48 protein-coding genes (2 of these 48 only partly in view) are annotated in these 57671 nt (G+C 49.1%); 24 read left to right on the top strand and 24 right to left on the bottom strand.

What is annotated here, in order from left to right:
- The 8 genes from FMS18_RS08570 to bioB all read left to right on the top strand — a co-directional run.
- A protein-coding gene (locus FMS18_RS08570; protein WP_163293453.1) for a sigma-54-dependent Fis family transcriptional regulator crosses the window boundary here: on the top strand, positions 1-140 show its 3' end. 877 nt of this gene lie to the left of the window's left edge; only the last 140 of its 1017 coding nucleotides appear in the window; its start codon lies beyond the left edge, outside the window; the stop codon is at positions 138-140.
- A 62-nt stretch (positions 141-202) separates the two neighbouring features.
- Positions 203-3619 (top strand): tetratricopeptide repeat protein, encoded by a 3417-nt coding sequence (locus tag FMS18_RS08565; RefSeq protein WP_368854157.1) that lies wholly within the window; start codon positions 203-205, stop codon positions 3617-3619.
- Positions 3620-3636: 17 nt separating this feature from the next.
- The gene (gene amrB / locus FMS18_RS08560) at positions 3637-4449 is read left to right on the top strand and encodes an AmmeMemoRadiSam system protein B (protein WP_163293451.1); all 813 of its coding nucleotides are present in this window, start codon (positions 3637-3639) and stop codon (positions 4447-4449) included.
- A 152-nt stretch (positions 4450-4601) separates the two neighbouring features.
- A complete protein-coding gene (locus FMS18_RS08555) occupies positions 4602-6251 on the top strand; it encodes a hydantoinase/oxoprolinase N-terminal domain-containing protein (RefSeq protein WP_163293448.1) in 1650 nt (549 codons plus the stop codon).
- A 5-nt stretch (positions 6252-6256) separates the two neighbouring features.
- Positions 6257-6613 carry a hypothetical protein gene (locus tag FMS18_RS08550; RefSeq protein ID WP_163293446.1) on the top strand — a complete coding sequence of 119 codons (357 nt, stop codon included), beginning with the start codon at positions 6257-6259 and terminating at the stop codon, positions 6611-6613.
- 1 nt (position 6614) lies between these two features.
- Positions 6615-7307, top strand: coding sequence for a dethiobiotin synthase (bioD, locus tag FMS18_RS08545; protein WP_163293444.1), 693 nt, complete (start codon positions 6615-6617; stop codon positions 7305-7307).
- Positions 7308-7321: 14 nt separating this feature from the next.
- Positions 7322-8593 (top strand): adenosylmethionine--8-amino-7-oxononanoate transaminase, encoded by a 1272-nt coding sequence (gene bioA, locus FMS18_RS08540; RefSeq protein ID WP_163293442.1) that lies wholly within the window; start codon positions 7322-7324, stop codon positions 8591-8593.
- Positions 8594-8599: 6 nt separating this feature from the next.
- Positions 8600-9583 carry a biotin synthase BioB gene (bioB, locus tag FMS18_RS08535; RefSeq protein WP_163293440.1) on the top strand — a complete coding sequence of 328 codons (984 nt, stop codon included), beginning with the start codon at positions 8600-8602 and terminating at the stop codon, positions 9581-9583.
- Positions 9584-9646: 63 nt separating this feature from the next.
- On the opposite strand, the gene FMS18_RS08530 is transcribed toward bioB, so the two are convergent.
- The 8 genes from FMS18_RS08530 to FMS18_RS08495 all read right to left on the bottom strand — a co-directional run bounded on the left by FMS18_RS08530 (position 9647) and on the right by FMS18_RS08495 (position 17818).
- Complete coding sequence (locus tag FMS18_RS08530; RefSeq protein ID WP_163293438.1) at positions 9647-10300, bottom strand: flagellar brake protein; 654 nt, start codon at positions 10298-10300, stop codon at positions 9647-9649.
- Positions 10297-11022 carry a tetratricopeptide repeat protein gene (locus tag FMS18_RS08525; RefSeq protein ID WP_239060989.1) on the bottom strand — a complete coding sequence of 242 codons (726 nt, stop codon included), beginning with the start codon at positions 11020-11022 and terminating at the stop codon, positions 10297-10299. Before FMS18_RS08525 ends, FMS18_RS08530 begins: the two co-directional genes overlap by 4 nt.
- A 204-nt stretch (positions 11023-11226) precedes the next feature.
- Positions 11227-11982 (bottom strand): tetratricopeptide repeat protein, encoded by a 756-nt coding sequence (locus tag FMS18_RS08520; RefSeq protein WP_163293434.1) that lies wholly within the window; start codon positions 11980-11982, stop codon positions 11227-11229.
- Positions 11983-12106: 124 nt separating this feature from the next.
- Positions 12107-13120 (bottom strand): ABC transporter ATP-binding protein, encoded by a 1014-nt coding sequence (locus FMS18_RS08515; RefSeq protein WP_163293432.1) that lies wholly within the window; start codon positions 13118-13120, stop codon positions 12107-12109.
- A gap of 9 nt (positions 13121-13129) precedes the next feature.
- Entirely contained in the window at positions 13130-14098 is a 969-nt protein-coding gene (locus tag FMS18_RS08510) for an ABC transporter ATP-binding protein (RefSeq protein WP_163293430.1), read from the bottom strand.
- A 3-nt stretch (positions 14099-14101) separates the two neighbouring features.
- Complete coding sequence (locus tag FMS18_RS08505) at positions 14102-15028, bottom strand: ABC transporter permease (RefSeq protein ID WP_163293428.1); 927 nt, start codon at positions 15026-15028, stop codon at positions 14102-14104.
- A complete protein-coding gene (locus FMS18_RS08500; protein WP_163293426.1) occupies positions 15029-16003 on the bottom strand; it encodes an ABC transporter permease in 975 nt (324 codons plus the stop codon).
- 204 nt (positions 16004-16207) lie between these two features.
- Positions 16208-17818, bottom strand: a complete 1611-nt coding sequence (locus FMS18_RS08495; protein ID WP_163293424.1) for an ABC transporter substrate-binding protein — start codon at positions 17816-17818, stop codon at positions 16208-16210.
- A gap of 264 nt (positions 17819-18082) precedes the next feature.
- On the opposite strand from FMS18_RS08495, the gene FMS18_RS08490 reads away from it, so the two are divergent.
- Positions 18083-18526: a hypothetical protein gene (locus FMS18_RS08490; protein WP_163293422.1), complete on the top strand. Its 444-nt coding sequence runs from the start codon at positions 18083-18085 to the stop codon at positions 18524-18526.
- Positions 18527-18775: 249 nt separating this feature from the next.
- Here FMS18_RS08490 and FMS18_RS08485 read toward each other — a convergent pair whose 3' ends face one another.
- From FMS18_RS08485 to acs, 7 genes are all read right to left on the bottom strand, one after another.
- Complete coding sequence (locus FMS18_RS08485) at positions 18776-21289, bottom strand: TIGR03960 family B12-binding radical SAM protein (protein ID WP_163293419.1); 2514 nt, start codon at positions 21287-21289, stop codon at positions 18776-18778.
- Between the two features lie 271 nt (positions 21290-21560).
- Positions 21561-21911 carry a hypothetical protein gene (locus FMS18_RS08480; RefSeq protein WP_163293417.1) on the bottom strand — a complete coding sequence of 117 codons (351 nt, stop codon included), beginning with the start codon at positions 21909-21911 and terminating at the stop codon, positions 21561-21563.
- Between the two features lie 214 nt (positions 21912-22125).
- Complete coding sequence (locus FMS18_RS08475) at positions 22126-22698, bottom strand: DNA-3-methyladenine glycosylase I (protein WP_163293415.1); 573 nt, start codon at positions 22696-22698, stop codon at positions 22126-22128.
- Positions 22699-22909: 211 nt separating this feature from the next.
- Positions 22910-24190, bottom strand: a complete 1281-nt coding sequence (locus tag FMS18_RS08470; RefSeq protein WP_163293413.1) for an OFA family MFS transporter — start codon at positions 24188-24190, stop codon at positions 22910-22912.
- Between the two features lie 197 nt (positions 24191-24387).
- Positions 24388-25236 (bottom strand): pirin family protein, encoded by an 849-nt coding sequence (locus tag FMS18_RS08465; RefSeq protein ID WP_163293411.1) that lies wholly within the window; start codon positions 25234-25236, stop codon positions 24388-24390.
- 149 nt (positions 25237-25385) lie between these two features.
- A complete protein-coding gene (locus FMS18_RS08460) occupies positions 25386-27698 on the bottom strand; it encodes a CehA/McbA family metallohydrolase (protein ID WP_163293409.1) in 2313 nt (770 codons plus the stop codon).
- Positions 27699-28220: 522 nt separating this feature from the next.
- Complete coding sequence (gene acs / locus FMS18_RS08455; protein ID WP_163293407.1) at positions 28221-30206, bottom strand: acetate--CoA ligase; 1986 nt, start codon at positions 30204-30206, stop codon at positions 28221-28223.
- A gap of 358 nt (positions 30207-30564) precedes the next feature.
- Here acs and FMS18_RS08450 point away from each other — a divergent pair, with 358 nt between their 5' ends.
- The 3 genes from FMS18_RS08450 (at position 30565) to FMS18_RS08440 (ending at position 33160) form a co-directional block, all read left to right on the top strand.
- Entirely contained in the window at positions 30565-32112 is a 1548-nt protein-coding gene (locus tag FMS18_RS08450; protein WP_163293405.1) for a glycosyltransferase family 9 protein, read from the top strand.
- 82 nt (positions 32113-32194) lie between these two features.
- On the top strand, positions 32195-32800 hold the full coding sequence (locus FMS18_RS08445; protein WP_163293402.1) for a hypothetical protein: 606 nt from the start codon (positions 32195-32197) through the stop codon (positions 32798-32800).
- A gap of 6 nt (positions 32801-32806) precedes the next feature.
- Positions 32807-33160, top strand: coding sequence for a hypothetical protein (locus tag FMS18_RS08440; protein WP_163293400.1), 354 nt, complete (start codon positions 32807-32809; stop codon positions 33158-33160).
- Positions 33161-33252: 92 nt separating this feature from the next.
- Here FMS18_RS08440 and FMS18_RS08435 read toward each other — a convergent pair whose 3' ends face one another.
- A complete protein-coding gene (locus FMS18_RS08435; RefSeq protein WP_163293398.1) occupies positions 33253-34194 on the bottom strand; it encodes a PilZ domain-containing protein in 942 nt (313 codons plus the stop codon).
- 233 nt (positions 34195-34427) lie between these two features.
- Here FMS18_RS08435 and FMS18_RS08430 point away from each other — a divergent pair, with 233 nt between their 5' ends.
- The 10 genes from FMS18_RS08430 to recJ all read left to right on the top strand — a co-directional run bounded on the left by FMS18_RS08430 (position 34428) and on the right by recJ (position 44611).
- Positions 34428-35285 (top strand): ribonuclease H-like domain-containing protein, encoded by an 858-nt coding sequence (locus tag FMS18_RS08430; protein WP_163293396.1) that lies wholly within the window; start codon positions 34428-34430, stop codon positions 35283-35285.
- A 283-nt stretch (positions 35286-35568) separates the two neighbouring features.
- Positions 35569-36558 (top strand): class I SAM-dependent methyltransferase, encoded by a 990-nt coding sequence (locus tag FMS18_RS08425; RefSeq protein WP_163293394.1) that lies wholly within the window; start codon positions 35569-35571, stop codon positions 36556-36558.
- A gap of 221 nt (positions 36559-36779) precedes the next feature.
- Complete coding sequence (locus FMS18_RS08420; protein ID WP_163293392.1) at positions 36780-38081, top strand: DEAD/DEAH box helicase; 1302 nt, start codon at positions 36780-36782, stop codon at positions 38079-38081.
- 43 nt (positions 38082-38124) lie between these two features.
- Positions 38125-39414, top strand: coding sequence for a tRNA (N(6)-L-threonylcarbamoyladenosine(37)-C(2))-methylthiotransferase MtaB (gene mtaB, locus FMS18_RS08415; protein ID WP_163293390.1), 1290 nt, complete (start codon positions 38125-38127; stop codon positions 39412-39414).
- 124 nt (positions 39415-39538) lie between these two features.
- Positions 39539-40420, top strand: a complete 882-nt coding sequence (locus FMS18_RS08410; protein WP_163293388.1) for a YicC/YloC family endoribonuclease — start codon at positions 39539-39541, stop codon at positions 40418-40420.
- A 9-nt stretch (positions 40421-40429) separates the two neighbouring features.
- Positions 40430-40690 (top strand): DUF370 domain-containing protein, encoded by a 261-nt coding sequence (locus FMS18_RS08405; RefSeq protein WP_163293386.1) that lies wholly within the window; start codon positions 40430-40432, stop codon positions 40688-40690.
- The gene (gene gmk / locus FMS18_RS08400) at positions 40683-41315 is read left to right on the top strand and encodes a guanylate kinase (RefSeq protein ID WP_163293384.1); all 633 of its coding nucleotides are present in this window, start codon (positions 40683-40685) and stop codon (positions 41313-41315) included. The genes FMS18_RS08405 and gmk overlap by 8 nt, the downstream gene beginning before the upstream one ends.
- Positions 41316-41325: 10 nt before the next feature.
- A complete protein-coding gene (gene pyrF / locus FMS18_RS08395; RefSeq protein ID WP_163293382.1) occupies positions 41326-42018 on the top strand; it encodes an orotidine-5'-phosphate decarboxylase in 693 nt (230 codons plus the stop codon).
- Between the two features lie 11 nt (positions 42019-42029).
- Positions 42030-42854 (top strand): lipopolysaccharide assembly protein LapB, encoded by an 825-nt coding sequence (locus FMS18_RS08390; RefSeq protein WP_163293380.1) that lies wholly within the window; start codon positions 42030-42032, stop codon positions 42852-42854.
- Positions 42855-42877: 23 nt separating this feature from the next.
- A complete protein-coding gene (recJ, locus tag FMS18_RS08385; RefSeq protein ID WP_163293378.1) occupies positions 42878-44611 on the top strand; it encodes a single-stranded-DNA-specific exonuclease RecJ in 1734 nt (577 codons plus the stop codon).
- A 97-nt stretch (positions 44612-44708) separates the two neighbouring features.
- On the opposite strand, the gene FMS18_RS08380 is transcribed toward recJ, so the two are convergent.
- The 4 genes from FMS18_RS08380 to FMS18_RS08365 all read right to left on the bottom strand — a co-directional run bounded on the left by FMS18_RS08380 (position 44709) and on the right by FMS18_RS08365 (position 48586).
- Positions 44709-45434: a hypothetical protein gene (locus FMS18_RS08380; protein ID WP_163293376.1), complete on the bottom strand. Its 726-nt coding sequence runs from the start codon at positions 45432-45434 to the stop codon at positions 44709-44711.
- Positions 45435-45510: 76 nt separating this feature from the next.
- Positions 45511-46449 carry an alpha-L-glutamate ligase-like protein gene (locus FMS18_RS08375; protein ID WP_163293374.1) on the bottom strand — a complete coding sequence of 313 codons (939 nt, stop codon included), beginning with the start codon at positions 46447-46449 and terminating at the stop codon, positions 45511-45513.
- A gap of 1 nt (position 46450) precedes the next feature.
- Positions 46451-48016 carry an inactive transglutaminase family protein gene (locus FMS18_RS08370; RefSeq protein WP_163293372.1) on the bottom strand — a complete coding sequence of 522 codons (1566 nt, stop codon included), beginning with the start codon at positions 48014-48016 and terminating at the stop codon, positions 46451-46453.
- Positions 48017-48067: 51 nt separating this feature from the next.
- Positions 48068-48586 carry a RimK/LysX family protein gene (locus tag FMS18_RS08365; RefSeq protein WP_163293370.1) on the bottom strand — a complete coding sequence of 173 codons (519 nt, stop codon included), beginning with the start codon at positions 48584-48586 and terminating at the stop codon, positions 48068-48070.
- Between the two features lie 349 nt (positions 48587-48935).
- On the opposite strand from FMS18_RS08365, the gene FMS18_RS08360 reads away from it, so the two are divergent.
- Positions 48936-49655 carry a DUF4198 domain-containing protein gene (locus FMS18_RS08360; RefSeq protein ID WP_163293368.1) on the top strand — a complete coding sequence of 240 codons (720 nt, stop codon included), beginning with the start codon at positions 48936-48938 and terminating at the stop codon, positions 49653-49655.
- 68 nt (positions 49656-49723) lie between these two features.
- Here FMS18_RS08360 and FMS18_RS08355 read toward each other — a convergent pair whose 3' ends face one another.
- Genes FMS18_RS08355 through FMS18_RS08340 form a run of 4 tightly spaced genes read right to left on the bottom strand, consistent with a single transcriptional unit; the run spans position 49724 to position 55748 of the window.
- A complete protein-coding gene (locus FMS18_RS08355) occupies positions 49724-52453 on the bottom strand; it encodes an ATP-binding protein (RefSeq protein WP_163293366.1) in 2730 nt (909 codons plus the stop codon).
- Between the two features lie 26 nt (positions 52454-52479).
- Positions 52480-53370, bottom strand: coding sequence for a transporter substrate-binding domain-containing protein (locus FMS18_RS08350; RefSeq protein WP_163293364.1), 891 nt, complete (start codon positions 53368-53370; stop codon positions 52480-52482).
- Positions 53371-53419: 49 nt separating this feature from the next.
- A complete protein-coding gene (locus tag FMS18_RS08345; RefSeq protein WP_163293362.1) occupies positions 53420-54547 on the bottom strand; it encodes an HD domain-containing phosphohydrolase in 1128 nt (375 codons plus the stop codon).
- Positions 54534-55748, bottom strand: coding sequence for a response regulator (locus FMS18_RS08340; protein ID WP_163293360.1), 1215 nt, complete (start codon positions 55746-55748; stop codon positions 54534-54536). The genes FMS18_RS08345 and FMS18_RS08340 overlap by 14 nt, the downstream gene beginning before the upstream one ends.
- A gap of 468 nt (positions 55749-56216) precedes the next feature.
- On the opposite strand from FMS18_RS08340, the gene FMS18_RS08335 reads away from it, so the two are divergent.
- Positions 56217-57671, top strand: partial view of a PEP/pyruvate-binding domain-containing protein gene (locus FMS18_RS08335; protein WP_163293358.1) — the 5' portion only. It continues 1125 nt past the right edge of the window; 1455 of the gene's 2580 nt are visible here — the first part of the coding sequence; it begins with the start codon at positions 56217-56219; the stop codon falls past the right edge of the window.

The following is a 57671-nucleotide window of genomic DNA, read 5'->3' as shown; positions in this document are numbered from 1 at the left end:
TTCTGGAGAAGATCGAGGACCGGCTTATGATCGAGGCCCTTGAAAAGGCCGGTGGCGTGAAGAACAAAGCCGCTGAACTTCTCGGAGTCAAGCGGACCACGCTTATTGAAAAGATCAAAAAAAGAAATCTGGAAACTTAGAAATTTTAAAAAAGTGTGAGTTTTGTGAGGGGTAGGCAAGAATATTGCAGTGATAATTGATTGTGACGCTTAGCCGATTTACCGGAGTTTTCCGGACCCTTTTTCTGGCAGCCATTTTTTGGCTGGCCTGCCCTCATCCGGGTTATGCCTTGGAGTATTTTATCGATACCAAGGCTGACATGGATTCCATCCGTCTTGTCTTTGATCAGAAGAACTTATCCGGCAAAGTTACCCGTACCGGTCGGCAGCAGATCACCATTTCTTTTCCCAAAAATGCGTTAAAAGGAGAAAAAGCTCCAACTCCAGCACCGCTTTCTTCTTTGCGTATTGTCAAATCTTTGAAAGTGGGTCCGAGTTCCATCACCATTGGAACCCGGACCAGCGGTTTTGGTTTTATCCGCATGCCGGCGGGTAACGGCCAGATGCAGATTGAATTTTTCCGTGATCCTATCGGGTCCAAATGGCGTTCCCCCAAGGAAAAGGCCAAACGTGAAGCCGAACGTAAAAAAACGGCTCGCCAAAAAGCTGCCCGCAAGAAGGCTGCGGCAAAGGAAGCTGCCCGTAAAAAAGCTGCTGCTGCGAAAAAGGCCGCTGCTAAAAAGGTAGTGAAAAAAGAACCGCAGCCTCCGGTTATTGATGAAGTTGATCTTCCAGAAGATGAAGAATCCCCGCAGATTAAGCAGGAGCTTGAGCAGGCGGAGGAAGAAAAGCAGGTCCAGCAGGTTCCGCCTCAGCCAAAGAAACGTCCATTTTATTCAGTTCCGTATACTTATCGTGCTCCGGTAGCCAATGTAGGTCCCGGTCAGGCTCAGCCCGTGGATACTTCCATTCCTCCCGCCCGTGCAGGGGGTAGTGCCCGGCGTGTTCTGTCCAATGGTGATTCCACTGGATCGCAATCCGGAGGAAGAGCCGGGGGACAGATTTCTGGAAATATTGAGTCGGAAAGTTCCGGCGGTTCGGCTGTTGGATCTATAGCACCTCCCCCTTTAGATGAGTCTCTTGACGAAGCTGTTGACGAAGCAACAGATGAAGTAATGGATGAAGGTGCAGCTGCGCAGGATGCAGCCTACGAAGAAGAATTTCCTGAATCCGGCAGTGCATCAGGGGCGGTTGCTCCCCCGGAGCAGTCCGCTGGCAGCGCGTCTGGCAGTGTCTCCGGCAGTATTGCCCCGCCTCCTTCTCAGGAAGGGGGACAGGCTTCCGGAGGTGTGTCCGGGCAGGTTTCCGGTGAGATAACACCGCCGGAATCTGAGGCTTCCGGTCAGGTTGCTCCCCCGCCGCAGGATGAAGATTCCTTTGAAGCTGCCGATTATCCTGCCCTTGAAGATGAGGGGGGCGTGGAAGACGTTTCTGACGCTGATACTGACGCAGATGTGCGTGATGAAGCAGTGGAGGGAGAGCAGGATGTTTCTGATTCCGATGCCTATCCTGTGGAAGATTCCGAAGATCTTGCTGAAGGCGAAGAAGGAGCTGAGGGCGAGCAGGAAATAAGTCCTGAAGACAGAATTAAGGTTGCCAAGGGGATTCTTCTGGCCGCGGAAGGTGCGCTTGATGAAGGGGAAATAGAGGCAGCAATAGCTGGTTTTACTGAAATTTCCCTGATGAAGGAACTTCCGCAGGATTTGCGTTTGCGCGCTTTGTACGGAAAAGCAGAAGCCCTCACCGAAATGCATCGTGAAGCTCTGGCTGATAATTACGGGGAAATTGCCAGTGCCTGGATGGAAGCCATGAACGCTGACACCAAGTCGCCCAATGTGCCCATGGCTTTGCTTAATCTGGGTTTACTGAACCTTAAGGTAGGTAATATGCCTGAAGCCAAGGCCTATTTTAATTTACTTAAGTCTCAGTATCCCAACGATCCCAATATCCCCTATGTCAGTTATTATTGGGGTGAATATTACCTCGGTATGAAGGAATATGAACAGGCTGCGGACCAGTTTCAGTATCTGGTGCAGATGTATCCTGACAGTAAGATTGTCCGCGATGCCGCGCTTGGTCTGGCTAAGGCCCTTGATGCTCTTGGTTATGATGAGCAGGCCTTTCAGATTATTGATTATATTGATAAACGTTGGCCCCGTTTTTACATAGAAGACCTGCGTTTCCTGTTTATGTCGGCGAATACCCAGAACAGGCTGGGAAAGATTAACGAAGCTCTGGAAAATTACTGGGCCTATTACAACCTGTCACCGGATGCCCCGGAAGCGGATATTGTCCTTGCCCGTATCGGCGATATTTATCTCAAGACCGGGGATAAGTCTGCGGCCAAAGAAATTTACGAAAAAGCAGCCAAGGAATTTCCCGATAAAGAGGGTGGTTTGGTTGCCATGATGCGCCTTGCTGAGGAAGGAATCTACGATGATCCCAGCATGAGCCAGATGGATAAGGTCTTTGACCGGCCCTACAACCTCCGGCCCCAGAAAATTTATACCCATATTCTTGAAAAATTTCCCGATAGTCCGCTGGCACCGTTGGCCCAGCTTAAGCTCGGTATGTGGTATTACTGGAACAAAAAGTACGGGGACTGCTTAGGTGCGGTGCAGGATTTTCTGGATAAGTATCCGCGCAGTGCATTGCGTGACCGGGCCAGTGAGCTGGGTACAAGGGTTTTTGATAAGGCTGTGCCGGAACTGGTCAAGGATGAGAACTATGGACGGGTAGTCAGTTATTGGAATAAATACGCCAAGAAAAATAATGAAGGCAAAGATGTAAATGACGAGACCCGGCTCGGCGTTGCTTTAAGTTTCTGGAAAAAAGAGCAGCCCGCGAAGGCTCTGGAATTGATTGACCGCTATTTGCAGGGCGAGGAAATTCCCAAGTATTCAGCCATGGCTCTTGATATGGCTCTCGGTATCTATGTTGATGAGCAGGCTTGGAGCAAGGTTACCGAGCTGGTCGACCTTGCCAAGGACGGGTGGAAACTTGATCCCAAGCAGAAGGTTCATATAGAATACGCGCAGGCCATGGCCTACGAAAATCTCGGGGAGACCGAACGCAGCACCCCGCTTTGGGCGGGACTGGCTTCTAATCTGCTTCTTCCCCAGTCTTCAAGGGCTTACGCCATGTACTACATGGCCAAGTCTTCTATGAAGAAAAAGGAATTGAAAAAGGTCTTTGTCTATGCTCAGGAAGCACTTTCCATGCTCCTTGAGACCGGTGGTGACCGGGAAAAGATTAAAGATTGCATCCTGATGACCATCTTTGCGGCGGAAAGTTCCGGACGTTATCGTGAGGCTCTCAAATGGGCCGCAGAATATGATAAGTACATTCCTATTACTGATTCAGAATGGGCTTCATCCCGTTTCCGTTTGGCCCAGCTTTATGAAAAGGCCGGGGCTATTGCTGAATGGAAGAAGCTGATGGAAGAAGTGGCAGAGAAAAAGCCGGGTGATTTGTATGGACGTCTGGCAACTTCCGCGCTGGCGACTCATAAAATTGAGAAGGATGCTTCAAAATTCCAGCCGGACCCTGTTTTCCAATAATTTTAAGGCAGGTAGATATGAACAGACAGCCCGTAGTAGCCGGACAGTTTTACCCGGATAATCCCGATCAACTTCGCAAAGAAATTGAAATGTACGTGGGGGCACCGGAAGCCCATACGGACCGTGACGCTGACCGTCTGGTGATGGTTCCCCATGCCGGGTATATGTTTTCCGGTGAGCCATGCGGTAAAACTCTTTCCCAGAGTTCCTTGGCTTCAACTGTTTTTTTGCTTGGTCCCAACCATACCGGATTGGGTTCCCCGCTTTCTGTCTGGGATAAGGGGAGCTGGGAATTTCCCGGCGGCAAGCTGGATGTGCATGAAGAATTGGCCGCAAAACTCATCGAAAGCGGTGCCGGGTTTGTTGCTAATGAAAAAGCCCATTCGCGGGAGCATTCCCTTGAAGTGATCATTCCTTTTCTGCACTACATTAATCCGGAGATGCGCATTGTTCCGGTCTGTGTTTCAGAAGCATCGCCTTCAAATCTGCATAAGGCCGGGGAAGTCATTGCGGAAATTATGGAAGACCGCCCTGAGCCTGTTTCCATAGTAGTCAGTTCCGATATGAGTCATTTTATTTCTGCGGATCAGGCCAAGAAAATGGATTCCATGGCCCTTGAGGCAATCATCCGTATGGACCCGTCTGATCTTTATTCCATTGTTTCATCCAATCAGATCAGCATGTGCGGAGTTTTGCCCATGACCATGGGCATGTTTGCGGCTAAAAAGCTGGGAGCAACTTCCGGCAAGCTTGTCCAGTATACAAATTCAGGACAGGCTACCGGGGATTATGAGCGGGTAGTTGCCTACGCGGGCGTAATTATTTCATAAGCAGCCAGCGGATAAAGTACCGTCTGCTTTATGAAATGAATCCTAGCCCTTGCCAATCGGGAAAAGCGGCATTATTTGTACTGGTCGGGCCTGCGGCGGTGCGGTCTGTTATCGAATAAAAATGCCTCCTGCGGGCGAAGGATATATGTGCAATGAGCTTTGAGAGCGGTTATGCAATCGGTATTGATACTGGCGGAACCTACACTGACACTGTTGTTGTAAAATGCGAAGACTCAAGCGTGGTGGCTACTGCCAAGTCTCCCACCACCCATCATGACCTGAGCCTCGGTCTGGCTTCCTCTCTGGATAAAGCCATGAAGGAAAGCGGGATCAGTCCCGATGAGGTCAAGCTTGTTTCTGTTTCCACAACTCTTGCCACAAATGCCATTGTCGAGAACAAGGGGGCACGGGTAGGTCTGTTCATGATCGGCACCACTAAGGCACTCAAGCTTCCTGTGGTTACCCTGCGTTATGTTAAGGGCGGTCATAAGATTACCGGTATGGAAGAGGATCCATTGGATATTGAATCCATGGTGGACGGTATTCAGGATATGGCCGGACATGTGGATGCTTACGCGGTCTGCTCCGCCATGAGTATCAAGAATCCTGCCCATGAGCTTATTGCTGAAAAAGCCATTTCACTTACTGATTCCAAGCCTGTTTTTTGTTCCCACACCATCAGCACCCGTGCCGGACAGGCCGAGCGTGCAGCCACAGCGGTGCTCAATGCCCGGCTTATGCCGGTAATGAAAGAATTTCTGGCCGGGGTTGGTAAGGCCCTTGATGAACGCGGCCTCGGGTCTTCCGTGGTCGTGGTTCGCGGTAACGCCACCCCCATGAGCATGGAAGAGGCTGTGCAGCGCGCGGCTGATACTTTTGCCAGCGGGCCGGCATCAACCGCTTATTATGGTTCCATTTATTCTCCGGAAAAAGACGCGCTCATCGTTGATGTGGGCGGAACCACCACCGACGTTACTCTGATCCGTAATTCCCAGCCTACCATTCAGGAAAGTGGTTCTTTTATCGGTGATTGGGAAACCCATGTGGAAGCGGTGGAGATGTTTACTGTGGGCGTTGGGGGCGATAGTTTTGCGCGTATCAACAGGTCCGGCAATTTCGAAGTCGGTCCGGGCAGGGTTGTTCCCCTGTGCATGGCCGGGGAAATTCCCGCTCCCGATAAATGGATTGGTAAAGGGCATGAATCCCACCTGCTCAAGATCGGACCTGCGGCGGAAAGCAGTTCCGATGATGTGGTCCTGAAATATCTTTTTGAAAATGGCCCCGCCACTTTCGGTCAGATTATGGCTGGAACCGGGCTTGGCGAGATCGGCCTCGGCGGCAAGGTCCAGAAGCTTGTTCGTGAGCAGCTGGTGGAAGAAGTGGGCTTCACTCCCACTGATGCACTGCATGTTCAGGGGCAGCTTGATATTGGCGACAAGTCCGTTTCCGAAGCAGCGGCAGCCATTCTGGGCAAGGCTTTTGATCTTGATGCAACAGGTTTTGCAACAATGGTCCTTTCCGAGACACGGATCAAAATTGAGAATGCTATGCTTGAGCATATCGTCCGCAAGGAAATCGGCGGCAACATGGCCGGATTTATTTCCGGACGCGCTGCAAGTTCGTTGGTCAGCTTTGACGCCTCGCTTAATCTTCCCATCGTTGGTATTGGTGCTGCGGCACAGAAACTGCTGCCTGAAGTTGCCGAAAAATTACATACTGAAGCTGTTTTTCCCTCCCATCACGAAGTCGGTAACGCACTGGGCGCAATTAAAATGGCCTTGGATACTCTGAAAAAAGGATAGCTGTAATGAGTAGAAATCAACCTTCCGCATACGAATATTGTCTTGAACCTGCCAGTGAGAATAGTGAAGTTGAAGTTGTCCACGGCTGGATTTTCAAAGATGAGAAGTGGATCGCCCATGCGTGGTGTGAATTTGCAGACCGGGTTATCGATTTAGGTCAGTCCACCCATTCCATGGATAAATTTAATTATTACATTACCAATCGAGTCAGCGAGGAACGTTGCCGCCGTTATTCCCGCGTGGAGTTTTTTACTTTGGTGGGTGATGAAGGCCATTTCGGACCTTACGACAAAGAGCTGTTCTTTGCTGAAACAAGTGATCGTGATCCGCTGGAAGTAATTGAATCCGGCGAGGCTGAATAAATTGTCTGCCGGTTTTTTTATTACCGGAACAGGTACGGATGTGGGCAAGACTGTGGTTACCGCAGGGCTTGCCCGTTTCTTCATGAAATCAGGACGTTCTATTGTCCCGGTCAAGCCTGTCCAGTCCGGGGCTGTTGTCCTGCCTGACGGGTCTCTGGATTCCCCGGACGGGGATGTCTACCGGGCTGCCGGGGCGGTCTGGGATATCAATAGACAATGCCCGTATATTTTCGAGCCGCCTACTTCTCCGCATCTGGCCGCAAGGCTGGCCGGGGTGGAACTTGATCCTGCAAAAATCGCAACTAAAGTGCGCGAATGCGAGAAAGACGGCTTTTTGTTGGTGGAAGGGGCCGGGGGGATAATGGTTCCCCTGAACGAAGATGCTTCCATGCTCAATCTCATGAAAGAGCTTGGCTACCCGGTGATCCTGGTTGTCGAAAATAAGCTGGGCTGTATCAATGAAGCCCTGCTGTCCATCGCAGCTCTTCAGCAGTCCGGGCTGGATATTTCCGGGCTGGTTATGACCGCTCCCAATAAACCTGCACCGGAAGAATTCGGCATAGCTGAAGAGAATATACGTTTCATCGAAAAAATTGCTGAAGTAAAAGTAATCGCTTCCATTCCATATATTGAAAATTGGGATTACAATGATCCAAAATGCTGGGAAATTGTAGATAAAGCCTTAGATTCTTAATGCCGGAGCATATCATGTCCATTCTCGAATTTGACAGGGACCATCTTTGGCATCCCTATACTTCCGCTACTAATCCTCTTTCAGTTTTTCCGGTGAAGCGTACCGAAGGCGTTAAGATTATCCTTGAGGACGGTACTGAGCTTATCGACGGCATGTCTTCGTGGTGGTGTGCCATCCACGGTTACAACCATCCGGTTTTGCGTAAGGCTCTATGTGATCAGGCCGAGACCATGCCCCATGTGATGTTCGGCGGTTTGACCCACGAACCTGCGGTGGAACTGGGACGGAAACTTGTGCAGATTTCCCCGGAACCGTTGCAGCATGTCTTTTTGGCTGATTCAGGTTCGGTTGCAGTTGAGGTGGCGATTAAAATGGCCATCCAATACTGGTATGTCATGGAAAAACCGGAAAAGAACCGGCTGATGACTATCCGTAACGGTTATCACGGCGATACCATCGGCTGTATGTCGGTCTGCGATCCGGTCAACGGCATGCATTCCATGTTTACCTCGGTTTTGCCGGAACATGTTTTTGCTGAGGCCCCGCAATGCGGATTTGAGGCTGGATGCACAGATGAAGATTTTGCGGATTTTAAAAACAAAATTGAAGCGCACGCCCATGAACTTGCGGCGGTTATTCTTGAGCCGGTGGTTCAGGGCACCGGGGGCATGCGCTTTTATTCCCCGGAATACCTGAAACGGGTCCGCGAGGCCTGCGATGAGCATAATGTTCTGCTTATCTGCGATGAAATCGCCACCGGATTCGGGCGCGCCGGGACCATGTTCGCCAGTGAAATGGCCGGGATCAGCCCGGATATCATGTGCGTGGGCAAGGCTATCACCGGGGGCATGATGACTCTTGCCGCCACCCTTGCCACCCGCGAGGTTGCTGAAGGAATTTCTTCCAAAGGCGGCGTGTTCATGCACGGCCCGACTTTTATGGGGAACCCGCTGGCCTGTGCTGTAGCTAATGCTTCCATTGATTTGCTTTTGGAAAATGACTGGAAAACGCGTGTTGCGGAAATAACCGACATGCTCTGTTCCGGTCTTGCGCCTTGTGCCAAGTCCAATGCGGTGGCGGATGTGCGCTGCCTCGGAGCCATCGGAGTGGTGGAATTGAAAAAGCCCGTGGATATGGAAGTTATTCAGCAGGAGTTTGTAAAACGTGGCGTCTGGGTCCGGCCCTTCGGGAAACTGGTTTATGTTATGCCGCCTTATGTTATTTCGAATCTTGAACTTGAGGCCCTTACTTCCGCAATCTGCGAAGTTGTAGGCCTTCAGGGGTAATATAAATTGGATAGAAAAGAGAAACAGGCCTTGTGGGACGCTGCTCACGGCGGCGGCTCCATTGATGAGCATATTGCGGTTTCGGTTCTTGGTGCGTCCCACGGGGAGCTGGCTGAAGTTCTTCACGCCGCTCATACTATGACCATGCGCCGTTTCGGTCGCGAAGTCAGTCTTTGTTCCATTGCCAATGTACGTAGTGGAAATTGTTCGGAAGACTGTACTTTCTGTGCCCAATCCAGCCACTTTAAGGGTACCCCGGCTCCTGCTTATCCGCTTATGTCGGTAAACGAGATCAGGGAATGCGCAGAGAAGGCCGGAGAGTCACCCCTTGAATTTTTCAGTTACGTGACCAGCGGACGTGCACTTAAAGGCAAATCCTTTGATCATGTCTGCGAAGCCGTGGACGGTATGCGCGGGAAAAGTTTCAATCATTGCGCCTCGCTGGGGTGTCTTGATTTTGAATCTTTGAAAAAGCTGCATGATGCCGGTGTGGTCCGCTACCATCATAATCTTGAGGCCTCGGAAAGCTATTTTCCTAATGTCTGCACTACTCACAGCTATGCGGAAAGAGTGCGCACTGTGTGTGACGCCAAAAAGGCCGGGCTTGAGGTTTGTTGCGGCGGATTGCTGGGGCTTGGCGAAAGCCATCAGCAGCGTGTGGAGCTGGCATTGGCACTTGCGGAGCTGAAAGTTGATTCCATCCCGCTTAATTTTTTGATCCCCATTCCGGGCACCCCGCTTGAGGATGTGGTCCCCATGCAGCCTTTGGAAATCCTGCTGACTATCGCTATGTTCCGGTTGGTCAATCCCCATGCGGAAGTGCGTATGGCTGCGGGGAGGGCTGCCCTGCGTTCATTGCAGTCATTTATTTTTCATGCCGGGTGCAACGGGCTGATGGTCGGGGATTTCCTGACCGTATCCGGGCAGGGTATAGATCATGACCTGACCATGCTCGAAGATTTGGGACTGACGGTCCGAAATAAAAAGTAATAGTTGATAAAAAAAGAGGCCCGGTTGAGATGATCAATCGGGCCTCTTTTTGTGTGAAATTTTTTAGGAATGGTAGAGAACTGTTGCCACATAATCCTGTATTCTTATGAGGATTTCCGGAGATGGCTTTTCAAAGGTCATGCCCAGTACGGTTTTTCGTGAATCCTTGGTGCAGCGTTGCACTTTGCAGGGAATGAAGGTGTCTCCGTTCGCCGTGAAGTACGGACAGAAAATCTTCATTTCGTCCCCTATTTCCGGGTCTGGATTCTTTTTGTCTTGAATATAGCTGATGCAGCAGCCGCTGGTACTCAGATCTTCCAATATGGCAACAGATCTTTCGTCTCCAAGTTCAATCTGTGCTTCCATGAAGCAGGAAATCCTTTTGTGTCTCCTGAGATTGTAGGACTCGATCCGTTTGGGATATTTAAGGAAAAGAAGACGATCCGGTGAGCTGATCATCCTGATTACTTCGGTTTTGTAACCGGAAGCAATTCCTTCATAAATATAACGGATGGTCGCTTCATTGCCCGGATAGAGATATTCAGCCCACAGGGCACGGTCTGCATGATGAACCATGGGTTCTTTGACGATGAGGGATTTGGTAAAATCACCGCCGACCACAATTGTCGGGGCCTTATCGCTTAATCCTCCAAGTTCAATGGTGATTTTAAGTCCGGGAGTGCAGGCTGCCTTTAATTTTTCCTTTTGGGAGATCATTTTTTTATCCGTTTGATGATGTACTTCTTGAACATGGAGGCTACTTCAAGTGATGGTGCAATTTCAAGTGCTTTATCAAGATGAATTAACGCCATTTCGTTGTTCCCGGCGTCGAAATGGGCTCTGGCAGTGTTGAAATGCAAATTTTCATCATTGGGATTGATTTGGATGGCTTTGTCGTAAAAAGTAATAGCCTCTTCAAAAAGGGATTGTTTGCGCAGGCTGATGGCAAAAAGATTGAATTCCCGCCTCTGGCTTTCCATGAAAACTTCATCCTTGTTCAAAAGCCTGTCTATGATCCCGGATAGCTTCTTGAAATTCTTCTTGGTGCATTGGACAGATCCCATGCCCAGATTCGCTTTGGGGTGTTCCGGGTCTAGAAAAAGAGCTTTTGTAAAGGATTGTTCGGATTCATCCAGATTGCCGTCCAGAAATTCTTTTTCACCTTTTTCGATTTTTGCGTGAAGTGACTTCAGGGCCGGAAGGGTTTTTTTTTCGTAGTAGTCAATCTCAGGGGTGTACTGGGTGATGAATTCTTTTTTGTTTAATGTGACTACTACACCTGAAGGTATATTTCGGTCATTGAGAGGCTGGACTTGAAATTTTTCCACACCGGAACGCGTAACATAATAATACGTTTTGCTTTCGGCTCGTTGCATTGTTGCCCCGGCCCCGGTGTAGTCTTTGATGTTTTTGGAAAAAACACCAAGTACTTGAAACATATCTCCCATCGACCCCTCTCTGAAAATTCATTTATATCAAGTAAGTTGTTGAGTGCTTTCTTTATAATATATTGTTTTGTTTGTGAAATAAATAAAAAGCCCATTCTTTATAAGCAGGCTTTTTTTAAATGTCGATTAGAACATTTTTTACTTGGCATTTACGGACCTGAACCGTTGGTGTCCTTTTTGTCTAGATGCTTGTATTTATTCTGTTTCCGGCTCGATGGTGATGGGTTTAGGTTTGGCTTTCTTTTTCTTTGTTTTAAGCAGGTATTTTTTAAAAAGAATGGCTACTTCCATTAGCGGATTGATTTTAAGGGCCTTCTCTATGTGGACCAGTGCTTCTTCCTTGTTGCCGGTCTCATAGTAGGAACGTGCAATATTGAAATACAGGTTCTCGTCGTCCGGATTGATTTCAAGGGCTTTGATATAGAAAGTCAGGGCTTCGTCGTATTTTTTTCGTTTGCGTAAGGATATGCCGCTGTCGTTGAAGTCCTGTCGCTGTTCTTCCACGAATGTTTCATTTTTAGTGAAAAGAACTTCAATTACTGCGGAAAGTCTTGCGTGTGCTTCTTTATTTGCGGGGAGATTTTTTTCACCGGGATTAAGCAGCAGTACCCGGACAAGTTCCTGTATCTTTCCATCTTCTGCTTCTGGTGAGAAAATTTCAGGTCCCTCCAAAAGAAGTTCTTTCAGGATCTCAAGTTCTTCCAGCGGTGTGTTCTGGTAGTAGCCCATTTCTGGGGAAAATTTGGCTATGAATTCATCGCGTAGTACTTTGGTGAAAAGGCCGGAAGGAATCCGTTCCTGATTAAGCGGCTGGATGTGATAGACATCTGATTGTCCACGCAGGACGTAGTAATAGGTCGTATGCGCAGAGCGTTGCATTGTGGTGCCAGCCCCGGTATACGCCTTTACATTTTTTGAATAAATACCCAGCACCTGAAGTGCGCTGCTCATGATCGACTCCGTGAATACAGAATGTACACTCCATCAGGAAGTATTGCATAAAAAAGAAAGCCCGTTATTTATAAACGGGCTTTCCTGATGTTGTCGATTAGAAATACAGTTTTTTATTACTGAATTACAATCTTCCTTCCTCTACTGCGTGGCATGCGCAGAGGGTTTCATTTTCCAGAGTACGCGCACGGGGAATTTCTTCCCGGCAGCGGTCATTGGCATGAGTACAACGGCCATGGAATACACATCCTGTGGGCAGGTTGATGGGAGTTGGCACGTCACCGGAAAGGTGGATGTGCTTTTTCTTTTCTCCGCCAAGGGTCGGGATGGCCGAGAGCAGTGCCTTTGTATAAGGATGCTGCGGACGGGCAAAGATTTCTTTGGCGGTACCCAGTTCACAAAGACTGCCCAGATACATTACCGCCACACGGGTGGATATATGCTCAACAACGGACAAATCATGACTGATGAACAAATAGGTCAGATTGCGTTCTTGTTGCGCATCCATGAGCAGGTTCAGGATCTGGGCCTGAATGGAAACGTCCAGCGCGGCAATGGGTTCGTCTGCCACGATGAATTCCGGTTCAACAGCCAGAGCGCGGGCAATACTGATGCGCTGCCGTTGTCCGCCGGAGAATTCATGGGGGTAGTTGCCGGCCCATTCCGGGTCCATTCCTACACTGCGCATGACTTCATGCAGTTTATTCTTTGCATCGCCTCTTGAGATACCCTTGTTGTGAAAGTAGATGGGTTCCTCAATGATCTGGCGCACGGTCATGCGCGGGTTCAGTGAGGCGTAGGGGTCCTGAAAGACCATCTGCATCTTTGTGCGGTAGGGAAGCATCTGTCCGTGGGGCAGGTTGTCTATCCGCTCACCACCATAAATAACTTCACCGGAGTTGGGCGGATAAAGGCCCATAACGGTTCTTGCAAGGGTTGATTTACCGCAACCGGATTCGCCGACCACGCTTAATGTTTCACCTTTCCGGATTTCAAAGCTGACGTTGTTGACAGCTTTGACGATGGTGCGCTTGCGTGCGATGCGTCCGTTTTCCATTTGCAGCTGGTCGAGCAACCCGCCGGAAATGTCGAAGTGCTTGACCAGATTTTTTATTTTTACGAGGGAATCGGTTTGCATGACGAATCTCTATACTTTGTCGGCATGATGGCAGGCCACCAGGATACCGGATTTGTTTTTTTTCAGCGCGGGGAGTTCCTGTTTGCAGATGTCCGTACAATGCGAGCATCTGGGGTGGAAGGGACAGCCGCCGGGCATGTGCATGAGTGAAGGCATGGCTCCGGGAATCTGGGTCAAGCGATCACCCGCGCCGCCGGACTGGGGCAGGGCGGCGATGAGTCCCTGAGTATAGGGATGGCCCGGAGTCTGTGTCACTTCACGGGTGGAACCTGTTTCCACAATCCCGCCTGCATACATGACCGCGATTCGCTGGGTGACTTCCGATACAACCGCGAGGTCATGGGTGATCAGGATCAGCCCCATGTTGTCGGTTTCACAGAGCTCCAGCAGCAGGTCCATGATCTCAGCCTGAATGGTTACGTCCAGCGCGGTGGTCGGTTCATCGGCAATGATCAGGGCCGGATCGGTCAAAAGCGAAATGGCGATGACGATACGCTGGCGCATGCCGCCTGAGAATTCATGCGGATACTGATCCAGACGTTTGCGCGGGGAAGGGATGTAGACTTTGCGCAGTTTTTCCAGCGCAATTTCTTCAGCTTCCTTGCGGGTGACGTCCATATGAGCCAGCACGGTTTCGATCATCTGGGTCCCGACAGTCAGCACCGGGTTCAGGGTCATCATGGGATCCTGAAAGATCATGGAAATACGGTTCCCGCGAATGCCGCGCATTTTATCAAAAGGCATTTTCGCGAGATCCTGCCCTTCGAACATAATTGAACCGTTTGATATACGTCCGGGCTTGGAAATCAGGTTGATGATGGAGAATCCGGTTACGGATTTACCTGCACCTGATTCACCTACCAGACCAAGTCTTTCACCTTTATTGAGAGTAAAGCTTACATTGCGGACTGCCTCAAGGGGGCCTTGGCGCAATGCGAACTCGACACTTAAATTCTTAACATCAAGAAGTGGCTGCATTGTTTATCCCTTGTACAGTTTCGGGTTGAGAAAGTCCCTGAGCCAGTCGCCGAGCAGGTTGATGACCAGAATGAGTACAACGAGTATTATGCCGGGGAACATGGTGATCCACCATGATCCGCTGAAAATGTACTCGAATCCCACGTTGATCAGTGATCCCAGCGATGGCTGGGTCACTGGCATGCCCAGTCCCACAAAGGATAGCGCAGCTTCACTCATGATGGCGTTGGCCACCTGAATGGTGGAGATAACAAAGACCGGAGAAAGAGTGTTGGGCAGTACGTGCCGCCACATGATCCGGGTTTGGGAAAGGCCGATAACCCTTGCCGCTTCCACGTATTCTTTTTTCTTCTCCGCCAGCACTGAGGCGCGCACAGTACGGGCGTACTGCGGCCATTCAGCAAAACCGATGATCAGGATCAACAGCGGAACCGCAATCTCTTCATATTTGGCGACCCCGAAGGCGGCCTGAAAAATGGCTGAGATAAAGATCGCAACCATATAAGTTGAAAAGGACAGCTGCACGTCGGCAATACGCATGAGGATGGATTCCACCCTTTTGCCCATGAATCCGGCAACAAGTCCGGTCATGATGCCGAGGAAAGCCTGCAAGGCTACAGCACCGAACCCGATGATCAGGGAAACGCGCATGCCGTAAAGCATGGTGGAAAAAAGGTCGCGGCCCTGTGCGTCGGTTCCCATCAGAAAAGCACTGTTGCCGCCGGGGAGCCATGAGGGCGGAATTTCCGCGTCCATGATGTTGATGTTATTGGCATCATATGGGTTGAAAGGCGCGATAAGCGGTGCTGCAAAACCCATGAACAAAAGCACGGCCAGAATAATGAAGCTTGTTAGGGCAACTTTGTCGTGCAGAAAGTCGTGCAGAAAATATGATTCTTTGAATCTCTGCCAGCGTGATCTGGTTTTCATTTATTTTTGCCCCGTTATTCTGACTTGCGGGTTGACCAGTCCGTAGATTACGTCAACCACCGTGTTAACAACAACAAAGATGAGTCCAACCACAACGAGGTAGGCCACCATAAGCGGAGCATCGCCGCGTTCCACAGCCTCAATGAACATGAAGCCCATTCCCTGCCACTGGAATACTGTCTCAGTGAGGATGGTGAAGGCGATCATTGTTCCAAGCTGTACACCTCCCACGGTGATAACCGGGAGCAGGGTGTTCTTGAAGGCGTGAACTATCCAGACCCGTTTGGGCATCAAGCCTTTGGCCCAAGCATATTTGATGTAGTCGTTTTCAAGGACTTCCATCATTTCGGAACGGATGAGCCGAATAAAAAGCGGGAGCATGATGGAAGAGAGTGCGATGGAAGGCATAATCAGATGCCGCCAGCCGTCTACAGTTAAAAATCCTGTGCGCCAGCCGCCGATATTAACTGTTTCCCCACGGCCGTAAGATGGAAGCCAGTGCAGCTCCACCGAAAAAATATAAATCATGAGAATGGCGGTCAGGAATACCGGGATGGATACCCCGACAATGGACCCGCCCATGACAAACCGCGAGAACAGGGCTTTTGGCCTGATAGCGGAATAAATGCCCAGCGGTATGGAAAAAATTACGATGATCAGGGCGGAACACATAACCAGTTCAAGGGTGGCGGGAGCCTTGCTCAGGATTACTTCGAGAGCGGATTTTTTGTAGAAGAATGATCTTCCGATATCGCCCTTGACCGCTCCCTGCATGAAGCGGCCGAACTGGACCATGAACGGATCATTGAGTCCCAGTTCGTCCCTGATTTTTTCCCTTTCAGCAGCAGATACGGAAACTCCCGTAATCTCGCGCACCGGGTCACCGAAGCTCTGCTTGATGGCAAAGCCGATGAAGCTGATAATCAGCATTACAATGATCGCCTGCGCGATCCTTCGGACTATAAAAGCAAACATTTTTTAATTAACTCCAGACGGCAAACAGTTGAGGCGCTTCGCGCTGTTGACGAGTTGATTTCGCCTCCGGCGGCCAAAGGAACAGATCCCTTTGGAATCCCTATTAAGAGATTAATTCTTTTATGAAAATTTGTGTTTCAGACGCATCAAAGGGAACCCCGAATCGGAGTTCCCTTTGATAATAGTTTTATGCAGTAATCTCCGCTACTTGATGACGAGATCGCCGAAGTAGGGGAAGTTCTGAACGTTGCAAATCTCTTCGGTATTCATACCAGTCTTGGAAGCCCAGGACAGGTTCTGCCAGTGCAGGGGTACGAATGCAGCTTCGTCGTAGAGAATTTTTTCTACTTTCTGGAGCATTGCGTTGCGCTTGGTCAGGTCGGTTTCAGTCTGGGAGCCGATCACGAGGGAATCAACTTCCTGGTTGCAGTAGTTACCGCTGTTGTACTGGCCGTAACCGGTTTCCTTGTTGATGCACATGAGCAGGAACTCAGTGTAGTTAGCGGAATCTTCGGTGTCAGGATGCCAGCCGATCATCTGGATGTCTGCAACCTGTGCGTCGAACTGATCCCAGTACTGGGCTTTAGGCATGGTCTTCAGGTTAACCTTGATGCCGATTTTGCCGAGCATGGAAACAAATGCTTCCGCGATTTTTTCATCGTTAACGTAGCGGTTGTTGGGTGCGATCATGGTGCACTCGAAACCGTTTTCGTAGCCTGCTTCCTTCATGAGCTGTTTAGCTTTTTCAAGGTCGTAGCGGGGTTTGAGTTCAGCATTGTAACCTGCGAAACCTTCGGGGCCCTGCTGGCAGGCAACAGTAGCGAAGCCTTTCATTACTTTATTAACGATACCGGTGTTATCAGTAGCGTATACGATGGCCTGACGAACTTTGGGGTTCTGGAAAGGCTTCTGGCGTTTCTGGTTCAGCTGGAAGGTGATGATGCGGGAACCGGACATGGTTACCAGCTGGAGGCCTTCGGTGGATTTAACACGCTTCAGGTCCTGCGGGGGAACGGGCATGATGAAATCAACATCGCCGGAAAGCAGTGCTGCCACGCGGGTAGCGTCGTTTTTAATGGGGGTCAGGATGATGGTGTCTACGTTACCTGCTTTATCCCAGTATTCGGGGAAAGCTTTGAAGACGACACGGACGCCCTGTTCACGTTCAGCAACAGTGTATTTACCGGTACCGGACTCGTTCACGTTGGCAAAGGAAGGACCGGTCTTGACGATAGCGTCTTTAGGCTGGCCGGATTCGTCTTTACCGGAGTAGAACTTGCTGTCCATGGGGAAGATGTAGGTTGCCATGTTCAGAAGCAGGCCGTAAGGCTCTTTGGTGATGACATCAACGGTGTTGGCGTCAACTGCTTTTGCAGGCAGGAAGGGTTCGAACAGACCCTTGTAGTCGGCACTTGTTTTAAGGCGGTTGATGGTCCAGACAACGTCTTCAGCGGTGAAGGGATTGCCGGAGTGAAATTTTACACCTTTGCGCAGGTGAAAGCGCATGGTTTTGTCATCGATACGTTCCCATGATTCAGCAAGGCGGGGTTCGAAGGAACCGTCTTTGGCCCAGCGTACAAGAGGATCGAAAACCATGTGGGAGTATTGAAGCATACCACCGGAAAGCTGCACATGAGGGTCGAGAGAGACAGGGTCGGCATCCATAGCCAGTTTAAGGGTTTTACCGGCAGCAGCGGGAGCTGTTTCAGTAGTTTCCTTTTTGGCTGGGGCCTCTTCTTTTTTTTCCGCGCTGCATCCGGCAAGTCCGAGACTCAGAATAGCAACAAGCGCAAGAAACAGTAATAAACGTTTCATCCTCACACTCCTTAGAAAGGGTAAAAACAGTAATAAAAGCACCAAGCGTCCGGGATTTCAGGAACATTCCTGAGTTAGACGCACATCGAAATGAGTATTATAACTGGTAAAACAGTTAAAGCGTACGGCTTCCCCTTGCCGTATGCGGTTAATATTATTACACTTGAATCAGTTTTTTCTCAAATTGTTAACGTGTTGAAATGTTTTAGGAAAAATATTTTATTAACTTTAGTGTCAAAATGGGCACATAAAAATGCAGAATTTATGAAAATAAAAAAATATAATTCGTATAATCGGCTGTTGATCCTGTTTTTTATGACTTTTATTATTAGCGGATGCGCATCCCTGAATCCTTTTGCCGACTCGATTACCGAGTATGACATGGATGGAAAGCATGAAATAAGCCTTGGGCTGATGCCTGGGGAACAGCTTGCTTTCGAAATGCGTAATCCCGGATCAGGCGGGTATCAGTTTGACGGAGTTTCCTTTAACCCGGCAATGGTCAGTCTGGATAAGTTCAAGATCATTAAGCCTGATTCCGGTCTGATGGGTGATTTCGGACGTTGGCGGTTTGAGTTCACCACTGTGGGGCTGGGTTCGGACCCGGTTATCATTAATATTAAGAGGTCCGGGGAGAAAACCCGCGATGCCTACAAGGTTATCAATTTGGATATAACCGAGGACGGCCCGCCTTTTTTTGAGTGGTAATTTCCCTCCGGGGGCCAGAAAGGTAAACTTTTGGAAAAGTTTTCCTCTCTGGACTCTCCTTTCAAAACTTTTCGATAAGATTCGCATCTAGCTTGCTAAGAGGGTAAAATTAAACCCCGCAGTATAAATAAATACTGCGGGGTTTTTGATTTTGGTAAATTGGCGAAGCCCTGCCAAAAGTTTTTGGGATTCTTAAACCCTTTTTACAAAAAGGGTTTAAGGTCGTCGGCAGACCCGCCGGAGGCTTTTTTACTCAAACCGCTGATCCGTCTTAATCAGATCAAAGTCCAGCAGCGTTGTGCCGGGACAGATGGCGGCGATCATCTTGACCGGACTCATATATAATGTTGTCCAGTCAAAGGTCATCTTCAGGGTCCGTTCATTTATTTCTTCGAATTTGACCAGCATGGGGCGGATGTTTTTTTCCTTCACCTTTTTCTTGGTGGTGTGGGAAACAATGTATTCATCCGACTGGGCATATTCGCGCATGCGGTCCATTTTGTCTTGTGCTTCTTCATCGGAACAGGTGAAGATCAGGGTTAAATCTTCCACTTCCGGGTGGGCTTGCTTTTTGGACAGACTTAGCGGGTCAGCACCCACAATTTTCATGCCTATGGGCATTTGTTTGTTGAGGCGGTCCACCAGATCCTGTGCTCCGATTTCTGTGCGCAGCATGATGTTCATCCATTCTTTCATGCTTTCCACGCCAACAGGCAGTGCACGCCCGAAGGACATACGCGGCATGGGGTGGAATCCCTGCGAGAAGGTCAGCGGCAGTTCGGCCCGGCGCATGGCGCGTTCAATGACCGGTTGCAGGTCAAGCTGCGAAAGGTAGGCCGAAGTTCCGGTTTTGGTGTACCAGAGCCTGAAGTGGCTACCTTTTATGCCGAGGTCCGGTTTTTCTTCTTGTACGAAATCAGGAACATCCCCGGTCTGGTCGCGGCTTTCAAATACCATTTTGGGACGCAGGTCCATTGTTTCAGCCTGCTTTTCAAGTAGAGATTTGCGTCCGTCAAAGTTACAGACTCCACAGTTGCGGCATTCTTCGTAACGGCAGTCTCCGGTAATCTTCTCAGAAATACCGCGCTTCAGTTCCGCGAGCAGGAATCGTTTGCTGACTCCGGCAGAGAGGTGATCCCATGGCAAACGGGCATCGTGTTCCCGTGCTCCGGTAAATTCAAGAGGATCAAGTCCTTCTTCTTCCATGGCCTCAAGGAAAGGCTCCAGTTTGAAGTGGTCCTTCCAACTGGAGAAGAGGGCACCTTTTTCGTAAACCCGTTCAACTACAGGGGCGAGTCTACGGTCACCGCGGGAGAAAATTCCTTCGAGGAAGGTCATGCGCGGGATGTGGGATTTCATATTGATGCGTTTCTGTTTGCTGAATTTTTCGCGCATGTAGTCCAGACTTTCTCCGATTTCCTCAAGTGAAATCTGGCGTTCCCACTGGAAGGGGGTATGCGGCTTGGGCACGAAAGGCGAAACCGCAGCGGTAATGTTCAGCTTCTTAATGTGCCTGCCAGCCACGTCGCGAACTTTGACGCAAAGATCAACAATGGCATCAAGGTCTTCGAAAGTTTCGGTGGGCAGACCGATCATGAAATAGAGTTTGATGTTCTGCCATCCGTTTTCATAAAGCATGAGCGCGTGGTCCAGCAGAGCTTCTTCGGTGATGCCTTTGTTGATGACATCACGCATGCGCTGGCTTCCGGCTTCGGGTGCAAGGGTTGCACCGGTGCGACGGATGGTGGCGATACGCTCCATGATCGGTTCAGAAAGGGAACCGACACGCAGGGAAGGCAGTGAAATTGAGATCTGCTCGGCTGCGCAGTTATCGAAGGACTGGGCGAAGAGAGTATCCAGTGCGGAGTAATCTCCGGTACTGAGTGAGAGAAAAGAGGTCTCTTCGTATCCGGTTTCCTCAAGCCCTTCCATGAGGACTTTGGTCAGGGTTTCCGGGGTACGTTCGCGGACTGGGCGATAAATGATCCCGGCCTGACAGAAACGGCAGCCGCGTGTGCAGCCACGGGCAATTTCCATGGTCAGACGGTCATGGACAACCTGACCGTAAGGGAGGATCTGTTCTTTGGGAAAGGGGATAGGTTCGAAATCTTCCACCACCGCTTTTTCCACAAAGAAATCGCCGGGATTCTCAGGATCGAAAAATTCAGGAATGTAAATTCCGGGCAGCTCTGCAAGTTTTTCAAGGCGCGCTTTACGGCCTTGGCCCTGCTCTTTGCACTCGGCAATGATTTCCATGACTTTGACGATTGATTCTTCACCGTCACCGAGCATGATTACATCAAAGAAATCAGCTACAGGTTCAGCGTTGAAGCAGGCTCCGCCACCGCCGATGACCAGCGGACATGAATCGTCGCGGTCCGCGGATTTGAACGGTATACCGGAAAGGTCGAGCATGAAGAGCACATTAGTGTAGCACAGCTCATGGGTCAGGCTGATGCCCAGCGCGTCCACATCTTTCAGCGGGGTGTCGCTTTCAAGGGTAGCCAGCAGTTCGCCGTGTTCACGCATGATTTCGGCTGTTTCTTCGCAGGGAGTGTAGGCACGCTCGGCGTAGAAATCTTCATGCTGGTTGACGATCTCATAAAGAATTTTCTGTCCAAGGTAGGACATACCAATTTCATAAAGATCGGGAAAACCGATGGCGATATGCGCCTTGACCTTAGCGGGGTCCTTGTGGACGGAACCCCATTCCGAACCCAGATAACGGGTAGGACGGGGCAAAAGAGGAAGCAGCTTTTTCAAAACTTAAATCCTATAGAGTATGCCTCCGGCGGCTGGGGAAGGGGAGAAACCCTTTTGCTAACGCCCAAAAGGGTTTCTCCCCTTCCCCAGACCCCATCCCCTCTTCCCAAAAGACGTTTTAGTTATGCTTCGCAGGTAGCACACTAAGACGGTCTTTGAATACGAGGGGCGAAGCTTTACTAAAAAAGTTTGGGATTCTTAAACCCTTTTCAAAGGGTTTGAGCCGCCGGAGGCGAAATCAATTTATTTTTAAAAACGCGAAGCGTATCAACTATTTCTTCAGAAGTTCAGAAATATCAGATACATTTCCGCCGCCCATGCCTGCACCCATGCCGCCGAGACCGCCGGAAGAGAGAGTCAGGTTGCTGGAAGCTTCGAGGTACTTGGTAGAAACGTCTTCGGGGCAGTTCTGGTAGGTGTAGAGAATGTGACGGCCTTCGATTTCACCTTCGATTTCGTTATCAAAGGGGTAACCGAAGGGCAGAATCATCATCTGTACACCCTGCTGCGCGGGAACGGTCTGGAGTACTGCGGGATCTTTAATCTGGTTGTTTTCTTCGTCCCATTTACCGATAACCATGTCGCCGTTGATAAGCTTGAAAAGTTTTACATCGTAAGCCATCTTTAATTCTCCTTATCAGGCCGGCCTCGTTTCGGGCGCGTTGCCTGTTAAAATTTCATTAGAAAAAAAAGACCGGACGGGTTTATAAAATCCGGTTCCGGTTCACTTGGGTTGCGCTTATGGGCAACTCGTAAGAATTAGTGCCTGAATGGAGGTGTGTCAAGGCTTGAGGCGCATGGTAATTGTAAATTTGAAAGCTATGTTTCCGTGCATCTTATCCAGCATCGAGCAGGTCTTTGTGCCGAAAGCAACTGACCAGATGATCGTTAACCATTCCGGTTGCCTGCATGTAGGCGTAGCAGATTGTCGGTCCCACGAAATTGAATCCTCTTTTTTTTAAATCCTTGCTCATGGCTTCCGCTTCTTTTGTTTTGGCAGGGACCTCTTCAGGTGATTTCCAATTGTTCTGAATTGTCTGACCTTCAGTGAACTGCCAGATGTAGCTGTCAAAGCTGCCGAATTCTCTTTGAATATCCAGAAAGGCACGGGCATTGCGCACAGCCGAGTTGATTTTGAGCTTGTTGCGGATGATTCCCTCGTTTTGACGCAACCGTTCAAGATCCTCTTCGGTGAAGCGGGCAACGATTTCAGGATCGAAATCAGCAAAGGCTGCGCGGTAATTTTCCCGTTTCTTAAGCACTGTCAGCCATGAGAGTCCGGCCTGCGCGCCTTCCAGAATGAGAAATTCAAAGTGGCCCTGATCGTCATGCAGAGGGACTCCCCATTCTGTGTCGTGATAGGCTATTTCGAGTTCGTGTTTTGCCCATTGGCAGCGGGATTTCGGCATGGGGTGGCTCCTTTTGGATGAGTGATGTCGGATGGTATGCGGTTCGGGGGGGAAGTTCAATAGAGGGAGTCCGTAAAAAACAAAAACTCCCCGCAGCGATGCACATGCACCGGGCGGGGAGTTTTTAGGGGGTACGGAAGTTAAATGAGCTAAGCTTCCGTTAGGAGTTTCTTCAGAGATGAGATGTTCTCAATACCCTGATGAAAAGTTGCTAGCCGGTTGTCTCCGGGCTGGCGTTTAAGCTCCGGTGGGGCTTTTTGAGCATGAATATTGCCGCTGCTCCGATGAAGCAGCATACACCGCAGATGGTGAAGGCCAGCGGGAAGTTACCCATATCGCCGAGTACTCCTCCGAGCATGGGGCCGCCGATGCCGCCTGCTCCGTAAGCGAGGAATATGTAGGGATAATTCTGGCCCACGCTCTTGGTACCGAAGGTGTCGGCTGTGATGGTTGGGAAGAGGGCGAAGTTGCCGCCGAAGTTGAAGCCGATGATGGTCGCTCCCACGTAGAGCAGGAAGGTGTTCCCGGCCATGGAGGTAAATGCCAGCAGGGTTGCGCCCTGAATGGCGGTCATGAGCAGGATGGAACGTTTGCGGCCCAGCTTGTCACTTAAGGTTCCCCAGATGATACGACCCAGCCCGTTGGCGAGGCTGAAAAAGACAGCCATGGCGGTTCCGGCTATGGCACTGGCTTCTGCTACGCTGTGACCGGATGCCTGCAAGGCTTCCATGGGGTAGAGTTTCATCAGCCCGATGGACATGAGTCCGGCTGCGGCACTGAAGGTGAAAGTGGCAAAAATGAGAAAGAATTGCGGAGTTTTGAGCATTTCGGCTGTGCTGAAGTTTTCCTCTTCAGCATCACTTGCTGCATCAGCGTTTGTTTCAGGATGGTAGCCTTCGGGTGCCCAGCCTTCCGGGGGAAAGCGCATCCAGAATCCGCCCGCTGCGATCATCAAACAGAAGAGCAGGCCGTAAAGTGAAAAGGTGGAAGAAAGACCGATTGTTCCGATCAGGTTACCCCATGCCCCGGCCAGCTTGACCCAGGCCATGGCCCCGAAGCCGAACCCGGCAACAGCCAATCCGGTGATGAATCCTTTTTTATCGGGAAACCAGCGCATGCCCACGGCAATGGGAACCACGTAGCCGAGGCCGATCCCGGCACCACCGATGAGACCGATGAACAGACAAAGGGCGGTAAAGTTTGTTCCGCCCACAAGCCCGGCAAGGGCATAACCCGCTCCCAGTACGAGAGCACTGAGAAAGGAAAGTTTCATGGGCCCCCACTTGGCAAGTTTTTTTCCGGCCCAGACCATGGAAATAGCAAAACTGACCAGCCCGATGGAAAAAACAACCTGAGTCTGAAACTTGCTCCATCCGGCCTCAATGAGTGAGGGGGTGAATACCGACCATGCGTAGATTGCGCCCAGAGCCAATTGCATGAGCACCGCTCCTGCTACGGCAAACCATCTGTTCATTACTTTTGTTTCGCTCATTTTTCCCCCGATGTTGAAGTTGATCTTTTTTCTGTGTTTTCGAATCCGGGTCCTTTTTCTGCTGTTATCCTTATCCGTGCTGCCATAAAAGCATGGCTGGGGTTTTGGTGCATTCTATTTTCGGTGAACGGGAAGATCGTTGTTGTCTTTTGTCTCTTTGTCCGGTTATTTGCCGTCCGTCCTGCATATTTGTCCGTTTATGGTTTTGGGTGCTTAATGAAACTCCCTTCCTCATACTCCTGAAAAGCTTTTTTCAGCTCTTCTGCGGTATGCATGACAATGGGGCCGCGCCAGTAGATCATCTCATTAATGGGCTTCCCGGCCAGCAACAGGAAACTGAGCGGGGTTTCGCCTGCATTGATCGCCAGTTCATCTCCATCTTCAAAGAGAACCAGCGAGCGGTTTTCTACTTTTTGTCCATTAACGGTTCCTTTTCCTGCGGTAACGTAAATGAATGCGGTGTAGCCGCGTGTGGTGGGATGGATAAATTCAAGCCCTGCGGGAACGGTCACGTCCAGATATTGCGGATCTATGCCGATTCCTCTTGCCGGGCCTTGGATATGGTCTACTTTTCCGGCAATTACCTTGATGCTGCTGCCGTCTTCGCGCTTAACAACCGGGATTTCTTCGGATTGGATTTCTCGGTATTCGGGATCAATCATTTTGTTTTCGGAACTTAAATTTGCCCAGAGCTGGAATCCGTGCATGGAGCCGTCATCGTCTCCTTTGGGCATTTCCTGATGGATTATTCCACTGCCTGCGGTCATCCATTGCACACTTCCAGCCTTGGTTACAGCTGTATTGCCGAGGCTGTCCCCGTGTTCCACATCTCCTTTTAATAGGTAGGTGATGGTTTCAATGCCCCGGTGTGGATGCCACGGGAATCCTTTTAAATAATCTTCGGGATTGTCCGAACGGAAGTCGTCGAGCATGAGGAAAGGGTCGAAAAGGGAGGCTTCAAAATAGCCGAAGGCCCGGTGCAGTTTTACCCCGGCACCTTCATGAACAGGTTCGCCATAGAATATCTGTTTTATCTCTCGCCGCATCACTCGCTCCTTTAATCAAATATATTGAGAATATTATTACTCATAATATCAATATGGGGTGGATTTGCAAGCGGGAGAAATAAACTGGCGAAAAGAAATGCGGGGGAGGGATACAGGCCGGGGAGTGAGGCTTCCCCGGCCTGCTGTAATTATTTCATTTTAGCGATTGTTTCAGGAGTCTTGCCGTAGGTTACAACATCAATCCAAACCGGGTTGGACCAGGCTTTTCTATCTTTGGTGTCTACAACAACGATTGAGTAGTAGCTGTCCTCCATTGCCTTGAAAGACAGGGAGAAGTCACGGGTTACGGGCTTGTCGCCGAATTTTACGGAGTCGACAACTTTGCCACGGCTGAAGAGCTGAACTTCTTTGAGACCGTTAACGGCCTGTGCGGTGAAGTTTACAACAACTTTTTCACCTTCGACAGCCTTCACGGTGCTACCAAACATTACTTCGGGGAAGAGCAGCGGTCCGGTGGAGGCATATGCACTACCGGCGAGAAGCGAATTTACGAAGTTGTCGGGAGTCTGTGCACCGTCAATGTGGGCGAACATACGAATATCGCCGCTGATTTCGTTCCAGACATCGTGGGTGTCGGTTCCGGCACTGAGGTAGTACTTGGCACCTTTAGCCCAAAGGTCCTGCATGCGGGCTATGGTTTTTTCCACATGTCCTGCGATGTTGAGTTCCACGAGATCGAAGTTGGGATCGAAACCGCCGGGAACCTTACCGTTATCAAGAGCGTAGAAGTAACCGTAGGGAATGTAGGGGTGGTTAGCAGCAAGTGCGGTTGCACCCATGCTGCGGGCATCGGCGAAGAGTTCCTGCACGGTGGCTGTTCCGGGCTTAACAGTCAGTTCCTGTCCTATTTCAAGGGGAAATGCACCGAAGTGTGACCAGTCCGGAGAGAGTTCGATGGACGGGATGAACTCGAATCCGCGGATTTTGCTGAGCTTCAAGACATCGTAGTGGCGGTTAACGAGATCATGGTCACTGACCAGGGTGAAGTTCAGGCGTGCTGCCAGCTGGGAGCGGACCAGGTATTCGGGAGCGGTCACACCGTCCACGAGGTCGGAGTGATGATGCATATCTGCGGAATACCAGTTTTTGGACTCGGGGTGGGTCACGGTTTCAATTTCAACTTTGACGTTGCTTTTGTCGCCGGATTTAACGGTTGCTGCTACTTTTTCTGCTTTGGAGAGAAAGGATTCTCCGGAAGCAACTTTGAATACATATTTGCCGGGACCGAAAGGAAGCTTGATCTGACCTGCTTTATTCAGCTCTGTGAAGAAAGTCTGCTGACCGAGGAATTTTACCAGCGGGCTTTCGCCTTCTTCGATGGTGATGCGGGCATCAATGGGCATGCCGCTGTTTTTTTCTACCACGGTGAAGTTGATTTCACCCGGATATCTCATGTCGCTGAAGTTGCACTTGGTCTGTTTACCGGACTTGAGGGTGACTTTCTTTTTGCTGCTGGAAGCATAGCTTTTGCCAGCGGCATATGCGGTGTATTTGCCTACAGGAAGAGTTACGCTGTAGGTGCCTGCGTTGCCGATGGTCCAAGTGTAGGGTTTTCCGTTTTTTTCAATGATCACAACAGGATCATTCATTGTCTTGCCGTCTTTGGTGGCAACCTTGCCGCTTAGTACTGCGGACTCAAGACCTTTGCGCTCGGTTTCGAATTCAACCAGCGGGGAGATATCGCCATCTGCATGGATTTCAAGCCAGCCGGGGAATTCTTTTTTGCCGTTCACTTTCAGGTCGTGCGCGGTATACATGTCTTTTGCGTTGTAGTTGATGAAATCAACGTAGGGAGCGTGCAGGCCGATGGACCAGTTGTCATTGTAGTGGACAACCCAGTCACCGAGAGCTTTGCCTTTGATGTCGCCTTTTTTCATTCCTTCAGTGCCCGGAGTCTGCATGGCGAATCCGCCTTCGGGCCAGAGAACGTAACCGGAAAGCAGACCGTCGTAGGGCTTGGAATCATCGTTGACCATTGTGGTCTCGGCCTGAATCCTGTGTCCGCCTTTTTTCAGGGTATAAACAGTCTGGATGGTGGTTTTTTCCCAATCGCGGGTAACCTTGATGACGCCTTCTTCGGGGGTGTTTTTGACCACTTCGATTTTCTGGTAGGTGTTGGGCCAGCTGGACCAGTTGTTGGGAATGAAGTCCATCAGGGCGATGTGATCCATTTCATACTGGCCGTCACGAATGACCGCGCCGTCAATAATACCGCCGCTGGGAACTCCCCAGGGGCCGGGAGTGGTTACTCCGAAGGTGACAGCAAGATAGTCGTTCCGGAGGGTAATATCTTCAGCTCCGATACATTCCCCTGCGGGGATAGGTGTCGGGCCGGTGATGATTTTTACGTCAGCCTGAGCTGTGGCGCAGAAGAAAAGTGTCAGCATTGCTGTGAGCAGCACGCTCAGTGCTGAATGCTTTTTTTTTAAATCTTGTCTCATAAACTTCCCTTGGTAAAATAGTAAAACAACCTCAAAAGAATTGTATCGCGCAATACAATTTTTTAATCCTGCATACAGCATAGCTTTGACCTCAAGGGGAAGGTCAATGGCAGTAGATTGTCGGCTGTGTAACATCTAATATATGGAGCTTGGTTTGCTTATAGCCGAGTAAAAAGGTATGTTTTTAGTGCGAGCCTTAATATTATTTTGGGGTTGGAATATAATGTGGAATTTGTCCTGTTGCCTTAAATAAAGGAGGGGTAATGGATGGGGTTATAAGAATCAATATCAAGAAGTGGCTGATCTTATAATCAATAGAAAGAGTGGCTTTGAGGTGGAAACTCTGCCCTTAGGGGGAAGGAAAAAATAGACCGGAATACACGATGTTTCCATAGCCACCTTCCAAAATAGATAGAAACATATTCCGTATATCCCGGTCTCATCCGGTATGCATCGAGCTGCTGAACTATCTCCCGGTTCTAATCTGGAACCGGGAGACTTCCGGGCAACCCTTTGCCATACTTATGGATTCATTATTTCTTCATAACCTTCGATGAGATCGGTCACTACTGAAGGATCAGCCAGTGTCGAAGTGTCGCCGAGGTTCGAAGTATCGCCTTCTACAATCTTGCGCAGGATACGGCGCATGATCTTACCGCTACGGGTCTTAGGCAGGGAGGGAGCGAACTGGATCACTTCCGGTGCTGCCAGAGGACCGATTTCCTTACGAACATGCATACGCAGTTCCTTGATCAGGTCATCATCCTCGTCGTATTCGGCCTTGAGGGTCACGTAAGCGTAAATGGTCTGGCCCTTAACCTCGTGAGGCATACCTACGACAGCTGCCTCGGAGGTTGCCGGGTGGGAAACCAGTGCGGATTCGATTTCAGCGGTTCCCAGTCTGTGACCGGAAACGTTGATTACATCGTCCACACGGCCCATGATCCAGAAGTACCCATCTTCGTCTCTGCGTGCTCCATCGCCGGATTCGTATGTTCCGGGGAATCCTTCAAAGTACTGTTTTTTGTACCTTTCAGGGGCACCCCAGACTCCGCGCAGCATACCGGGCCACGGTTTACGGATTACGAGGAAACCGCCTTCGTTGGGACCGACTTCATCGCCGTGGCGGTCCACAATTGCCGCATCAATGCCGGGCAGCGGGAGGGTTGCCGAGCCGGGCTTGAGCGGGGTGGCGTAGGGCAGCGGGGAAAGGACATGTCCGCCTGTTTCCGTCTGCCACCATGTGTCAACGATGGGCAGTTTCTCGGCACCGATATTTTCGTGGTACCACATCCATGCTTCAGGGTTGATGGGCTCACCGACCGTGCCGAGAATGCGCAGGCTGGAGAGATCGTATTTCTTGGTCCACTGGTCGCCTTCCTTCATGAGGGCGCGGATGGCAGTGGGCGCGGTGTAGAAGATATTTACCCGAAATTTTTCGCAGACCTGCCAGAATCTTGCCGGGTCCGGGTAGGTGGGTACGGATTCAAACATGACGCTGGTGGCTCCAAGGGCGAGCGGTCCATAAACAATGTAGGAATGTCCGGTTACCCAGCCGATATCGGCGGTGCACCAGTGCACGTCATCATCTTTAAGGTCGAATACCCACTGGCAGGTGTGGGCGGCGTAGGTCATGTAGCCGCCGGTGGTGTGAAAAACACCTTTGGGCTTTCCGGTACTGCCGGAAGTGTAGAGGATGAAGAGCGGATCTTCGGAATCCATCAGTTCGTAGGGGCAGTTGTCGGTAATTTCCGGGTCTTCCATGAGGTCGGACCAGAGACGGTCACGGCCTTCGACCATTTCAATTTCATTGTTTGCTCTGGGAACAACAACGCACTGTTCAACAGAAGGGCACTCTTTGAGAGCTTCATCGGAGTTGGGTTTGAGCGGGATTTTTCTTCCGCCGCGCAGAACGCCGTCTCCGGTGATGTGAACTTTTGCGCCGCAGTCGTTGATGCGGTCACGCAGGCTGTTGGAGCTGAAGCCTGCGAAAATGATGGAGTGGGGTGCGCCGATGCGGGTACATGCCAGCATGGCGATAGCCAGTTCCGGGATCATGGGCAGGTAAATGGATACGCGGTCACCTTTTTGCACGCCCAGTTTTTTGAGCACGTTGGCAAAGCGGCATACCTCGCGGTGCAGCATATCGTAGGTGTAGACTTTTACTTCATGATCTTCTTCGCCCTGCCAGATGAGGGCGGCTTTGTTGCGGCGACCATTTTCAATGTGGCGGTCAAGGCAGTTGGCGGAGGCGTTGAGTTTGCCGCCTTCAAACCATTTAACTTCCGGTTTGTCGAAATCGTAATCAAGAACATTGTCCCACTTCTTGTCCCAGGTGAGCAGCTCGTCGGCACGTTCGGCCCAGAAACCTTCCATGTCGTTGATGGAACGGTCGTAAATAGCCTTGTATTCTTCAAGGCTTTTCACGCATGCGCCGGGGAAATTGGTAGGAGGATTAAAGAGCCTGTTTTCTTTGGAGAGACTTTCAATTTTTTGTTCTTCAGTCATAAGGTGGCCTCCTGAGGTCTTTTTTTAAAGTGCATGTGTCAGCAGAAAATTTTTACCGGATGTCTAGTGTTATATACATTTTTAAGATTGCATGCACATGGTTTTCGATAAACGGTGGAAGAAAATCACTCAACGGAATTAAAAACCGTTTGGCGGAAAGTTCGTGCCGTTTACCCGAAAAAGATACCGTTTGCTGTGAGTAGCATTGTCTTCAGAGTTACGGTATATACTTAAAAAAATACAAATTAACCATACGAAGCGGCGAAGCCCTATTAAAAGTTTTTTTGGAGAGTCCAGAGAACCTTTTTTTCCAAAAAAAGGTTCTCTGGTCCCCGAAGGGCCGCCGGAGGCATCTTCCATGAAAGCGTTAGTTATCAATCTCACCCGTTTCGGGGACCTGCTCCAGACCCAGCCTGTAATTACTGCTTTAGCAGAACAGGGCTATGAAGTGGGGGTCATGTGTTTGAAAAATTTTGCCGGTACAACGCAGCTGCTGCGCAATGTGGCAAAGACTTTCCCTCTGCCCGGATCATCCCTGCTGGCAGCCATTGACCGGGACTGGCGCGATGCCGTTAATCTTTTTGAATCATATTGCGCTGAAATAGAAGATTCCTTTGATCCTGCTCTGGTCATAAACCTGACTCCGTCCGTTTCATCAAGATTAATAGCCCTCAGATTAAGCAAAGGGCGTGAGGTGCGCGGTTTCGCCATGGACGAATTCGGCTTTAATGCTGATACCTCACGCTGGGCCGGGTTCCTGCAAATGGCTTCTTCCAATCGCGGGTCCAGCCCGTTCAATGTGGTTGATCTGTTCAGCAAGGTTGCGGGTATAGACAACCCCGCACCGTTTGAGCTGGCAGAGCCTTCCCCGGAAATGAAGGTTGCGGCCCTGAAGTTGTTGGAAAACCCCGCGCCAGGAGCCAAAGGGTTCGTAGGATTTCAGCCCGGAGCCAGTGAGGACCGCAGACGCTGGCCAGTGGATCATTTCAGGGAACTTGGACGCAGATTGTGGAAGGAAAAGCGCCGGGTTCCGGTGCTGCTGGGGGCTGAAAGTGAAAGAGGACTGGGGGAGCGTATTCTTGAGAGAGCTGAATTTCCGTCCGTCAACCTTATGGGCGGAACTTCCCTGCCTGAGCTTGCCGCTGTGCTGCGCCGTCTGGATCTGCTGGTGACCAACGATACCGGAACCATGCATCTTGCCGCCGGGGTTGGAACTCCGTTGGCTGCTATCTTTTTGGCTACTGCCCAGCCGTGGGATACCGGCCCGGCAGCCGAAAACCTGTGTTGCTTTGAGCCGGACCTGGATTGTCATCCCTGCCCTTTCGGACAGAAATGCGTTTACGATAATATTTGCCGACAGGAAGTTGCGCCGGATGCTGTTTTTGAAGCAGCTTCATCGTTTATTGATAGCGGGAAGTGGGGGCGGATTGAAAACAGGGAAGTACGCGCTTACCTTACCGGGCGTGATGGACTTGGTTTTATTTCCCTAAGTTCACTTTCCGGGCATGAGCAGAGTGATCGTCATAAATGGATTCTTTTGCAGCGTGAACTTTACCGTCGTTTTCTTGACGGAGAAGATATTGCCGCTGCTGACCTTCCCCGAATAGAGCTTTCCTCCGATCTCCGGTCCAGATTGCTCAGCACGCTTAACAGCAGCCGGGATGTGCTCTTTCTGCTCAGCAAGCAGGCGATGATTCTTAAGGCTGATCCTATTGAAGCCATAAAAATAAAATTTTTAGCTAATTTGCAGAAAATACAGGATATTTTGTCATCTTGTCCTGAGCTTTCAGTTCTTTCTTCCATGTGGATGATCGAGTCCAGAGCCCATGAAAATATGGATGGGGTAATGGAGCAGCTGTCCCGGTATATGGATTTGATCGGTGGTATGTCAGTTTCTGTTGAATAAGGTTGGCATGACTCTTGTATTATCTAGGGCGTACCGGACCAACCGGAAAAAATTACGTACCTAATTTAGGAGGAGAGTCACTATGATCGTTATTGATGGAACCAAAACTGATTTCGATATCAGAAGCTTTGAAAATCTTGAGCAGGTTTTTGATAAGGTGCTGGAATCCGGACACCTTGAAGACCGCATTGTGACCGACGTTAAGGTCAATGATGAACCTTTCAGTGAAATTTACCCCAACCAGTCGGAAGATATTGAGACTTCCGAAATCGAAAGCCTTGAAATCGTTAGTGCTTCCGCAGTTGAAATGGCCAGTGCTATCACCCTTGAACTCTACAAGGTCGTGAATATCATGGCCGGCGGCGGCAAGCAGGTTGCAGAGCTTTTCAGGCAGGCAGATGATGCTGAAGCCCTTGAACTTTATCAGGATCTTCTTGATGTGATCAGGGATTTCCTCGGCATGGTCGGCAACCTGCGTGACCAGTTCGCCATCAAGCAGCATGACGATTTTGAAAAGGTAGTGGAAGATTTTTCCGGTCTTTTCACTGAAATGACCGAAGTCCTTGAAAACGAGGACTGGATTTTGCTGGCTGATTTGCTCGAATATGAATTCCTGCCTTCCGTTGAAAAATGGAAGAATGTTATCTCCATCATTCGCGAGGATCTCAGGGAGGTAGCCAAGAGGTAGACTGTTATGGCCGAAACCTTGGAACTTCTGGATCAGGCTCTTGAAATCGGATACGAAGAGTTGAGATTTCTGGTGGCGGGCGAAGTGGACGATGCTTTTGACGCCGCAGAAAGGAGAGGTGTACTCACCGATCAGGCTCTGGAAACAAAAGAGAGTGTGAGTCTGGACCAGATTTTGGAAAAGCTTAACAAGCTCAAGAACCTGCAAGGGCAGCTTACATCGGAGGCCAAGAAACTCCATGAATCCCTGAGACAGGATATCGGGCGGGTTAAGAAGGAAAGTACCCGCTTCAAGGGGTACGGCAATGCCGTTCGCGGCACCCCCTTGATTGCCAATCGTTACATTAACAAGGTTGGATAAATCGCAAAACGATTCATAAACTGTCCTTTTGCGTAACAACGGTACAATTATCCCCCGCTGACTTAGTCAGTGGGGGATTTTTGGGCTTTTAGCTACATTTCCTTCCAATCAATATTCTGTTCATTTTCATCACGCATCTTTCCGGTGACAGTGAACTCAACACCTACTCGGCAGGTTTGGCTGTCCATGCTTTCAATGGAACGGATTTTTCCGGCATACCAGTATGGTTTGAATACTTTCTGCCTGAAATTAAACATGAAGATACTGATCAGTACATCATCATTGATGTTGAATTTTGATTCCACCAGCGTGGGGGATGTACCCACCCCGATGCCCCCGTTGGAGATATTGATGACCTGATTATCTTCGTGTCCGGTGGAGCGGGGATCGTATGAATTCACTGCAAGGTCCGGGATGCGGTCCACAAATGAGGTATCGTCACTGTCTGCTTTGCCCCGCCAGAGTTTGACCCTGATAAACTGCTGGTCAATGACTCTTTTCCGTTTGTGGCGGCGTCTTTTTACCAAGGAAAATTTGACCGGAGGAGTGAGGGTCATCCTGCCGCAGCCTTCTTCGTCGCATTCAAGGGAACTTATGGTCGACCTGAAGGAATTGACCTTTCCTGCGGCACTCTGTTCCGGGGGAAACATGAGAATAATTTCTGCAGTGGGTCCAAGTTTTGCGATACCGCTTTCTTCAATTATTTCAAGGCGCATACGATCGGGCTTTACCGCGGTCAGCACCGCTCTGCCCAGTACATTTTCATGGTGACCTGCGGCGGCTATATCCATGATTGTTCCGCTGCTCTGAAAGAATTGAACAAAGTTTTGCGGCCCTTGGGGTTTTTGTTTTTTTTGCGGTTTGGGGCGTAAGAGCAGAAATGCGAAAACAGCCGCCAGAAGTCCGATCAATCCTGCTGCCGCCAGAATCAGGTAGAATGATTCCTGCGGCAGGGTGGAGATAAATTTTTCAACAGGATTAATTACTTGCGATTGAATCAGGTCAAGAATGTATTGAAAATTGATTTTTTCCATTGTCAAATTTCCCATAGCGGCTATTATTTACAGTGATAATCTTTTTACCATTCATATATGTATGGTCAGTGGCAGAATAATGTCAATGTTACGTAATTGCTGGACTAAGAGGAGCATTACGGCTAATCCTCTCCCTGACGTAGGGTTATTATCCCGGAAGCTATGCCGGGAGCCGTACATAGGACTTTTTGTCCGTTTTTAATTAACTATTTGAAAAACAGGGCTGTTTTTAAATGCTCGAAAGAACTTTTTGTCATCTTAAAGGAATAGGAAGTACTACAGAGGCCAAAATCTGGCAGGCTGGAGTGAACAACTGGAACGACATTCTTGATGGAATTGCCACGCCCCTTTCCGATGCAAAAATGAATGAACTGGAAAAAGGATGCGGTGAATCAAAGCAGAAGCTTGAGGAAAGTGATGCCAACTGGTTTGCGGACCGTCTTCCTGCTTCCGACCAGTGGCGGCTTTATTCTCACTTTCGGGATAATGTTGCTTATATTGATATTGAAACCACCGGAACCGATGCGCATAGCTGTGACATTACCACCATTGCCCTCTGGAACGGGAAAGAAATCAAAACGTATGTGCAGGGCAAGAACCTGTACGATTTTGAAGAAGAGATCGCCCGTTATCCGCTGATCGTAAGTTTTAACGGCAAATGTTTTGATGTGCCGTTTATAGAAAAATATTTCGGTATCAAGGTGGAAGCCGCTCATATCGACCTGCGTTTTGTCTTCCGCTCTCTGGGAATTACCGGAGGGTTGAAAGGAATTGAACGCTACTTCGGCATGGACCGTGGTGATGCTGAAGGGCTGGACGGTTACTTCGCAGTGCTGCTCTGGAATGAATATGAGATGAACGGTGATGATCGCGCCCTTGAAACCCTGCTGGCTTATAACGTGCTGGACAGCGTGAATCTGGAAAATCTCATGATCAAGGGCTATAATCTGCATCTTGAAAGGTTTCCCCAGCACGGCCTTGAGTCCATTGCCGAGAAAATTGAGCCATTGAATCCGTTCAAGGCCCACCGTGAGGTTGTTGACGGAATCAGGGCGAAATATTCCGGGGAAGGATCATTTCGCAGGTTCTGATTTTTTCTGATTACCTGATTCAGGCAGGTGTCATTTTTGCCGCCTGCGGGAGATGGAATTTTTTGCCTCTAAGGGCCGTTTCCAGATTTGGAGACGGCCTTTCTTTATGTTTTTGAAAATTATATTTTTCTTTAAAAACAATATCTTACTACAGGCTCTAGAGTTTTTTTATACGCAGATGGGGGACTTCTTAACAAATGGGAACAGTCTGTGCATTTCACCGTGCAGTAGGTAAAGCATGCCTTCATGATTTTAATATATGATGTTCGCAAGGAGTGTTGAAATGCAGGAACAAAGCACAGTTGAGATGGGTAAAATTCACCATGCGTTCATGGGCCCGGAAGAGATGGTCATTGATCCGTCACTATATTCTGACAGTCCGCTGCTTACAGATGTGGACCGCATGAGCGATCCTTCGGTCAGGATTTCCGATTCCATGATCATGGGCATGGTACTCAAATTTTTCTATTGCTATGTACACAAGAGCGGTTTTGACAAACCCGTCTCCCTTGAGGAAGTAAGCAAGCTGTGTGAGATGTTCAGCCGTCACCGCAGCCTCAATGAGCCTGATGACGATATCGAATTGATGAATTATCTGCGTCAGTGGTCCTTTTCCCTGCGCATGCTCGCGGACATCACCAAGACCAGCCACATCATTCGTTCCATCGTGACCCAGAACATTTCTCCCAAACTCCTTGAGCAGGATGAGTATGTCGGTCTCGACATCGGTACCGGAACCGGAATTCTGCTCCTTGCTCAGCACATCCACGCCCGTCGCAACGGTTTTAAGAACATCACTCTCTACGGAATTGAATACGACAAAATGGTAGGTTTGCAGAGCTACAAAATTTTTAAGGAACTGGGTATTGCTGAAATTATCCTCGGTGACGCTCGCGATGCCAAGAACTACGCTCCTCTGGCAAATAAAGTTGTGACTTTTGTTTCCAACGAAACCGTAGCCGCTATGCATCAGCCTCTGCGCCGTGAACATTTTGTTTCCATTTGCAAGACCCTATTTCGCACCCTCGGCAAAAACATCAAAGATGCTGCATTCTTCCCCGAAGGATTGATCGCCTTCTGCAAGGATTTGAATGTATCAGTGCTGCTGGCTAAGAACACTGCCTTTCAGGGACCCAAGGAATATCATGACATGAACCTGTTTCCGCAAGGCATCATAATCGAAGGAAATATTGTGCCCCTGCATCAGCTCGGCGAAGAACTGCTGCCCTATCTTTCTGAGTGGGCGCAGCGCAGGCTGCCGCGCAGGTGGTAGATTCAACGCTTTACACGACATCATAAATATATAATGATCCGCGCGCCTCGCAAGGGGCGCGCTTTTTTATTTTTATGCGCTTCGCGCTCTTGTTTGAAAATATTTCGCCTCCGGCGGCCAAAGAAACTTTTTGAAAAAAGTTTCTCTGGACTCTTCAAAAACTTTTATTAAGCTTCGCTGTTTTAGTTTGTAAATTGGCGTAGTTTTGGGTGGATTCCTATTTGAGTTTCGATCAATTCCAGTTTGACATGCGCCTTGTCTCGGGCATCCGCAGTGCCGGATATGAAGTACCCACCCCTGTGCAGGTGAAGACTATTCCAGCTGTGCTTGAAGGACGTGATGTCATGGGCCTTGCCCAGACCGGTACAGGTAAGACTGCCGCTTTCGCGCTGCCTGTGCTGCAGCGTTTGCTCGATCAAGAAGCCTCGAAACGTGGTCCGGTTCGGGTGTTGATACTTTCACCCACCCGTGAACTGGCTATGCAGACTCATGAAACATTCATTGAGTTGGGCAGGCAGACCGGAATTCGCAGTGCTGCTGTTTATGGCGGCGCGGGAATCGGCAAGCAGGCCAAAGAGGTCAAGAAGGCTACCGTGGTCAATGCCACTCCCGGAAGGCTGCTCGATCTGCTGGAGCGTGGTGAAATAGATCTTTCCCATGTAGATACCCTTATCTTGGATGAAGCGGATCATATGCTTGATATGGGGTTTATGGACGAAGTGGAGAAGGTGCTTTCCAGTCTTCCGGCAAAGCGACAGAATTTGATGTTTTCCGCTACCATGCCTGATCAAATCAGCACGCTTTCCAAGACTATCCTGAATGACCCGGAAGTGGTGCGAGTGGCAGTTACAGTCAGCGCGGACGGAGTTAAGCATTTTTGCTGTCCCGTTCCTTTGCATTTGAAACAGAGTTTTCTAAAAAATCTGCTAATGGAAATTTTTTATGAGCGGGTGCTGATTTTTGTGCGTACCAAACGCTGGGCCAGAAGGCTTGCTCTGCGGCTAATAAAGGATGGGTTGCCTGCTGCGGACCTGCATGGTGATCTTTCCCAAAGCAAGCGTAATCGTGCCCTTGAAGGCTTTAAGAACGGGGAATTCTCTATCCTTGTTGCCACTGACCTTGCTGCGCGAGGCATCGACTGCTCAAACATCACTCACGTCATAAATTATGACATGCCCGACAATGTGGAAATTTTTGTCCATCGCACGGGCAGGACAGGACGGGCTGATGCTAAAGGCACTGCCTATACTTTTGTTGCAAATGAAGAAAAGACCCGTCTTGCTGAAATTGAAGAAGGTCTAGGCTGTGGGTTGGAGCTTCTTTATCTGGATCAGTTCAATTACAACGCTCCCAAGTCTGATTTCTCTTCATCTTCTTCGGATAAAAAAGAGGGCAAAAAGCGCAATGGACCGGATAGAAAAGAAGGTAGAAAGCGTTACGGATCGGACAAAAAAGAAGGAAGAAAGCGCAACTCCTCGGATAAGAAAGGACGAAGAAAGCGTAACACCCCGCATAAAAAGTAATAGTTTTATATCTTAAGGCTCCATGATAAAAGGAGCGGATAATATGGACATGGTTATGAAGAAATTCTGGATTACCACTTTAGGTTGCAAGATCAACCAATACGAAAGCGAATCTGTACGCGAACGCTGGCTGAGCATGGGGTATGAGCAGGCGGAAAATGATGCTGAGGCTCATGAGATTGTGATCAACTCATGCGCTGTGACAGCTGCGGCCCTGCGCGACCTGCGCCAGACCGTGCGGGGCATAAATCGCCGTAACCCTGAAGGCAAAATTATTATTTCCGGATGTGCCGCACAGGTTTTTGCCAAGGAACTTTCTGAACTTCCCGGCGTGGCCGACGTAATTCCGCAGGAGCGCAAATTCGAGTTGCTCAAACTTGAAGATGGACCTGAAAATTCCAAAGAGACAACAATATTTCAGCCTTTTGAAATTGAAGATTACGAACGCTCAAGGGCTGTGGTCAAAGTTCAGGACGGCTGTTCCCATCGTTGCACCTATTGCATCGTGCCTATAACCAGAGGGCCGAGCGTGAGTCGTGCCGTCGACGACGTGCTTAAGGAAATCTCCCGTTTGCTTGAAGCAGGATTCCGCGAAATGATTATCAGCGGCATCAACCTCAGCCACTATGGACGCGAATTTGAAGAGCGTATTGATTTCTGGGATCTCATGGAGCGCATTGAAGATGAGTTCGGAACAGAGTGGGGCGGGCGCGCAAGGCTGCGCATCAGTTCTCTTGAACCGGGCCAGCTTAAAGAGCGTGCTCTGGAAATCTTTTCCAAGTCCAAACTGATCTGTCCGCAACTTCATCTTTCCTTGCAAAGCGGTGATCGCCAAGTGCTTAAGCGCATGGGCAGAGGTCATTATAAACCGGAAGATGTGTTGGTCTTTTTGGATAAGCTCAAAGATATATGGCCTGTTTTTGGGCTTGGAGCGGATATCCTGACCGGTTTTCCCGGAGAAACCGAAGAAGAATTCAAGAATACTCTTGAATTTTGCCGCAAACTTCCTCTATCTTATGCGCACGTTTTTCCGTACTCTGTGCGTCCGGGAACCATAGCCGCTTCCATGAAAGGGCAGCTTGACGGACCCACCAAAAAGGAACGGGGCCGGATTCTGCGCGAATTGGTAGAAGAAAAGAAGCAGGAATTCCTGCAAAAAATTTCAGAAATGGACTCACTGAAAGTCCTTTTCCAAAATAAAAATAAGGGCATCTGTGAATTCTATTCCACCTGCATTCTGGAAGACGAATTCGAAAACGAAGTGCCTCGTGACTTAGTCGAAGTTAAACCGATAGCAGCCAAAGACGGCAGCCTGACGGTAAAAATAAAATAAATTTAAAGAACCCCGGCGAAGCCCGATAAAAGTTTTTGAAGAGTCCAGAGAAACTTTTTTCAAAAAGTTTCTCTGGCCCTCGGAGAGACCCTCGGTAGAGCGGCCGGAGGCAAGGAGATTTTTAATGCCCGTAAGTATGACTGGATTTGGTCGCGCTGAGACTACCGAAGACAAGTGGAGCCATGTTTGGGAAATCCGTAGCGTTAATTCCCGTTTTCTGGATTTGAAATGGCGTCTGCCCAACTCCCTGCGCGGCTATGAATCCCGCTGGGAAAAGATTGTTCGCAAATACGGCTCACGTGGTCGTGTTGACCTTTCCCTTAACCTTGAAGTTTTCAGCACCGAACTGCTGGGCATCAGCCTGAATAGATTGCAGGCCACAGCTATGCTTGACCAGCTTAAAGCTATGGCAACTGAAGACGGTGTGGAATTCACTCCGGATTACAATAGACTTTTCAGCATTTCCGGCCTGTGGCGTGATGCTTCCAGCGAACCTGACCCGCAGATGGCTAAATCCATCAGTGAAGGTCTGGAAAAGGCTCTGGCAAACTGGAAGGAATCCAGACAAGACGAAGGCAATGACCTTGTTCGTGACCTTGAAGAGCGTTTTACCCTGCTTAAGGAATACACTGAGCAGGTTAAAGTCAAGATCCCTGAAATTCTCGTAGCCAAGCGTGAAGCTCTGATTGAAAGAGTTAAGGGCAACATGGAAAATCTCGGCGCGGAATACATTGAAGACCGTATGGTGCAGGAAGTTTCCATTTTGACCGACAAGCTTGATGTTTCCGAGGAAATCACAAGACTTGATGCTCACCTTGAACGTATTTTCGAAGTTCTGCGCGGCAACAAAGATGCCGGTAAACGCCTTGATTTCCTGTTGCAGGAAACTTTCAGGGAAATCAACACCTGCGGTAACAAATGTCAGGACTCCGAAGTTAGCAGGATTGTAGTCGAGTTTAAGGCCGAGCTTGAAAAATGCCGTGAACAGGTTCAAAATATCGAGTAATTTTTTCCGATGCAGAAGCAGACACTACTAAATATCGGCTTCGGTAACTACGTGGTTTCAAGCCGCGTCATCACCATCGTCAACCCTTCCTCCTCGCCCATGCGCAGATTGCGTGAGGACGCAAGGCAGGAAGGGCGATTGGTGGATGCCACTCAGGGACGTAAAACCCGTTCCATTATTGTTACCGATTCCAATCATGTTATTCTTTCGGCAATTCAGGCGGAAACAATCGGTCACCGTTACACTTCCGAGGAGGTAGAAAATGACTGATATCCTTATCCCGGAAAGAAAAGGGCAGGTACTGGTTATCTGCGCTCCTTCCGGTACCGGGAAAAGTACTTTGGTAAAAAAGCTGCGTGAAGAATTTCCGCAGGTGGGTTTTTCCATTTCCTGCACCACCCGCGATCCGCGTGAAGGTGAGGTGGACGGCAAGGATTACTTTTTTCACAGCGTTGATGAGTTTAATGAAAAGCTGGAAGCCGGGGAATTCGCAGAATGGGCCGAGGTCCATGGCAATTTTTACGGCACCCCTAAAAAGCCGGTAGAAAAGATGCTCTTTAAAGGCATGGATATCCTTTTTGACATTGATTTTCAGGGCTGCATGCAGCTGATGGAATCAATGCCCGAAGGGATTTTCGTGTTTTTGATGCCTCCATCCTACAGTGAGTTGCGTAAGCGGCTTGAAGGTAGGAATACAGATACCGATCATGTCATTAACCGCCGCATGCTCAATGCCATGAAGGAAATGGCTTCCGCTCCGAAGTTTGAGTACTGGATCGTAAATGACGATCTGGAAAAAGCTTACGGAGAACTGCGGGCCATCTATCTTGCCGGGAAAAACCGTCCCTGTAGTAATCCGGGACTTCTTGAAAGTATTTTAAGTACATGGGAATAATGGGAGTAATATGTCTGAATTAGTAGTAGCTCTTGATTTTAAGGATGCGCAGAGCGCGATTGAAATGGCTGAAAAAGTACGCGGCGTGGCCCCGTGGGTGAAAGTCGGTCTGGAACTTTTTTGCGCTGAAGGCCCTGAAATTATCACCCGTTTTAAAGAAATGGGTTTTAAAGTTTTTGTGGACCTGAAATTTTTTGACATTCCCAATACTGTGAAAGGTGCGGTGCGTTCCGCTACCCGCGCCGGGGCTGACATGCTCAGTCTGCACGCTCTTGGCGGGGAACGTATGGCAATTGCCGCCCGTGAAGGACGCGCAGAAGGCGCGACAGGCGGAGAAGGACCGTTGCTTATGGCGATCACTATCCTGACCAGTATGGACGAGGATGATATTCCTTTCCCGGTTCCCGATGGACTCGGTTCCGCTGTGCTTGATCTTGCCCTTGCTTCATCGCAGGCCGGACTGGACGGCGTGGTTTGCTCCGGGCTGGAAGTGGAAGCTATTAAGGAAAAATGCGGCAAGGATTTTCTGGCACTGACTCCGGGCATTCGTCCCGCATCTGTTTCCGATGACCAGCGCAGGGTTGTTACCCCGTCGCAGGCTGTTGATCGCGGTTCCAATTTTCTCGTGGTCGGCAGACCTATCACCGGGGCTGATGATCCGGCGGATGCTGCGCGCAGGATTGTAGCGGAAATGGATTCCTAGCAGGGGTTGTTATGGCAGCCAATCGAATTAGCGGAGTTTTTTCGTCCTGCACCGAATCAACTGTAGGTACCGGGACCACCACCCGTCAGACCGTGCAGAAAACTTATTGGTTTGCTGAAGAGCGGGAAAACGGTGCTTTGGAAGTGCAGCCTCTGAACAGCAACAATGTCCCTTCCGGTCCGAAACTCACGGTGGAACGGGATACATTTCTCGATAACTACCATCCCGAACCTGAGTATTATGCTGAGGTTGTTCGACCCAGTATGGAATCTTTGGATGGTTCCATTCAACGCGGGGAAGGGCATCGCTCCAGCGGGGAAAGCTACAGCGCGGAATATGAATTCGGGCATGCCATTGATGTGGATGAAGAAAATGTGCGGGCCAATTTCGGCCTTGGCCTGACCTATCTTGAGCGCGGGGAAACCGGGCGCGCGGAGGATGTCTTCCGCAGGCTGGTGGGTATCGGGGCTATTTATGAGCCGCAGCACAAACATCTTTTTAATGATTTCGGTATCAATCTACGCCGTAATGGAATGATTGATCAGGCCCTTGAGTATTATCACAAGGCCGAGGAAATCAGTAAGCATGATGAAAACCTCTGCCTGAATATCGCCCGTGCATACTATGAGAAGGGCGAGTTTGATAATTGTATCAAGTACATCAAGAAATCTTTGAAATTGAATCCTGAACTGGAAGAAGGGATCATGTTCTGGTCCTACCTTAAGGGCAATGGCTATATCTCTGAAGAGCAAGATGACCTGAATATTGATTTGAATGCTTTTCAGAAGAAGCAGAATAAATCCGGCCCCATTGCCGATCTTGAAATTGATTTCTAGCCAGAAAATTCACGGAGAATCTTTTGCCCAAAATCTGGAAGCTGAGAAGCGAGGAGGAACTTCCCTCCTCCATACCTGCTATTGCTGATGAACTCGGTATCACCGAGCTTCTTGCGGAAATTTTATGGAACCGTGGCTTTCAGAGTTCTGCTGAAATGGACCTTTACCTTTCTCCCGGTTTGCGCAACCTCTGCAAGCCTACTGAAATTCCCGGTCTTGAGCAGGCCGCACAGGTCCTTGCGGACAGTCTTATTGCAGGCAAGAAGATGGCTGTCTGGGGTGACTACGATGTGGACGGAGTGACCTCTACAGCCGTGGTTAAAACCTTTCTAGCTGACCGCGGCTATGAATGTGAACACTACCTGCCCAACCGTCTGGAGGAAGGCTACGGCCTTAATGTGGACGGGATTAAAAAGCTGCACGAACAGGGCATAGATCTGCTTTTAACAGTGGACTGCGGCATCACCAACAATGCGGAAATAGCAGCTGCCAATGAACTGGGCATGACCGTGGTTGTTTCAGACCATCATTTGGAAGGTGATGAGCTGCCTGCTGCGGCTGCTGTCTGCAACCCGCGCCTTACCGAGTACAACGGACAGACATTTGAGGACTGCCCCTGCGCTACTTTGGCCGGGGTGGGCGTGGCTTTTATGCTTATGGCCCAGCTCAACAGGCTGCTGCCCGGTGATCCTGCTGATGTACGGGCTTATCTGGATTACGTTGCCCTTGGAACCATTGCCGATGTGGTGGAACTTCAGGGACCGAACCGTATTCTGGTCAAGAACGGGCTGCTGTTGCTCAAAGAAGCAAAACGGCCCGGATTGGCTGCGCTTAAAGTAGTCAGCGGGTACGACATGTTCGCGGCTATCGGGGCTGGACAGGTCGGTTTCGGGCTGGCACCGCGCATCAATGCTTCGGGCAGGATGGGCGATCCGGGCAAGGCTCTCCAGCTATTGATGGCTGAAGATATGGAAACTGCAAGACCCATTGCCAAAGTTCTGGATGAGCTTAATTCTGAGCGTCGGGCCGAGGAAGAACGAATTTTACAGGAAGCCCTTGCGCAGGCCGAGCAGCATGTCAAAAGGGACAGCCGGGCCGGGCTGGTGCTTTATTCCAAGAACTGGCATCCGGGCATTATCGGTATTGTGGCATCACGGGTAGTAGAGAAATTTTACCGTCCCACGGTCATGCTTTGTGAAGAGGACGGAGTCGTCAAGGGATCGGCCCGGTCCATCAAGGAATTTCATATTCATGAAGGACTGACCTCCATGTCCGAATTGTTCCTTAATTTCGGGGGCCATAAGCTTGCGGCAGGGATGTCCTTCAAGGCTGATCTGCTGTCCGAGTTCCGGGAAAGATTTGATCAGGCCGTAATTGATAAGATCGGCACTGAGCCTCTTAAAGCCTCGCTTAAAGTTGACCGGGAATTGCCGCTGGAAAATATTGATTACGTACTGCTCAAAGAGCTTGATCTCATGCAGCCTTTCGGCATGGGTAACCCGGAACCTGTTTTTACCACCCCTCCGGTGGAAGTGCTGGAACGCAGACCCATGGGTAAAGCCCACGTCAAGCTTACCATTACCGACACTGACAAGACCCGCAAAATGCCCGCCAAGGCATGGCGCATGGCAGAAGAGCTTGGGTCCGAACTCATCGGGGCCACCATGCGTTTCGCCTTCTCTCCCAAGATCGACAAGTTCAACGGTATTCCTACCATTGAGCTTACTATTCGGGATTATACTCGGAAAAGGCAGTGAAGCTGATGCGCTGCGCGCGTTTTGGATAATTTGATTTCGCCTCCGGCGGGCAGAAGGGCTAAGCCCCTCTGCACTCCCTAGTTGGGGATAGGGGTGCTTAACTCAACCTTTCTATATCAATAAATTCCGTAGTTGCCGTATGGACCTTAAACCTGTGCCCGTTGATTTCAATCAGCGGGGTACCCAGCGGGATTTCCAAAGTTTGGCGGCTGACCACTTTGGGACGGCTGCCGCCTTCCAGATGGCGGATTTCAAAGAGGATAGTCATTCCTTTTTTACCTAGAAACCGGATCACGTAATGGTATTCTGAGTCCGGCAGGACATTGGTCCTGATTACCGGTTTGAATCTGAGCCTTTTGGGAGTTATTTCTGCCTGTACTTTTCTGAATACATCTTTTCTTTCTGTGGGAAGCAGCATGGTCTTGGAAAGAGTCCCGTCTTTTTTTAATGTGCCGTAGAATGAATCCAGCAGAATTGCCCCATTCGGCAGGTCTGATTCCATGAGTTCATAAGTTACGTTGGAGTAGCCGTTTACGGTCAGTGGCGGATTCTGGTCCCGTGTCAGCAGCATGATATTGAAGTCCCTTGTGCTCTGCATTTTGGGCAGGGTAATGATCTCTTCATCATATTGCAGGAAACGGAGGATGTCCGCTCCGGCGGGATAGGAAATGCGGGTTCCGGTGGGCATGCTCTGGGAACGGACTTTGCGCAATTTCCGTTTGTCCGGCTGGCGGGTCAGTCTTACATTCAACCGTATTTCTTTTTTGCCCAGCGGTGCTTTTTCCTTTGCAACTTCCACCGGAAGAGGAGGCACAGGAGGCACTATAACCTTCGGCTGCTGTTTGCAGCCTGTCAGTAGGCATAGGCAGAGGATCAGAACGGGCAATAAATATATTTTTTTATGATCCGAAATTGTCCATAGCATATTGAATCCGTTGGTTTTCTGTGTGCAGGTCCTGATGGACTTTATCTATTTCATCCAGTCTGTGTTGCAGTCCGCATTTGTTGGCTACCTGAATAGCCAGACCCGGACGGGCATTCAGTTCAAGGATCAACGGGCCCAGATTTTTATCCAGCACAATGTCTACACCGAGGTAGCCCAATCCGGTTACTGTGTAGCCCAGTGCTGCCTGTTTGAGGAGCTCCGGCCAGTTCGGGATGGTTACCCCTGCGATGGGGTGCAGGGTATCCGGATGATGGGTGCAGTTGTCATTTTTCCAGACTGCGCTGGTGGTCGTACCACTACACATATCTATCCCGCAGCCCATGGCTCCCTGATGCAGGTTGGCCTTACCGTCTGATTCCCGTGTGGGCAGCCGGAGCATAGCCATGACCGGGATTCCCTTGTAAACGATGATCCTGATGTCCGGGACTCCCTGATAGGCTATATTTTTAAAAATCGGGGCGAACTGCACACAATATTCAACCATAGCCTTGTCGGGCATGCCGCCGAGGCTGTGCATACCGCTGAGGATATTTGAAATGTGAAATGATATGGCGTCCTCAGCGACCAGCGAATCGTCCGGCTTGCGGAAGCGCGGTCCGAGTTTTCCGGTGATGACCAGAATGCCGTTCCCTCCGGCTCCGCGTGCCGGTTTGACCACAAAAGAATCGTGCTTTTGCAGCAGCTTGGGGAGGCGTTTCAGTTCATGTTGGGCCTGAAATACTCCGTAAAGTTCCGGCACATTTAGCCCGGCGGACTGGGTTAATTCCTTGGTGGTGATTTTGTCGTCCACCAGCGGATAGAGCTTACGCGGGTTATTGGGCAGCACGTAGGCCCCATTGCGCGCATTAAGACCCATGACCCCGAATCTTTTAAGTTTGCTGAACCAGCCCATTTTAACCTTCCTTGAGGAATGCGCGGAAGCGGATCAGGTCCAAGAGCCTGAATCCGGTATAGCGTCCGATCATGAGGGTCAGTGCCAGCAGGACGAGGAACAGTTCCGGGAATACGAAGATGAGATGTTCGATGAACAGGTTGCTCATGGCAATGTAGGCCAGTACGGCAACAGCCATGGAGCCGATAATCTGCTGGATCGCTTTTCCGGCACCAAGTTCATCCCACATGACCGATATGCGTTCAATGGTCATGCTCAGGATGACCATGGGGAACAGGCTGACGGAGACCCCGCGCGGAAATCCAAGTTTAAAACTGATGATGCTGATTCCGGCCATGAGCAGGACTACCACAATGAGTACACAGGCCAGACGCGGTACCAGCAGCAGTTTCAGGTGTTCCAGATAAAGACGTACTGCCAGTCCGAGGATGATAACGATGGAAAATAGGCAGAGACCCCAGATCAGCTGTGTTTCGCGGAATGAAAGGGCGATAAGCACGGGCATGAATGTTCCGAAGGTGGTGATCCCGATCACGTTTCGTAAAAAGACCAGCAGGAGTACGCCGATGGGGATGAGCAGGATGACCCGGTAGGTGGCCTGTGCCTGTACGGGCAGGTTGAACAGGGAAAATTCCAGTATGGTGGGAGCGGTGACTGTCAGGCGGTCCACTACATTTCCCAGGGCACTGACAGTTGCCGGGACAACCGAAAGGCTCACACTGAGGTTGCTTCCGCCGCTGACCGTAGCCAACGGGGCATTGCCCCGCCACCATGTTACAAAGTTTACCGGTGTTCCAAAAGTCCCTTTAGTCACATCAAACATGTGCCATTTTTCGTTGTGGTAAAGCTCCAGCCAATGTTTGATTTTGGCATTTTTGGAGGTGGAAAGGGTTATGCCGTGTACTGACTGGGCCGGGATACCGGAAAAGTGCAGCAGGCGCACAGCCATATTTACCGCGCCCAGTGTGTTTGCGTTATCGCGAAGCAGGTAGGCTCCGTCCGGGTTTTTAGAAGGTTCCATGAGCCGTTTCATTAGTTGGGGCACAAAGGTTTCTATGTCTGCGGATTCACTCCCTACCTCGGTGATCAGGGAGTTCGCGGCAACCTGTTCCGCTTCAGTAAACTGCGGATCGATGAGCTTAGGTATTTCTGTAGGATGGACCCAGCTTTCTTCCTGATTACTTTGTTCCGGCCTTAACCGGGCGGAGTAGAACAGATCCTGTTTTCCCTTAGCAGAGCGTCTGGACCAGATCGCGACAATATTGTCAGGATTCCGGTTCTGTTGCGGGGTTCCGTCTGCGGATTGCAGGGCGTGCAGCAGTCCGTAATCATCCCCGATAAAGTATTCGTCGGTTACCGTGTATTTCGGTAGCCGGTTCAAGGTCTGTAAGGTTGCTTTAACCGGAAGACCTTTGGCTTCAAAAGAAACATGGGCTTCCACGTTCCAGATTTCGGTTTGTTCCTCTGGAGTGAGGGGAAAACCGAGTACACAGGCTTTGTAGCTGAACATGCCCAGTCCTACGGTCAGAAGCAGGGCAACAAGTATTTTTAACTGAATAGAGTTCATGACAGGTCTTCCAGAATGTTGAACGGTTTTTAGTTCAGGGTGTTATTTAGCCTATTGGCTGAGGCGGTGGTGGCGTGAGGAATCAATGAGAATGCCGTGACGCAGTTCTTTCCTGCCTATCAGCATTTTGTATGAGAAATTAGTCCGGTCGGTCAGGTTGACAAAGGCTTCGAAATTTTTGGGTCCGATCTGGAGCTGCACCGGAATTACTGCTCTTCGCTGGTAACCGGAAGGACGTTTTTTGATGCGCACAATCCGGGCATAAGGGCAGGTGATGCGCTGAGTTTTTCCGTGCTGATCGGTGAGGGTGAATGAGACCTGCTTCTTTGTTTTATTAATTATGATGTCGGTGGCGTGCAGTGAGGAACTATCTGCTCCGGTATCCATTTTGGCTTCCATAATGACCGGGCTTTCACGATCCCATATTTTTATGGATACATTTTCAATGTAGCCCGCAACGATGTGTTTTTGAGCTGTGGAGTTCTCAGTTTTGTCTTTGGCTGTGGCTACACAGGCCGGGCTTACCAGCAGGAAGATTATAAGTGGTATTAATAAGATAGTTTTGTGCATTGTAATTCTCCATATTCCAGCAGAATCACGTTGTTTAAGCGGGATTCGGGCGGATTTATGTTCAGCTTTGGCTTTTAATTCATATCTTCAAAATTAATCAAATCCGACCCTGAAAAAGCAGTGCATCAATCTATCTGAAAGGTCAAGGTGTCGGTTTTATGGGAAAGCAGGGCAATTCTTCGTCATGCCAGTAAATATGGCTTTTAAGAGAAACGAATAGAATCTGCCTAAAATTCATAACATCTTATTTAGAACATCATCAGCCTGTTGACTTTTTATTCTTCAGTCTGTAAATCACGTCTGAATTGGAAATGAAATTCATTTTCATAATCAAATAAGGAGAATTTAGATGATGAAGAAAATTATTTTGGCAATGGCTTTTGTTTTGGCTTTCGCTTCAATTTGCTCTGCCCACGATATGTGGCTGGAGAAAAAGGGACGTAAGGCACATCTTATGTACGGGCATCCCGGCTCTACTGATCCCTATCCAATCAGCCGCATTACCGCACTGACCGGGATCAATGAGAATAACTGGAAAACACCCCTTGAGCCTGTGTATAAAAAGGGTGAAGCCTTTGCATGGCTTGACGACGTCTACACAATGCTCACTGTCGAATTTGACAACAAGTACTGGTATCATACTGAAGAAGGCGGCTGGCAGAATTTCGAACTTCCCAGACAGGTTTGCGGTAAGATTATTGATGAAGGCCGGTCTTACAAGCTTTCCAAGACCATCCTTAAGTGGACTCCCGGCATGGATAAGCCCATTGGACAGCGTGCGGAAATTGTGCCCCTTAAAGATCCTTCCAAGCTTAAAGAAGGGGATATCCTTCCGGTCATGATGTACTATGAAGGTAAGCCCATGCCCGCAGCTGGTGCTCGCATTTCTACTACCTCTGATCGCACCATTGAGCATCCTGAATTGATGAACCTCAAGAATTCCAAGCCCATCAACGTGAAGATCGGCCCAGCCGGGCGTCAGATCATTATCGGTAAGTATGAAAAGCGTCTCGATGACACCCATCGTGTCTGGTACGCATTTTCTTTGACCTTCAGGACCACCAAATAGCAGGTCTTATTTACCGGACGCAGCTTGATTGATTTTCTCCCCCGGACAGGTTTCGGGGGAGTTTTTAATTATGAGTCAATCTCCCCGTCGCCTTCAATCGGCAATTTGATGATGAAGGTTGTACCTTCGCCTTCTTCGGATTCAATGTCGATTGTTCCGCAATGTTTTTCGACAATAATATCATGGACGATGGCCAGCCCCTGTCCAGTACCTTTGCCGACTTCTTTGGTGGTGAAGAACGGGTCGAATATCTTATGCATGTTTTCTTTTGAAATTCCGCAACCGGTGTCCTTAATGATGATAGTTGCAAAGGGCGGTTCAAATTTTGTGATAACTGAGATCGTGCCCTTTTCATCATTCTGTATATTTTCTGCGATGGCATGGGCCGCGTTAACAATCACGTTAAGCAGTACTTGATTTATGGCTCCGGGCAGACATTTAACAGAAGGCAGATCCGGCTCAAGGGAGGTTTTAAGTTTTGCCGCGTATTTCCATTCATTACGGGAGACTTCAATGGTGTTCCTAACAGCTTTGTTGATGTCCACTGCTTTGGTCTCTTCTTCCCCGGAGTGGGAAAAATTTTTCATGGCCAGAACAATAGTTGCCACTCGCTCAACCCCTTCAAGGGCCCGGTTGCAGGCTTTTATGGATTCGCTGCTGATGAACTCCAGATCGATATCTTCTTTGTGCTCTTCAATTTCATCAAGGATGTTTGCGCGTGATCCGGGTGAATCCTCCAGAATAAATTTTTCATAAAGTTCGATCAGCTCGTTTAGATCGGTATGCGCTTCTTTTATAAAGCGGATGCTGTCGCCAACATATTGAATGGGGGTGTTGATTTCATGCGCAATCCCGGAGGCCAGCAAACCGATAGATTCCAGCTTTTGGGCTATACTAAGTTTTCTTTCAAGATGCTTGCGGTCAGCAATGTTAAAAACAACCTGTACGAGATGAGTCATGCCGCCGATATGGATTTCAAAAAGATGGCGTGAAACAGGCAGCGGGGTAGAGTCTTGCAGCGATAGAATTCCTTCTTCATAAGTGCCTTGCTCATGCCAGTTTGGGCAGAGCAGGTCTTTTTTGGTGTCAGATGTAAAGTTGAATTCAGTCTGGCAGGCGGCGTTGAGTATGGCACTGCGACTCATGCCCAGCAACTTTTCTCCCACGCTGTTGCAATCGACCATCATACCTTTGGTGGGATCGAAGACAAATACAGCCGCACCGATGCCTTCGAATATGGTTCCCAGGAATTCCTGATGCTCAGCCTGCTGGACTAAAACTTTTTTTTGTTCGGAAATATCATGGACGTTTGCCAGAATAACCTGTCTCCCGCCCAGCTCAATACGGTTCAAAGCTACTTCCACTTCAAATAAAACCCCGTCACCGGGGCGTCTTGCTGTCCATTCAAAAACGACTTCATTTCCTTCCACAGCCTGTTGCCACCTTGCATCAAGAAGACCCATATCCATATCAGGAGCGGAGTAGTCATTTTTAATAGTTAGCTGGAGTGCTTCTTTCATATTTACTTTGTATACTTCAAGCATTGTGTCATTAACATCCAGAACATTTCCTTCAATATCGTGGATGAAAATTGAATCGTGTGTGTTGTTGAAGATCAAGCGCATGGCGGCTTCAGCTTCCTGACGCTCCAGAACTTCGCGAGTCAATGCTTCTGTTTGTTCTTTTAGGGCTTCAGTGCGTTTGTGCACTCTCGTTTCCAGCTCATCATTACTCAAAAGCAAAGCTTTTTCCGCTCGGCTGCGCGCTTCAATCTCGTTTACCAGTTGCTTGTTTTTCTGTTCAATTTCTTTAGCTTGCTTTGCAGATTCTTCCACCCGGATATTGAGGATAAGATTACGGGCATTAATCTTGATAATGAAAATTCCGCCTCCCAGAAGGAATAATGCCAGCAGAAGAGTGAACATCAGCAGTTTGTGCGGAGAAATTGTTCCGATGACTTCTATTTCGGGAGTAATGCTCAGTAGTGAAAATGGCGAACCTTCCACCATAGAGCGCACAATCAGGGTTTTTAGCGGTCTTCCCTGTTGTCCAAGATCAAGGGTTAGCTCACTTGCAATGCCTGCGGGAAGTTCCCAGTCGCTGGCAATTTTTTCAGTTAATTGCCGGGGGATATCATTAAGCGGGGAGTATAGGTCTTTTTGGTAAACCAGATAGTTCAAGCTATGCAGACCGGAATCCGTAGATTCGGAGCGGAAGGGCAGGATCTCTTTTGCGTTGAGCCATGCCAGAAGAGTCCCTACCTTTTTACCTCTGAACATGTACGGTAGCATGAGTATGAAACAACTCTTATCCTTACTTTTTTTAAATACAATACGAACTTTTTTGGGATTCAGGTCTTGAGGGATGGGAGCCTTGCATTGTTTATTTATTAATCGGGCATGTTCATTGTCCGCAAGGATTTTCCCGGTTTCATCAACAAAGAGAATCCGGGTATAAATTGGTATTTCATTGATCTGTTTTATCTTGATTATCCGGGTCAGCAATTCGGATATTTGTACAAGGCTGGCATGAAGGCCGTATTCCGGGGCCATGCCCAGTGCCTTGTTATCAAAGTAGCTTAAAAGCTCCCTGCTGGTTGACAGATCGATAAGGTCATTTCGTCTTTCAGAAAAGAAATGGCTGAACGAGTCTGCCTCCCGCCTTGAGTACTCACTGAATTGCTGTAACGACGACTTGCGTAACTCCACCTGTGATCTGTAGTTTGTCCAGATTATGGATATTACGAAAATTGCCATCAGAGCGAGTGCTGTAGGCATCGCTTTATTGCTTTTGAACAAAAGAAACTCCTCTTAACGGAATAGGATTAATTTTTGAAAAAATCCTTATAATAGCTGAAAACTGCCGGGTAGTACTTCATGATCAATTTGTTGTATTCTCCGTTTTGTCGCAGTTCAGAGTAAAATTCATTAAAGGCTTTGAGAAGTTCCGGTGAATCCTTGCGGAATCCTGCGCCCATGGTTTGCGGAGGGGAAATCGGTCCGATAACTTTGATTTTTCCGGGCCATTTGTTCAGGGCAACCAGCGAGTCCGGAACATCAAGCAATGCTACATCAGCTTCCCCCTTGATAACTGCCGGAGCGATGTCGTTAAGGCTGCCCGGAAAATTGATGATAGTGGATATTCTTGAATCTATACCGTAAAGCCCCGGAGCAAGACAGGTTCCCTGTTTGCCCATGACTCTTTTGCCTTTGAGCATGCTTTTGACCGTACGGATATCCTGATCAACATTTCCACTGGGCTTGATGGGGCGCAAGGACGAACCACCTCTAGCAACGCACCAGACCTGAGTGGGGAAGGTGGGCTTTGAATAGTTGATGACTTTTTCACGCCATTTCAGTCTGGTCAGCCCATTGGAAATAATATCCCCTTTGATGGGAGTTCTTTCCAGAAATTCAACGTCGTTTCCTTTGGGTTTGACCATTGTTCCGGTCAGATCTCCAAAAAGGGTGGACCAATCGGATTTTACGAATTCATACCTGACTCCCAAATGTTCTGCAAAGAGCTTGACCACTTCCACACTTAAACCTGTGTCATTGCCTGTTACAAAATTTGCGTAGGGAATTCCCAGATGACGCAGGACTCCCCTTTTTTTTATCTGTTCAAGATCCGAGGCTAAAACTGATCCGGAAAATATGATTATTGTAAGCAGGGACATGACTGTAACAAAAAGAGAAGTGCTTTTTTTTAGGCTCATTTTTTCCTCCGCTCGCTGGTGGATTTTAGGGTTGGGAGTGATTTGGCGATCATTCAATGTATTTGATCGGAACGAGTACCCGTATTCTGGGGGGCAGTTTCTTGGCCCGGCTGAAGTTGCTAATACGGATAATGGCTGTTTTAGTCATTTCGGTTCCTTCGGCAATCAGATGAACTTCGTCTTCGCTCCAAAGCCCTTCATCCAGAATCATACCTTCCTTGAGTTCTTCAAGTTCAATTTCACGGCGCACGTAACCATCTTCTCCGGCAGTTCCTTTTTCAAGGACATCCAGAACTCTGGTGTCATAGATGCCGTCCATGCCGCGCAAGATGCTGATTGCATCCATCTTATCAATTTTTTGCTGGATCAGGGAGTCATAGTCCAGACATGCTTTAAGTACCCTTGATTCCACGGGCATGGTCGGGGTTTCGTCCAATCTGGCATTCTGGTGCTGGATAATTTCGGAAACTGTTTCCATACGTGGGATCTGGGAAAGCATGCCCGCTGTTACTGACGGGTGCATGTCGTAACCTTGTTTTTCTTCGGCAGTAAGTTCCTCTCCGGTAAAGACTTTCTGGAGAATTGTATCCGGCAGTGTTACGCAGCCTAACTGTCCAAGCATGGCGGCTAGGTCCAGATAAAGGGTTTGTTTCAGGTTTAGGTTCTGCCCCACATATCCGGCAAGGCGGCGGACTCTTTCGCTACGTCCGAAAGCCTCCGGGTTGACCAGAGCAAGAATGTCGGTGAGTACTTTTACGCTTCCCCTCAATGTGCCGCGCAGGAGTTCCCGTTCGGCCATGACAAGGGAATACTGCTTCATGGCTGCTTCAAGGGTACGGATCATTTCTTCAATAGCACTTGGTTTGGTCAGAAAGCGGAAGACTGCGCCTTCGTTGACTGCGGAGATTGCAGCTTCGAGGTCGGCATGGCCGGTGAGCATAACCCGAATTGTATCCGGTGAAATTTGTTTTACTTTGCTGAGAAAGGTAATCCCGTCCATTTTCGGCATTTTCAGGTCGGAAACAACAATTGCATATGGTCCTGAAGAACGCACTTTTTCCAGACCTTCTTCCGGTCCAAGAGCGGTTTCCACTTTGAACCGTTTACGCAGTAGAGCTCTGTAGGTATCAAGTATATTCTGTTCGTCATCTACAAAGAGGACTTTATTCTTCTTCATTTTTGTTCTCCAGCAGGTTGTGGCATGCGTCTCGCCAGTCTTTTACATACTTCAGAATGCCCGCAGATGCCAGCTTGTCGGCGTTTAGTTCGGTAAATACATAGCCGGAAGTATGGGGAATAAGCTCGTGTTGCAGTACATCGGCTGCATGAATTACGTGCGTGGGGGTAAATACAGTATCGCAATTTTCAAGCGAATGATGGAAATAGACCATTTTTACAATATCTTCCTTAAAACCCCACAAGCCCAGCAGATAAGCTCCAACTTCCGCATGGGTCACTCCAAGAATCCGTTTTTCCACATCAATTACCGGACCGCCGAATTCACGGACGTTTGCCAGTACTTCCTGATATTTTTTGTTCATCTCGGTGATGAAAACAAATTTGCCGATATCGTGGAGTAATCCGGCTACAAAGCAGTCAGTTACGGTTTTTTTGTCCTTATTCATTAATGTGCAGATTTCCTTGGCGAGATAACCTGTTTGCAGACAATGTTCCCAGAGTTTCTCAATGGAATATGGGCCGAGGATTTCAGTATCCAGCTCCTGAAGGAAATGGACTCCGAGAATCAATCCCTTAAGCACATCCGTGCCCAGCAAAACAGCGGCTCGGGAAGGACAGGAGACAGAACCGTAGAAGCCGAAGAATGACGAGTTGACCACTTTCAGCAGGGTGGTGGATATACCGGGGTCCTGCTTGGCAAGCTCGCCAATTCTTTGCAGGTTCGGTTCCGGCCTGTTCAGTTCGTTTGTTATTTCAATGTACAGGTCCGGAAGGACGGGAAGAGTTGCCAGACTGGTTACAATTCCTCTGACGTTGGGGTCAGACAGGATATGTCGCAGCTCCAGCATTCTGCGGATTGTGCTGATCAGGATTTCCGTATTGCAGGGTTTGCTGATGAATTGGTGGGCATACTTTGCCGATTTCAGGAGCAGCTGCATGTCAGAGTGCCCGGAAAGTACTACCCGTATGGTGTCAGGTTGAATTTCTTCTATTTTTTTAAGTAGAGCACATCCGCCTGTGCCAGAGATTTTCATGTCGGTGATTACTACATCAAAAGTCTCTTGGCTAATCATCTGAAGGGCGTCCTGTGCAGTTGGAGCGAATCTGCTTTTCCATTCCCGGCGCAGGCCGTGCATCACTGCTTTGAAGCTGTCCAGAGTGTTCTGGTTGTCGTCAACAAAGAGGATTCTCGGAATCATAAATCACCTGAACTTTTTTGTTAATTAATGTGAGTGGTTACATTTTAAGTGGATAATATCGTTTTTTTGTTTTTCTTGTAAAGAAAATAACAATATCTATTTTGATCTTGTGGATATTTATAATACGAAAGATGTATTTGTGAAGAACTATTCGTTTTAATTGCAGAAAATAGTTTGTGTGGCGTTTCAGGCAAAGTGCTATTTTTGATACTGGTGTTCGTGAAAGAATAGATAGTCTTCTTTTTGAGATTGCTTTCAAAAATGAAACTCAATCAAGACAAAAAAAATACGGAACTTCCGGAACGAAAGTTCCGTAATGGCTACCTGTTTGAAAAATTTGGACTGGTCCCGGTTTTTGTTGCGGTGGTTGTAAGTTGGAAGGTATGCTTATTTTGCACAGATGCAATCTCTGACCGGCTGAGGGAATTGAGAAATTTGGCCCCGTAACAATCGAAGGTTTGTTGAGTTATGAGTTTATTCGACTGGCTTCCATTTGGCAGAAAAAAGAAGGAACGTATTGATCCGGAGCAGGCGAGGCAATTGCTTACGAATCGTTACAATCATTTCCGGCGGTTGATTCAGGCCAACACCAGTACGCATGAATATGTTTCTGAACTGGAGGAGGCTCTGCGCGGATTCAGTCCCTACGGCATGCACTATGTGCGTGCTCTCTGTACCCGCATATCTGTTTCAACTTTTCAGATGATCAAACATTTGAATGAGCTTAATCCTGAAGGCTATACAAAACTCTTTGCCATTTTTAACGAGATTCAAGATCGCATTGCAGCTGAAATTGAACCGATTCACTATTCATGGGAAGGCGACTTGGTGCTGAACCTTGAAAACGTGGGGCGGGACCAGGCTGACCTGTGCGGTCCCAAAATGGCTATGCTGGGGGAGGCCGGACGCAGTCTTGGCCTTAAGATTCCTTCAGGTTTTGTCGTTTCTACAGCCTCTTTCCATAAATTCATGGCTCAGGATGGTTTGCAGGCCGAGATAGACCGTCGTATTCAGGCCACTGATTTTAAGAACCGGGAAGAAGTTTTTCAGGTTTCTTCTTCTGTCATGAGTCTTATATTGAAAGCCCCTTTGCCTGTAGAAGTTGTTCAGGCCATTTATAATGCCTATGACAAGCTCAGCGAAGAACTTGGGGAGTCGGTAAATATTGCTGTTCGTTCCAGTGCCCTTGGCGAGGACCGCGAAGGAGCTACGTTTGCCGGTCAGTACCGCTCCATACTAAATGTGGAACGCAGTTCCCTTCTAGAAGCGATAAAAGAAGTAATTGCCTCCAAATACTCCCTGCAAGCCATGGCTTACCGTAATAATCGAGGGCTTCGTGACGAAGATGTTGCCATGAGCGTGGGTTGTATCAAAATGATTGATCCGGTTGCATCCGGGGTGGCCTATTCCCGAAATCCGGTTAATATCCGTGATGGCAATATCACCATTTACTCAGTGTGGGGACTCCCCAAAGCGGTAGTGGATGGCTCCACCGAAACAGATGAGTATGTCGTCAGCCCTGCTCCTTTATCAGAAGTTCAGGAAAGGAGGATTGCAGATAAAAAAAATAAATTTATTTGCGATGCCGGAGAGGGAGTCTGCCGGACAGTTGAGCTGGACGAGTCACGAAAGTCTCCATCCCTAACAGAAGAACAGGCTGTCATGGTCGCTGGTGTTGCCTCGAAAATTGAGGACCATTTCGGTACCCCGCAGGATATTGAATGGGCTGTTACTGAAAATGGAGAATTTTGCCTTCTCCAGTGCCGCCCGCTTATGCTCATTGAAGATGGGCTTGATCATTCCGGGGAAAATCCTGATCTGCCGATCCCCATAATTTCAGGAGGACGAACTGCCAGCCCCGGTGTAGGAGTTGGTCCTATTTATCCTATCCGCAAGACTGCAGATAAACTGTCTTTTCCCGAT

It is taken from the genome of Desulfovibrio sp. JC022 (assembly GCF_010470665.1).
Classification (GTDB): domain Bacteria; phylum Desulfobacterota; class Desulfovibrionia; order Desulfovibrionales; family Desulfovibrionaceae; genus Maridesulfovibrio.
The sequence above is the reverse complement of the archived record's forward strand: the minus strand, read 5'-3'. Positions and strand labels throughout refer to the sequence as shown.

Bases quoted from the DNA above. Each gene is read 5' to 3' on its own strand.
- amrB (WP_163293451.1), top strand. From the start codon at position 3,637: ATGAACAGACAGCCCGTAGTAGCCGGACAGTTTTACCCGGATAATCCC.
- FMS18_RS08555 (WP_163293448.1), top strand. From the start codon at position 4,602: ATGAGCTTTGAGAGCGGTTATGCAATCGGTATTGATACTGGCGGAACC.
- FMS18_RS08550 (WP_163293446.1), top strand. From the start codon at position 6,257: ATGAGTAGAAATCAACCTTCCGCATACGAATATTGTCTTGAACCTGCC.
- bioA (WP_163293442.1), top strand. From the start codon at position 7,322: ATGTCCATTCTCGAATTTGACAGGGACCATCTTTGGCATCCCTATACT.
- FMS18_RS08530 (WP_163293438.1), bottom strand. From the start codon at position 10,300: ATGATCTCCCAAAAGGAAAAATTAAAGGCAGCCTGCACTCCCGGACTT.
- FMS18_RS08525 (WP_239060989.1), bottom strand. From the start codon at position 11,022: ATGTTTCAAGTACTTGGTGTTTTTTCCAAAAACATCAAAGACTACACC.
- FMS18_RS08520 (WP_163293434.1), bottom strand. From the start codon at position 11,982: ATGAGCAGCGCACTTCAGGTGCTGGGTATTTATTCAAAAAATGTAAAG.
- FMS18_RS08515 (WP_163293432.1), bottom strand. From the start codon at position 13,120: ATGCAAACCGATTCCCTCGTAAAAATAAAAAATCTGGTCAAGCACTTC.
- FMS18_RS08510 (WP_163293430.1), bottom strand. From the start codon at position 14,098: ATGCAGCCACTTCTTGATGTTAAGAATTTAAGTGTCGAGTTCGCATTG.
- FMS18_RS08505 (WP_163293428.1), bottom strand. From the start codon at position 15,028: ATGAAAACCAGATCACGCTGGCAGAGATTCAAAGAATCATATTTTCTG.
- FMS18_RS08500 (WP_163293426.1), bottom strand. From the start codon at position 16,003: ATGTTTGCTTTTATAGTCCGAAGGATCGCGCAGGCGATCATTGTAATG.
- FMS18_RS08495 (WP_163293424.1), bottom strand. From the start codon at position 17,818: ATGAAACGTTTATTACTGTTTCTTGCGCTTGTTGCTATTCTGAGTCTC.
- FMS18_RS08490 (WP_163293422.1), top strand. From the start codon at position 18,083: ATGAAAATAAAAAAATATAATTCGTATAATCGGCTGTTGATCCTGTTT.
- FMS18_RS08480 (WP_163293417.1), bottom strand. From the start codon at position 21,911: ATGGCTTACGATGTAAAACTTTTCAAGCTTATCAACGGCGACATGGTT.
- FMS18_RS08475 (WP_163293415.1), bottom strand. From the start codon at position 22,698: ATGCCGAAATCCCGCTGCCAATGGGCAAAACACGAACTCGAAATAGCC.
- FMS18_RS08470 (WP_163293413.1), bottom strand. From the start codon at position 24,190: ATGAGCGAAACAAAAGTAATGAACAGATGGTTTGCCGTAGCAGGAGCG.
- FMS18_RS08465 (WP_163293411.1), bottom strand. From the start codon at position 25,236: ATGCGGCGAGAGATAAAACAGATATTCTATGGCGAACCTGTTCATGAA.
- FMS18_RS08460 (WP_163293409.1), bottom strand. From the start codon at position 27,698: ATGAGACAAGATTTAAAAAAAAAGCATTCAGCACTGAGCGTGCTGCTC.
- acs (WP_163293407.1), bottom strand. From the start codon at position 30,206: ATGACTGAAGAACAAAAAATTGAAAGTCTCTCCAAAGAAAACAGGCTC.
- FMS18_RS08450 (WP_163293405.1), top strand. From the start codon at position 30,565: ATGAAAGCGTTAGTTATCAATCTCACCCGTTTCGGGGACCTGCTCCAG.
- FMS18_RS08445 (WP_163293402.1), top strand. From the start codon at position 32,195: ATGATCGTTATTGATGGAACCAAAACTGATTTCGATATCAGAAGCTTT.
- FMS18_RS08440 (WP_163293400.1), top strand. From the start codon at position 32,807: ATGGCCGAAACCTTGGAACTTCTGGATCAGGCTCTTGAAATCGGATAC.
- FMS18_RS08435 (WP_163293398.1), bottom strand. From the start codon at position 34,194: ATGGAAAAAATCAATTTTCAATACATTCTTGACCTGATTCAATCGCAA.
- FMS18_RS08430 (WP_163293396.1), top strand. From the start codon at position 34,428: ATGCTCGAAAGAACTTTTTGTCATCTTAAAGGAATAGGAAGTACTACA.
- FMS18_RS08425 (WP_163293394.1), top strand. From the start codon at position 35,569: ATGCAGGAACAAAGCACAGTTGAGATGGGTAAAATTCACCATGCGTTC.
- mtaB (WP_163293390.1), top strand. From the start codon at position 38,125: ATGGACATGGTTATGAAGAAATTCTGGATTACCACTTTAGGTTGCAAG.
- FMS18_RS08410 (WP_163293388.1), top strand. From the start codon at position 39,539: ATGCCCGTAAGTATGACTGGATTTGGTCGCGCTGAGACTACCGAAGAC.
- FMS18_RS08405 (WP_163293386.1), top strand. From the start codon at position 40,430: ATGCAGAAGCAGACACTACTAAATATCGGCTTCGGTAACTACGTGGTT.
- gmk (WP_163293384.1), top strand. From the start codon at position 40,683: ATGACTGATATCCTTATCCCGGAAAGAAAAGGGCAGGTACTGGTTATC.
- pyrF (WP_163293382.1), top strand. From the start codon at position 41,326: ATGTCTGAATTAGTAGTAGCTCTTGATTTTAAGGATGCGCAGAGCGCG.
- FMS18_RS08390 (WP_163293380.1), top strand. From the start codon at position 42,030: ATGGCAGCCAATCGAATTAGCGGAGTTTTTTCGTCCTGCACCGAATCA.
- FMS18_RS08375 (WP_163293374.1), bottom strand. From the start codon at position 46,449: ATGGGCTGGTTCAGCAAACTTAAAAGATTCGGGGTCATGGGTCTTAAT.
- FMS18_RS08370 (WP_163293372.1), bottom strand. From the start codon at position 48,016: ATGAACTCTATTCAGTTAAAAATACTTGTTGCCCTGCTTCTGACCGTA.
- FMS18_RS08365 (WP_163293370.1), bottom strand. From the start codon at position 48,586: ATGCACAAAACTATCTTATTAATACCACTTATAATCTTCCTGCTGGTA.
- FMS18_RS08360 (WP_163293368.1), top strand. From the start codon at position 48,936: ATGATGAAGAAAATTATTTTGGCAATGGCTTTTGTTTTGGCTTTCGCT.
- FMS18_RS08350 (WP_163293364.1), bottom strand. From the start codon at position 53,370: ATGAGCCTAAAAAAAAGCACTTCTCTTTTTGTTACAGTCATGTCCCTG.
- FMS18_RS08345 (WP_163293362.1), bottom strand. From the start codon at position 54,547: ATGAAGAAGAATAAAGTCCTCTTTGTAGATGACGAACAGAATATACTT.
- FMS18_RS08340 (WP_163293360.1), bottom strand. From the start codon at position 55,748: ATGATTCCGAGAATCCTCTTTGTTGACGACAACCAGAACACTCTGGAC.